General features: G+C 61.6%; 38 protein-coding genes and 2 pseudogenes (1 of these 40 running past the window's edge). 20 read left to right on the forward strand and 20 right to left on the reverse strand.

Going from position 1 to position 44,834, the window contains the following annotated elements; translation table 11 throughout:
- The 6 genes from glgP to ACAD63_RS12265 form a co-directional block, all read right to left on the reverse strand.
- Positions 1-1,197, reverse strand: the 5' end (the start) of a protein-coding gene (gene glgP, locus ACAD63_RS12240; RefSeq protein WP_434032728.1) for an alpha-glucan family phosphorylase. 1,314 nt of this gene lie to the left of the window's left edge; the window shows 1,197 of its 2,511 coding nt (coding positions 1-1,197); the start codon lies at positions 1,195-1,197; its stop codon lies beyond the left edge, outside the window.
- Between the two features lie 21 nt (positions 1,198-1,218).
- On the reverse strand, positions 1,219-1,851 hold the full coding sequence (locus ACAD63_RS12245) for a glycogen synthase (RefSeq protein ID WP_434032729.1): 633 nt from the start codon (positions 1,849-1,851) through the stop codon (positions 1,219-1,221).
- A 795-nt stretch (positions 1,852-2,646) separates the two neighbouring features.
- Positions 2,647-3,798, reverse strand: coding sequence for an enoyl-CoA hydratase/isomerase family protein (locus tag ACAD63_RS12250; protein ID WP_434032730.1), 1,152 nt, complete (start codon positions 3,796-3,798; stop codon positions 2,647-2,649).
- Positions 3,799-3,807: 9 nt separating this feature from the next.
- Positions 3,808-4,578 (reverse strand): enoyl-CoA hydratase, encoded by a 771-nt coding sequence (locus ACAD63_RS12255; protein ID WP_135706479.1) that lies wholly within the window; start codon positions 4,576-4,578, stop codon positions 3,808-3,810.
- The gene (gene mmsB, locus ACAD63_RS12260) at positions 4,575-5,480 is read right to left on the reverse strand and encodes a 3-hydroxyisobutyrate dehydrogenase (RefSeq protein ID WP_434032731.1); all 906 of its coding nucleotides are present in this window, start codon (positions 5,478-5,480) and stop codon (positions 4,575-4,577) included. Before mmsB ends, ACAD63_RS12255 begins: the two co-directional genes overlap by 4 nt.
- Positions 5,481-5,560: 80 nt before the next feature.
- On the reverse strand, positions 5,561-7,087 hold the full coding sequence (locus ACAD63_RS12265; RefSeq protein ID WP_434032732.1) for a CoA-acylating methylmalonate-semialdehyde dehydrogenase: 1,527 nt from the start codon (positions 7,085-7,087) through the stop codon (positions 5,561-5,563).
- Between the two features lie 185 nt (positions 7,088-7,272).
- Between ACAD63_RS12265 and ACAD63_RS12270 the strand changes: the two genes are divergently transcribed.
- Positions 7,273-8,229 (forward strand): LysR family transcriptional regulator, encoded by a 957-nt coding sequence (locus ACAD63_RS12270; protein WP_135706476.1) that lies wholly within the window; start codon positions 7,273-7,275, stop codon positions 8,227-8,229.
- Between the two features lie 28 nt (positions 8,230-8,257).
- Here ACAD63_RS12270 and ACAD63_RS12275 read toward each other — a convergent pair whose 3' ends face one another.
- On the reverse strand, positions 8,258-9,151 hold the full coding sequence (locus ACAD63_RS12275) for a LysR family transcriptional regulator (protein ID WP_135706475.1): 894 nt from the start codon (positions 9,149-9,151) through the stop codon (positions 8,258-8,260).
- A 149-nt stretch (positions 9,152-9,300) separates the two neighbouring features.
- Here ACAD63_RS12275 and ACAD63_RS12280 point away from each other — a divergent pair, with 149 nt between their 5' ends.
- From ACAD63_RS12280 to ACAD63_RS12300, 5 genes are all read left to right on the forward strand, one after another.
- A complete protein-coding gene (locus ACAD63_RS12280) occupies positions 9,301-10,269 on the forward strand; it encodes a Bug family tripartite tricarboxylate transporter substrate binding protein (RefSeq protein WP_434032733.1) in 969 nt (322 codons plus the stop codon).
- A gap of 113 nt (positions 10,270-10,382) precedes the next feature.
- Positions 10,383-11,624 (forward strand): CaiB/BaiF CoA transferase family protein, encoded by a 1,242-nt coding sequence (locus ACAD63_RS12285; RefSeq protein WP_135706473.1) that lies wholly within the window; start codon positions 10,383-10,385, stop codon positions 11,622-11,624.
- Positions 11,625-11,665: 41 nt separating this feature from the next.
- Positions 11,666-11,977 (forward strand): YidH family protein, encoded by a 312-nt coding sequence (locus ACAD63_RS12290; RefSeq protein WP_434032734.1) that lies wholly within the window; start codon positions 11,666-11,668, stop codon positions 11,975-11,977.
- Between the two features lie 71 nt (positions 11,978-12,048).
- Positions 12,049-12,405 (forward strand): hypothetical protein, encoded by a 357-nt coding sequence (locus ACAD63_RS12295; protein WP_434032735.1) that lies wholly within the window; start codon positions 12,049-12,051, stop codon positions 12,403-12,405.
- Positions 12,406-13,007: 602 nt separating this feature from the next.
- Positions 13,008-14,120, forward strand: coding sequence for a CocE/NonD family hydrolase (locus tag ACAD63_RS12300; RefSeq protein ID WP_434032736.1), 1,113 nt, complete (start codon positions 13,008-13,010; stop codon positions 14,118-14,120).
- Positions 14,121-14,810: 690 nt separating this feature from the next.
- On the opposite strand, the gene ACAD63_RS12305 is transcribed toward ACAD63_RS12300, so the two are convergent.
- Positions 14,811-15,803 carry a tripartite tricarboxylate transporter substrate-binding protein gene (locus tag ACAD63_RS12305; RefSeq protein ID WP_434032737.1) on the reverse strand — a complete coding sequence of 331 codons (993 nt, stop codon included), beginning with the start codon at positions 15,801-15,803 and terminating at the stop codon, positions 14,811-14,813.
- A gap of 35 nt (positions 15,804-15,838) precedes the next feature.
- On the reverse strand, positions 15,839-17,005 hold the full coding sequence (locus ACAD63_RS12310; protein ID WP_434032738.1) for a mandelate racemase/muconate lactonizing enzyme family protein: 1,167 nt from the start codon (positions 17,003-17,005) through the stop codon (positions 15,839-15,841).
- Positions 17,006-17,116: 111 nt separating this feature from the next.
- Here ACAD63_RS12310 and ACAD63_RS12315 point away from each other — a divergent pair, with 111 nt between their 5' ends.
- Positions 17,117-18,028, forward strand: coding sequence for a LysR family transcriptional regulator (locus tag ACAD63_RS12315; protein ID WP_434032739.1), 912 nt, complete (start codon positions 17,117-17,119; stop codon positions 18,026-18,028).
- A 732-nt stretch (positions 18,029-18,760) separates the two neighbouring features.
- Here ACAD63_RS12315 and ACAD63_RS12320 read toward each other — a convergent pair.
- Positions 18,761-21,345, reverse strand: a pseudogene (locus tag ACAD63_RS12320) (Tn3 family transposase).
- 882 nt (positions 21,346-22,227) lie between these two features.
- On the opposite strand from ACAD63_RS12320, the gene ACAD63_RS12325 reads away from it, so the two are divergent.
- The 8 genes from ACAD63_RS12325 to ACAD63_RS12360 all read left to right on the forward strand — a co-directional run bounded on the left by ACAD63_RS12325 (position 22,228) and on the right by ACAD63_RS12360 (position 30,354).
- A complete protein-coding gene (locus tag ACAD63_RS12325) occupies positions 22,228-22,419 on the forward strand; it encodes a hypothetical protein (protein WP_434032740.1) in 192 nt (63 codons plus the stop codon).
- A 545-nt stretch (positions 22,420-22,964) separates the two neighbouring features.
- The gene (locus tag ACAD63_RS12330; RefSeq protein WP_240746072.1) at positions 22,965-23,813 is read left to right on the forward strand and encodes a MurR/RpiR family transcriptional regulator; all 849 of its coding nucleotides are present in this window, start codon (positions 22,965-22,967) and stop codon (positions 23,811-23,813) included.
- A 29-nt stretch (positions 23,814-23,842) separates the two neighbouring features.
- On the forward strand, positions 23,843-25,075 hold the full coding sequence (locus ACAD63_RS12335) for a diaminopropionate ammonia-lyase (protein WP_135706464.1): 1,233 nt from the start codon (positions 23,843-23,845) through the stop codon (positions 25,073-25,075).
- Complete coding sequence (locus ACAD63_RS12340) at positions 25,072-26,319, forward strand: M20 family metallo-hydrolase (RefSeq protein ID WP_135706463.1); 1,248 nt, start codon at positions 25,072-25,074, stop codon at positions 26,317-26,319. The genes ACAD63_RS12335 and ACAD63_RS12340 overlap by 4 nt, the downstream gene beginning before the upstream one ends.
- A 30-nt stretch (positions 26,320-26,349) precedes the next feature.
- Positions 26,350-27,294 (forward strand): N-carbamoyl-D-amino-acid hydrolase, encoded by a 945-nt coding sequence (locus ACAD63_RS12345; protein ID WP_135706462.1) that lies wholly within the window; start codon positions 26,350-26,352, stop codon positions 27,292-27,294.
- Between the two features lie 186 nt (positions 27,295-27,480).
- The gene (locus ACAD63_RS12350) at positions 27,481-28,755 is read left to right on the forward strand and encodes an MFS transporter (protein WP_240746105.1); all 1,275 of its coding nucleotides are present in this window, start codon (positions 27,481-27,483) and stop codon (positions 28,753-28,755) included.
- Positions 28,756-28,773: 18 nt separating this feature from the next.
- Positions 28,774-29,934, forward strand: a complete 1,161-nt coding sequence (locus ACAD63_RS12355; protein ID WP_434032741.1) for a YgeY family selenium metabolism-linked hydrolase — start codon at positions 28,774-28,776, stop codon at positions 29,932-29,934.
- Between the two features lie 159 nt (positions 29,935-30,093).
- On the forward strand, positions 30,094-30,354 hold the full coding sequence (locus ACAD63_RS12360; RefSeq protein WP_434033984.1) for a tripartite tricarboxylate transporter substrate-binding protein: 261 nt from the start codon (positions 30,094-30,096) through the stop codon (positions 30,352-30,354).
- Between the two features lie 315 nt (positions 30,355-30,669).
- Here ACAD63_RS12360 and ACAD63_RS12365 read toward each other — a convergent pair whose 3' ends face one another.
- From ACAD63_RS12365 to ACAD63_RS12400, 8 genes are all read right to left on the reverse strand, one after another.
- Positions 30,670-30,891 carry a hypothetical protein gene (locus ACAD63_RS12365; RefSeq protein WP_135706458.1) on the reverse strand — a complete coding sequence of 74 codons (222 nt, stop codon included), beginning with the start codon at positions 30,889-30,891 and terminating at the stop codon, positions 30,670-30,672.
- A gap of 749 nt (positions 30,892-31,640) precedes the next feature.
- A complete protein-coding gene (locus ACAD63_RS12370; RefSeq protein ID WP_011615322.1) occupies positions 31,641-32,126 on the reverse strand; it encodes a Rid family hydrolase in 486 nt (161 codons plus the stop codon).
- A 53-nt stretch (positions 32,127-32,179) separates the two neighbouring features.
- On the reverse strand, positions 32,180-32,686 hold the full coding sequence (locus ACAD63_RS12375; RefSeq protein WP_135706456.1) for a YkgB family protein: 507 nt from the start codon (positions 32,684-32,686) through the stop codon (positions 32,180-32,182).
- A gap of 418 nt (positions 32,687-33,104) precedes the next feature.
- Entirely contained in the window at positions 33,105-34,061 is a 957-nt protein-coding gene (locus ACAD63_RS12380; RefSeq protein WP_011615320.1) for an AraC family transcriptional regulator, read from the reverse strand.
- 206 nt (positions 34,062-34,267) lie between these two features.
- On the reverse strand, positions 34,268-34,717 hold the full coding sequence (locus ACAD63_RS12385; protein ID WP_135706454.1) for a GNAT family N-acetyltransferase: 450 nt from the start codon (positions 34,715-34,717) through the stop codon (positions 34,268-34,270).
- Between the two features lie 180 nt (positions 34,718-34,897).
- Positions 34,898-35,593 carry a glutathione S-transferase N-terminal domain-containing protein gene (locus tag ACAD63_RS12390; RefSeq protein ID WP_434032742.1) on the reverse strand — a complete coding sequence of 232 codons (696 nt, stop codon included), beginning with the start codon at positions 35,591-35,593 and terminating at the stop codon, positions 34,898-34,900.
- A 149-nt stretch (positions 35,594-35,742) separates the two neighbouring features.
- On the reverse strand, positions 35,743-36,288 hold the full coding sequence (locus ACAD63_RS12395) for a carboxymuconolactone decarboxylase family protein (protein ID WP_011615317.1): 546 nt from the start codon (positions 36,286-36,288) through the stop codon (positions 35,743-35,745).
- A 187-nt stretch (positions 36,289-36,475) separates the two neighbouring features.
- Positions 36,476-37,111, reverse strand: coding sequence for a nitroreductase family protein (locus ACAD63_RS12400; protein ID WP_041687771.1), 636 nt, complete (start codon positions 37,109-37,111; stop codon positions 36,476-36,478).
- Between the two features lie 437 nt (positions 37,112-37,548).
- On the opposite strand from ACAD63_RS12400, the gene ACAD63_RS12405 reads away from it, so the two are divergent.
- From ACAD63_RS12405 to ACAD63_RS12425, 5 genes are all read left to right on the forward strand, one after another.
- Positions 37,549-37,776 carry a hypothetical protein gene (locus ACAD63_RS12405; protein ID WP_434032743.1) on the forward strand — a complete coding sequence of 76 codons (228 nt, stop codon included), beginning with the start codon at positions 37,549-37,551 and terminating at the stop codon, positions 37,774-37,776.
- Positions 37,777-38,356: 580 nt separating this feature from the next.
- A complete protein-coding gene (locus ACAD63_RS12410; protein ID WP_434032744.1) occupies positions 38,357-38,971 on the forward strand; it encodes a tyrosine-type recombinase/integrase in 615 nt (204 codons plus the stop codon).
- A complete protein-coding gene (locus ACAD63_RS12415; RefSeq protein WP_434032745.1) occupies positions 38,952-39,227 on the forward strand; it encodes a tyrosine-type recombinase/integrase in 276 nt (91 codons plus the stop codon). The genes ACAD63_RS12410 and ACAD63_RS12415 overlap by 20 nt, the downstream gene beginning before the upstream one ends.
- Before the next feature lie 8 nt (positions 39,228-39,235).
- The gene (locus ACAD63_RS12420; RefSeq protein WP_434032746.1) at positions 39,236-40,435 is read left to right on the forward strand and encodes an IS91 family transposase; all 1,200 of its coding nucleotides are present in this window, start codon (positions 39,236-39,238) and stop codon (positions 40,433-40,435) included.
- 973 nt (positions 40,436-41,408) lie between these two features.
- The gene (locus tag ACAD63_RS12425; RefSeq protein ID WP_434032747.1) at positions 41,409-43,073 is read left to right on the forward strand and encodes an ABC-F family ATP-binding cassette domain-containing protein; all 1,665 of its coding nucleotides are present in this window, start codon (positions 41,409-41,411) and stop codon (positions 43,071-43,073) included.
- 4 nt (positions 43,074-43,077) lie between these two features.
- On the opposite strand, the gene ACAD63_RS12430 is transcribed toward ACAD63_RS12425, so the two are convergent.
- Complete coding sequence (locus ACAD63_RS12430) at positions 43,078-43,893, reverse strand: DUF1214 domain-containing protein (protein WP_434032748.1); 816 nt, start codon at positions 43,891-43,893, stop codon at positions 43,078-43,080.
- A 16-nt stretch (positions 43,894-43,909) separates the two neighbouring features.
- Positions 43,910-44,461 (reverse strand): annotated as a pseudogene (locus ACAD63_RS12435) (IS110 family transposase); the annotation flags it as partial.
- Between the last annotated feature and the right edge of the window lie 373 nt (positions 44,462-44,834).

The following is a 44,834-nucleotide window of genomic DNA, read 5'->3' on the forward strand; positions in this document are numbered from 1 at the left end:
GACCTCATCTAGCGGCCAGCGCGAGAAAAAGCCGCTGAAGAGCCGGCGGCTAACTTCGGCGTGCAGCCGACTGACGCCGTTGACATGCGCGCACCCGCGTAGCGCGAGATAGGCCATGTGAAATGGTTCTTGGTCGTCGGTCGGGTCAAGGCGGCCCAGGGCGAGGAAATTGCGCGCCGAGATACCGAACTCGGAAAGATACTCGCGCGCGTACCCATTGATCAGAGACGGTGGAAAGGCGTCAAATCCGACTGGAACTGGCGTGTGTGTCGTAAACACATTTCCGGCCCGGGTCGCCCACATCGCTTCTAGAAACGACAGCTTTGTGCGCTGCATGAAGCGCCGAGCACGCTCCAGCACCAGCAGCGCCGCATGGCCTTCGTTGAGATGACACACATCCACTTCGATGCCAAGCGCCTCAAGCATGGTCCAGCCGCCAATACCCAGCACCAACTCTTGAAGTAGGCGCATCTCCGGGCCGCCGCCGTACAGCTTTGCCGTGATGCCCCGATCTGCGGCGCCATTGCGCGCGTCGTTGCTATCGAGCAGGTACAAGCGTGTGCGCCCGACAGTGGCCTGCCATACGCGAACGTATAGCGTCCGACCAGGTAGCGGGAGTTCGACCTTTAGCCAGGCTCCGTCTGGGCCGATCACTGGTTGGACGGGCAAGCTCGTTGGATCATTGTATGGATAGGCCTCCCTCTGGTTCCCCTGTGCATCTATAATCTGGCGGAAATAGCCCTCCTGATAGAGGAGGCCAATGCCGATCATCGGCGCATCTAAATCACTGGCAGTTTTGAGGTAGTCGCCTGCCAGCACCCCAAGTCCGCCAGCATAAAGTGGGAGCGCTTCACTCAGTCCGAATTCCATGCTGAAGTAAGCGATCTTCAAAGGACCATCGCCGTTCCGGCTTCCCCTTTCCACATACCAGCCCGGCTTATTCAGATAACACTGGCGATTCTCAATGGCGCGGTTGAGGTCCTGTAAGAAATTCCAGTCTCTTCCGAGTTCGTCCAGACGGCATTGCGGGACGTTCTGCAAGATCACCCATGGGTTGTGGCTGCGCTTCCAGAGTTCCGGGTCGATGGTTTGCCACAGGGTATCTAAGGCGTGGTTCCATGTCCAACGCAGATCGAGGGCTAGCTCCGTTAGAACTGTCAGCTGTTCCGGCAACGTGCGTGGCAAAAAGGCATGCACTTGTAGCTTCCCTCCGCGCGATTAGCGCGCTTGCGGTGGCGCGGCTTCGCAATCATCCGACTGACTCGCAATCCATGGTAGCTCCGCACATGTCGGCATACGCCTGCTTCGCGTCGGAATACGTATGCCCGCCAGTTCAAAGTAGATTCGCGCGTAAGTTGCAGCTGACCGTGCCCAGCCAAAATCGCCCGACATGGCCTGCTTGCGGAGTTCTGACCAGCGCTTGGGTCGCCTCTCATACAGCGCAATGCAACGGGATAGCGCCGACTCCATGGCTTCGCCAGTAGCATCGTCAAACACGAAGCCGGTCGCATCGGAAGCGCCCCGGGCATGTATACCTGCGTCGCGTACACTATCGGCCAATCCACCGACCCGCCGTACGACTGGAACTGTCCCATAACGCATGGCGTACATCTGGGTCAGGCCGCATGGTTCGAAGCGAGACCCGTGCAGGAGAATGTCGCCGGCTGCATGGAGTCGGTGCGCCCGCCCCTCCTCGTAGCCGATCTGCACTGATGCGCGCCCGGGAAAGCGGGCCGCCATGAAAGCAAAACCTGCTTCCAGCGCGCTCTCTCCACGACCGTGTAGCGCAAATTGCAAGCGCGGATGGAGTGTCAACATCGCGGGCAACTTTTCAAGTAATACGTCGGCCATCTTCTGCCAGGTTAAGCGACTAATGAAGACTGCTAGCGGCGCCGAAGTGTCGACATTCAGGTTGAGGCGCCGTTGCTCATTCGCTTTGCAGGATTCCTTTCCGCGGTAACCGTCCGACCGTCAGCGTTCTTGACGAAGGGGATACTTTCAGGCTGCGCTCTGGCGAAGCTGATCAGCCACGGACACTGCCTCCGCCTAACTACCAAAGAGCCCACCGAATCGACGAGTCCGTCAATGACGGTACTCGGCGGACCGTTACTGCGTTCCGGATGCCGACACTTGCGATCCAAGCGTTGTGGCCGACGCGATCCGGGAATGGTTCGATAGTTTCGACGACGGCATTCCGACATGGCGGCAGGAGTCGCAAGGTCAATAAAAAGGCCTGCACCACGGGCTACCACACTTGGCCAGCCGCCGCGACCGCGACAGTCTGACTGCCTTCAGCGTCGACAACCGGCCAGGTACGCCCACTCGCGACCATGCGTTGGACGGCCGTACAGTGCTACACAGCGGTCAGAAAGGACAGCTTCATTTGCTGAAAGCACCGAAACCACAACGAAACAGGCTCTCTGCAGTTGAATATTGACAACAACTGGTCGCAAGCCGCGCATGACCCGGACGCGCTGCAGGCGGAGTTGGCCTCGGCGCGGCGCCGGGCCGAACGCGCCGAGGCCGAAGCGGCGCTGGCGCGCCAGCTGCCGGCAGAACTGCGCAGGGCCGCCCGAGCGAGACGGTGGTGGGCCGCTACCGCGACCAACATTTCCGTCTGTAACACACTGTGGCGCACAGCCTTCGCTAACTCAGGCACGACCCTTTCAACGGTAGCGGCTGTTCGCCCGCGGTCCACCAGGCAGAAAACAGCGCCTGCACGGCATCCTTGTCCACGGCGTCATAGGTGGTGATACGCCACCGTGGAGCATTGTCCTTGTCAACGATCAGCGCGCGCACGCCTTCGATGAAATCCCCTTGCGAGAAGGCGTTCACCACCACCGCAAGCTCCATGCGGAAGCAATCGGCGAGATCCATGCGCCTGCCGCGCAGCAGCAGTTCGCGCGTGGCACATGCCGACAGCGGCGAGCGCGTACGCAGCACGTCGATGGTGCGCGTGGCCCAGGCGGTGTAGCGCGGATCGTCCTGGCACGCCAGGCCGGCCAGGATTTCCGGCAATGTGGCATGCGCGGGGAAGTGGCGCAGCAGCGCGGGCAGCACCTGCAGCAGCGGTGCGTCGGCGGCGCTTGTCACGGGTTCGCGCACCAGCGCATGGCGCAGGTCGGCGAGCACGTCGTCGCCCCAGGCGATGCCGGCCAGTGTCTGCTCCAGCCCGGCCAGCGCGCCGCTGTCGACCGCGGCATCGGCCAGGCCGCACAGCAGTGCGTCGGCGGCACCAATGGTGACGCCGGTCAGGCCGAGATACAGCGCCAACTGCACCGGCAGCTTCGACATGAAATGGCTGGCACCGACATCCGGCACCAGCCCGATGCCCGTCTCCGGCATGGCCACGCGCGAGCGCTCGGTGACGATGCGCAGGTGCGCGGCCTGTGCCAGCCCCATGCCGCCGCCCATGACGACGCCGTCCATCAGCGCCACCAGCGGCTTGGGATAGCGGTGCAGGCGGTAGTCCAGCGTGTATTCGTCGATAAAGAAGCGCCGGTGCAGCGGCGTGCCGTCGCGGTAGCTGTCGTACAGCGCGCGGATATCGCCGCCGGCACAGAAGGCCTTTGGACCCGCGCCGCGCAGCACGACGGCGCGGATAGCGCCGTCCTGCGCCCACGCTTCCAGCTGCGCGCCCAGCGCGATGATCATCCGGTACGAGAGCGCATTGAGGTGGCGCGGCCGGTTCAGCGTGGCAATGCCGACGCCGTTGACGACGTCAAACAGAACCTCGGGCTCGGCGGCATCCTGCGTGCCGGCCTTGCGCCGCGAGATGGCCGGTTCGGTCAGGCGCATGGCGGGCTCCTAGGCGTTGCGCCATTGCGGCGCGCGTTTCTCGAGGAAGGCGTTGACGCCTTCGCGCTGGTCGGCGCCGTCGAACAGGTCGACAAAGCGCTCGCGCTCCAGCGCCAGTGCTGCCTGGCGCGGCACGCCCTGACGTGCCAGGTGCACCAGCTGCTTGCTGTAGGCGGCGGCGCGCGGGCTGACCTTGCCGGCGCGCTGCGCCATCTCCAGCGCGGTGGACAGCGCCTGTCCGCGGGGCACTACTTGCTCGACCAGGCCGATGCGCAGCGCGGTGGCCGCGTCGACGCGTTCGTTGGTCAGGATCATGCGCTTGGCCCAGCCTTCGCCGACCAGCCACGGCAGCGTCTGCGTGCCGCAGCCGCACGGCAGCAGGCCCACGGCGGCTTCGGGCAGTGCCATCTGCGCGTGTTCCTCGGCGAGGCGGATATCGCAGGCCAGCGCGCATTCCAGGCCGCCACCCATCGCGTAGCCGTTGATGGCGGCGATGACCACGGGGCGCGCGTTCTGCAGCGCTTCGAAGGCACTGCCGAACTGCTGCGCCATCGCGCGCGCATGGGCACGATCACCGTCGGCGAAGCCGTTCAGATCGGCGCCGGCGCTGAAGAATTTCTCGCCAGCACCGGTGACAACGACGGCGCGAATCTCGGGGTTGGCGTCGATCATCGCCACCAGATCGCGCAGCTGCTGCAGGCCGTCGGCGGTGAAGGCGTTGGCGGGCGGTCGGCTCAGCGTCAGCGTGGCGACGTGGCCATCGAGGGCGAATTCGATCATGGCTGGCGCTTCTTGTCGGTGGCGGACAGGTACTGGCGGATCACGCCGGAGAAATCGAGCTGGCCTTCGCCGGCGTGGCTCATGGCCTGGTAGACCTGCTGTGCCAGCGTGCCCAGGAACAGCGGCTGCTTCACGCTGCGTGCGGCATCGGCGGCCAGGCCCAGGTCCTTGAGCATCAGGTCGGCGCCAAAGCCACCGGTGTAGCCACGGCCGGCCGGGGCGGCCTCAATCACCCCGGGGTAGGGGTTATAAGTGTCCGACGACCAGCAGCGCCCGGTCGAGGTATTGACGATGCCGGCCAGCACGTTGGCGTCGATGCCGAGCTTCACGCCCAGCGCCATCGCCTCGGACACGCCGATCATCGAAATACCCAGGATCAGGTTGTTGCAGATCTTGGCGACCTGGCCGGTGCCAGTGCCGCCGCAGTGGACCAGGTTGCGGCCCATGCTGGCCAGCACCGGGCGCACCTGAGCGAACAGGGTTTCGGTGGCACCGACCATGAAGGTCAGCGTGCCGGCCTGAGCGCCGCCGGTGCCGCCGGAGACGGGGGCATCGGCCAGAGAATTGCCGTGCTCCTCGGCGGCGGCGGCCAGCTCGCGCACGGTGGCCGGATCGATGGTGCTGGAATCGACCAGCGGCACGCCCGGGCGCACGCCGGCGAGCACGCCGTCTTCGCCAAGGTAGGCGCTGCGCACGTGTGCGGCGGCGGGCAGCATGGTGATGACAAAATCCGCTTCCGCCACAGCCTTGCGCGCGGTGTCTGCACTGGCTGCGCCGTCGGCGCATAGCGCGGCGACGGTGGCGGCATTGAGGTCGAACACGGTCAGGGTATGGCCGGCTTTGAGCAGGTTGCGCGCCATGGGCGCGCCCATGTTGCCCAGGCCGATGAAGGCGATATGCATGGGGGTCTCCTTCGTGATAGGTCTCAACTTGTGCTTGTCTTACCTCCCTCTCCGCTTGCCGGAGAGGGAGGAAGCCGTTCTCACTTCAAGCTGATCGTCGTATTCACTCCGTCACTCACTGTCGCGTCATCGAACCACCGCGCCGTCACAGTCTTGGTTTGCGTATAGAACTGCACCACCTGCTTGCCGTACGGCCCCAGGTCGCCCAGCTTGGAGCCGCGCGAACCGGTGAAGCTGAAGTAGGGCACCGGCACCGGGATCGGGATGTTGATGCCGACCTGGCCGACATCGATCTCGCTCTGGAACTTGCGCGCCGCGGCGCCGCTTTGCGTGAACAGGCCAACGCCGTTGCCCATCGGGTTGCGGTTGATCAGCGCAATGGCTTCGTCCAGCGAGTCGACTTCAAGCACCACCACCACCGGACCGAAGATCTCCTGCGTATAGATCGACATGTCGGTGTTCACGCCGGAGAAGATGGTCGGGCCGATGAAATTACCCTTTTCGTAGCCGGGCACCTTGACGCCGCGCCCGTCCAGCAGCAGTGTGGCGCCTGCCTGCACGCCCTCCTCGATGAGGCCCGTAATGCGCGCGTGTGCGGTCTTCGAGATGACCGGTCCGACATCAGTGCCCGCCTCGTGGCCGGCGCTCACCCTGAGCAGCTTGGCCTTTTCCACCAGATCGGGCAGCCATTCGCGCGACTGGCCTACCAGCACAACGACGGAGGTGGCCATGCAGCGCTGCCCTGCCGCGCCGAAGCCGGCACCCACCAGTGCGTTGATAGTCTGCTCGCGATTGGCGTCAGGCAGTACTACGGCGTGGTTCTTCGCGCCCATCATCGACTGGACACGCTTGCCATGCTTGCTGCCCAGGTTGTAGACGTGCGTGCCGACATGGGTCGAGCCGACAAAGGAAATTGCCTTCACATCCGGATGGGTGCACAGCATGTCCACTGCGGTTTTTCCGCCATGCACTACGTTCAAGACGCCGGCGGGGAGGCCCGCTTCCATGGCCAGTTCCACCAGTTCCATCGTGGACAGAGGATCCTGTTCAGACGGCTTGAGCACGAAGGTGTTTCCGCACACGATCGCCATGGGGAACATCCACAACGGGATCATGCCCGGGAAGTTGAAGGGCGTGATGCCGGCGCACACGCCGATCGGCTGGCGCAGCGTGTAAGTATCGACGCCACCGGCCACATTCTCCGAGAATTCGCCTTGCTGTAGCGTGCCGATGGAGCAGGCATGCTCCACCACTTCCAGTCCTCGAAAGATGTCGCCCTGCGCATCGGGCAGTGTCTTGCCTTGTTCGGCAGTGAGCGTGCGGGCGATCCGTTCGAGATTGCGGCGCACCAGATCCTGGAACTTCAGCATGATGCGCAGGCGCGTGCCGATGGACGTGTGTCGCCAGGTCTGGAATGCGCGCTGGGCCGAGCCAATGGCGGCGTCGATTTCGTCCACGGTGGCGTAGGGTACGCGACCGATGACTTCCTGAGTGGCCGGATTAACGACGTTGCCCCACTCATGGGTATGCGAGTCGACGAACTTTCCCTCGATCAGTAGTTTGGCGGTAGGGAGCTGGAGGGTGGCTTGAGGTACGGCAGCGTTCATGAAAAATCTCCGGATATGGTAGTTGAACTCCGTTGTTCCCTAGCAGCCTGCAGGCGTGCAAGGTTTCGGCCGAGTATAGTTATGCAAACAACCATGATGTAGCGATAAATTGGCTGGACGGTTGTGTAAAAATGCATGTCGGTGCGAGCCATCGCAGCCGCCACTGCGAGATCAAGATCCTTCCCATGCAAAAACAAACCGACCTGGTCCCGGGCAAGCTCAATTGGGACGACCTGCGCTTCTTCCTTGAAGTGGCCCGTACCCAGCGCGCCAGCGGTGCAGCCAAGCGCCTGGGTGTCGACTACACGACCGTAGCCCGCCGCATCCGCATACTGGAGGAGGCTATGGGTACGCTCCTGTTCGATAAGTCACGGTCCGGCGGCTTTACGCTCACTGCCGAAGGGCAGCAACTTGTCGCCTACGCAGACGCTATGGAGACCACCGTACAGTCTGCCTGCGATCAGGTGGCCAACACCGGGCATGCCCTTTCCGGTCATGTGCGGATCGGTTCGACGGAAGGCTTTGGCTGTTTTTTCCTGGCGCCGCAGTTGACTCGCTTCCGCGCCGCCCATCCCTATGTCACGGTAGATCTGCTGCCAGTCCCGCATTTCGTCAGCCTGACTAAGCGGGAGGCCGATCTGGCAATCACCATCGAGCGCCCCGACCGAGGGCCATATGTCTGCACGAAGCTTTGCGACTACCAGTTACGACTTTATGCCTCGCGTGAGTACCTTGCGAGCCACCCCGCCATCAAGAGCAAGGCAGACCTCCCCGAGCACGCCTTTGTCAGCTACGTGGATGACCTCGCGTTCAGCAGCGAATTGCTATACCTGGAGCGGACCGTGCCAGGCGCCACGGCCGGGTTACGTACCACCAGCGTAATTGCGCAATATTTCGCCGCGATGCAGGGCGGTGGGCTTGCGATCCTGCCATGTTTCATTGCCGCGCAGCAGCCGGCGCTGGTGCCGGTGCTGCCCGATGAGGTGGTACTGACCCGCTGCTTCTGGTTGTATTGCCGGGAGGATCTGCGCAAGTTGCGCCGTATTACGGTCTTGTGGGACTACCTCCGTGCGGCCGCAGAGGCGAACCGTGCCCTCCTGGCCGGGGAGGAAGGGGAAATCCGCTTTGTTGCGGCGATGTGAGGGCGCCGTGCGTAAAAGCAGACGCTAGTTAAAGCGCATCTACAATCGACTTCAGCAGGCCTGGCAGCGCCCTCCATACTTCGCGAGTTGCTGCGGTCAAAGGATGATGTGTAGTCGTCTTAAGCAGCGTGCTCTGCTTGATGGACGGATCCACAATTGGAATGCCACGCAAAATGCCCATCTGCCGCTCAACGGTGATACTGTGCAACGGCAGAACGCTGTAGAGCCCTCCGGTTAGAACCGCTCCTTTGATGGCAGTGGCGGAATCGGCTTCAAGCTGCAAATTTAACAAGACACCATCTCGGTTGCAGTTCTCTTCTAGCAACATACGGAAAGCGTTGGGTCGCGTCATCAACGCAAGCGGTAGCCCTGCCAAGGCCTTAAGCTTGCACTCGTCACCGATGCTCAAATCGTCGGAACGGGCTATCAGATACATCGAGCTGGTCAGTATGGCTTCTTCCTGCCCGGCCGGGCGGTATCGGTTGAATATGCCAACATCTATTCGACCATTCGTGAGCCACTCCTCAATCTCTCCGCTATAACCCTCATAAATGCGTAGGCGGATTCCTGGGTGGTTGTTTCGCTGCCAGGAGACTAGCTGTCCGCTAAGGGGGCTCGACCATGCAGGAACCAATCCAATTGAAACCAGCCCGCTAGGCGAGTGCATCACATTAGCCGCCTCATCAACCATAGCTTGGGCGTCCGAGAGTAGCCCACGCGCACGAGGCAACATCGAAGCTCCAGTCTCCGTTAGCGTCACCCCGCGGCCGGTGCGATGAAATAGGCGTCCGCCGATTTCAGATTCAAGGGCCGAAAGCTGCCGGCTGAGCGCCGACTGTGCAACCCCAAGCGCCGCAGAGGCCTTGGATAAGCTGCCCAGCTCGGCAATGGTGACAAAGCCTCGCAAAACATCAAAATCCACGCGTTAGTCTCCCAGTCACGCCTTGCCAATTCAGTATAGCTGGTTTGCGAGAGTTGAGGATTCTGCAATGCTACCGCCTTGCACATAATGAGCCATCGAAGAAGGAAACAGGGATCATCTGACAGTCCAAAAGCAGGGGGAGACAAGCCATGCAAAGACGCGATTTCATCACGGCCATCGCGGCCACGATGCTCACAGGCCACGTGTTTGGGCAACCGAGTCGGTACCCGGACAAGCCCATCAAATTACTGGTTGGATTCCCTGCGGGTCAAGCAACTGACATCGTGGCTCGCCTGCTGGCCGAGCGGCTAAGGACGCTTGGTCAGCCGGTGGTCGTAGAGAACAAGGCGGGACAAGGCGGAAGCATCGCACTTGCGGCGCTCGCAAAATCCCCGGCAGACGGGTACACCCTGATGCTTTCCGCGACGGCCTCGCTTGTCGTCAACCCGCATCTGTACAAGACAGTGGGCTATGACACTCTCCGGGATTTTGAACCGGTTGCAACCGTGGCTGACATGCCGATGCTTCTTGTAGCCCATCCATCCGAGCCGTTCAACACCGTGTCCGACATGACGACGTACGCAAAGGCGAACCCGGGGCGGCTGAAGTACTCCTCGTCCGGTAATGGCACGCTGTCCCACCTTGGTATGGAAGTCCTCAAACGTCAGGCAGGAATTGACATGCTACACGTGCCGTACCAGGGAAGTACTCGTGCAATGACGGATCTTCTAGCCGGCAACATCGATCTGGGTCTTGACACCGTGGCGGTTACCTTGCACCACATCCAAAGCAAGCGCCTGAAACCCCTCGCCGTATCAAGCGACTCTCGACTAGCATTTTTGCCGCAAGTTCCAACCCTTGCCGAGGCCGGCATGGCGGGTGCAGCGTTTACTCCCTGGCTCGGACTGGTGGCGCCAAAGGGAACTCATCAAGACATAGTCCTTCGACTCAGCGAACAAGTGGTCAACACTGTTAAAGATCCCGCATTCGGCGAGCGGCTGCGGACACTTGGCGCAGTGCCCCGGGCCGGGAACTCGGACGCCTTGAGCGCCATTCTGAAACGTGAATTCGCATTGTGGGGCAAGGTTGTGCGCGACTCGGGAGCGCGCGTTGAATGACAGGGGTCGGAAGGGCGCACTACGGTAAAGGCCCCCCCGCCACTAATGGCAGCAATACTGTTCAAAGGTGTACTTTGCGTGCCAGCAAAGGCCAATATCGAGAGGCAACAGAGATGAAAAATGCGACGAGCAAATCCAAACCGACGGCAAAGCGCGCGCCCTGCGGCCCCTTGTTAGGGGTGAAAGTCCTCGATATATCGACAGTCGTGGCAGCGCCATTTGCTGCCGGACTACTGGCCGACTATGGGGCCGACGTCATCAAGGTTGAAGTGCCCGGCGCAGGAGACCATATCCGCCACATGCCACCTCACAAGGAAGGCATCTCGTTGTGGTCGAAGGTCACTAACCGGAATAAAAAGGGAATCACACTTGACCTTCGCACTGAAGAAGGCAAGGAAATTTTCGAACACTTGCTGGCAAGTCAGGATGTCCTGGTGGAGAACTTTCGACCTGACACGCTCGAGCGCTGGGGTTTTGGCAAAGACCGCCTTTTCGAAATCAATCCACATCTGATAATCCTCCGCATCACTGGATTCGGCCAGACGGGCCCATATCGCGGCCGACCGGGTTTCGCGCGAATCTTTGAGTCGATGTCTGGTTTCGCCTATCTCTGTGGGCGGCCGGATGGACCGCCTATGTTCTCCGGATATCCCGTTTCAGATGCGCTAGCTGGTGTGTTTGGAGCGCTTTCGGTCTCGGCTGCTCTAGTACACCGAAATGCAGCACCTGGGCGACCGGGCCAGGAAATCGATCTATCGGCAACAGAAGCAATGTTTCGAGCACTGGATTTTCTGGCAGTTGAGTACGACCAACTCGGTGTCGTCCGCGAACGTACCGGCAACCTCAATGCCTACTCATCGCCGAGCGATGTGTATTCCACGCGGGATGGAAAGTGGATTGCGCTCGCAGTCAGCGCGCCACCGGTGTTTGCCAGGTTTGCAAAGGCGCTGAATCGACAAGACCTCCTTGTAGACCCACGGTTCAATACGAACGTAGCGCGTTTGGAGAATCGCGGAGAAATTGAAACGATCGTTCGCCAATGGTTTATTGAGCGAACTGAAGTAGAGATTTCTTCCATCCTAACGGAGCATGACGTGAGCTTTAGTCGAGTGAATTCCATAGAAGATGTCTTTAACGACGTGCATTTCAAGGCTAGGGAAGCCATCGTGTCTGTCGAAGACTCGGATTTTGGAAGTATTCATATGCAAAATGTAGTGCCGCGCTTCTCAGCTACGCCCGGATGTGTCTGGCGAAGCGGCCCGGGTCAAGGCGAGCACAATGATGAAATCCTCACTCAACAGGTAGGCTTGACGCCCGACAAAATTGCAGAATTGAAGATGAAAAATGTGATTTAGGTGCCAGGAACCAGCGAGATGTCTGAGGAAAGCCGAATAGTATGAATAGACCACAGTGGCAAAGGAGTGGCGCAGAACCGGACTATCGATTTACCCTTGCAAACGAACGCACGTTTCTCGCTTGGGTTCGCACCGCCCTCGCTGTCTTGGCCGGGGGCATTGTACTCGACCAGTTCTCCGCTCACATGGAGCCGAAACCCGTCTTAGGAGTAGTCGCGATCGCGCTGTCGTTGTTGGCGGCTGGAATGGGAGGATTTGCATACTTCCGCTGGCAGGGGAACGAAATTGCGATGCGTCATCGCAGTCCGCTTCCTTCTTCTGTAGGCATTCCTCTGCCCATCGAAAGCCGATAGTTGAATCTCACGTAATTCCGGGGACGCTTTAGGCAGGATAGTGCATCGCCCGCTTTCACTGTGGCAATCGCTTGAAGTTCGCAAAAGGCTTAGCTGTGCTGCACATCGAAGCCGGGAAGATGAAGCCGATCGCCGCGGCCACACACAAGCGCGTGTTCGCGCGCATCATCCGGCAGGATTTCGCCAGATCGAGAAAGGTCGTCACCGAGTCGGCGTGCGGATCGACTGAGGTCACTGAGAAGTTTCTGCAACTGCTGCGCGTGACCACCCGCGCAGCGGCTTGTGTTCCCATCTGCAGGATCACTGGGAACCGCGCCGTTTTCACCTGCGATCACCGGATGACAACCACATTGATTGGCGTGCCAGTCGAGACGACGGCTCATGAAACCCGTGTGCGCCTTACCCCGGATTATCCAGGGATCCTGTGAAGCAAGGAAAGATCGTCGTCCAGTCCGCAGCCAAGGTTGATTGAGACCCCAGGCATTCTGGCCTCTCATGGAGAGCATTTACCTTCAAACGGAGACAACAATGCGGAACGAATCGTTGGTTAACAGACTCCCCCTCGACGTCAGCGCACTCGCGCGTTGCATAGCAACCACAGCATTGCTAACGGCTTGCGGAGGTGGCGACAACGCACCGAGCGGGACAGAGCAGGACGCAGCAGCACGTGTTCGAGTCCAACCGCTTCTAACCTACACGCGGGCGGACTCCTACGAGTCCATCGCACAGCCGGACATTCTTGTGCCCATGCGTGACGGCTTTCAACTTACATGCGACCTGTACCGCCCTGGCGCAAATGGCGTGCCGGCGCTAGGCCGCTTTCCGGGCCTGCTTATCAACTTCACCGCCTACGGACGCAAGCTCGCGAGTGCGGGTAACGATCTCCGTGATTTTGCACGGAAGGGTTATGCCAGTTCTATGGTGCAACACTCGTGGCGCCCAAGGAACTAACGGGGGCAGCCCGACCGGTCCTGAGAGCAAGGCGGACGTGGATATGTTCTCGACACAGGAGGCACGAGATGGGTACGACGTGATCGAGTGGATTGCTGCGCAGAACTGGTCAACCGGGAAGGTCGGACAGATCGGATCGAGCTATGGAGGCATCATGTCTTTGGCTGTGGCCGGTCAAATGCCACCACATCTGGCCGCTTCGATTCCTGTCATGGGGGTTCGCGATCAATACCAATGGGCTTATCCGGGGGGTATCCAGGACGTCCGCGGTGGCTCTACTCTTCCCGTTATCGCTAATTGCTCTTCCGCAGCGGGCGAACCGACTTGCTCTGCGCGAATGACCGCAGCGTTTACCTCGCACCCGAATTTTGATGACTACTGGGCAGCTCGCGCGGTAGATGTTGCCTCCATCAAGGTCCCGATGCTGTTCGTACAGGGACTGCAAGACTTTATGATGGCCTACTATGACAACCGCAATGCGGTAATCGGGGATAGATCAAATGTTGCTACAGTGATCGGACCCTGGCCACATAGCGTCCCTGAACAGACGTCCCCGGAACTCAAGAACGTGTATTTGGCTTGGTTCGATCGCTGGGTTGCCGACATGCCGAACGTGCCGGAGACACCTAAGGTGGCATTGAAAGGATTGCAGGGTCGAGATTGGGATGGCTTCGCTGCCTGGCCCCTAAAATCGAGTGAGCCGAAGACTTTCTACCTTACCAATAGTGGTCTTGAGCAGAACGCTCCATCGGCTGGCACGCTCCAATATGCGATTGATACGAGCGGAAACACCACTGGGCTGACGCTTGCCACAACGTTTTCCAGCGCTACAACCCTTGCAGGGCCCGTTGAGATCAGCTTGCCGCTCAGTTTTACTGCTTCAGATGCAAATGTGATCGCCAACATTTACGCGCGTCGCAATGGAGAGCAAATAAACCTCGGTTGGGCGGCGTACAAGAAGGCAAGTCACCTTGAATCTGACGCGGGCCCATCTCCTCGCGTGCCAGGTCGAACATACCTTTATAAGATCAGCGTTCCTAGCAAGTTTTACGCTTTTCAGCCAGGCGATAGCATGGTTCTTTCAGTCGTAAGCTCGGACAAGATTGTCGCCTCGGACTCACCCGCCGGCACAGTCACTGTGACGCTCGGTAAAGACGCATATGTTCGTGCCCCAATGGTTGTAGCGCGTTAGGTAGAGCCTTCCGGGCCGGCTAAGGTGATGCGCGAACGTCAAGTCTAATTGTATGGACGCACTACCCGAAACGACATTGATGTGACCTTGCCCTGTTTGACGAATCCCAGAGCCGCGGACGTGACGCAGCCTTGCCTTGTTGAGCGGCGGCCCAGTTTTTCTCAAACGGCATAGCCTTGCTAAAGGTTCAGTGGGCGCTCAGCTTCGGGCAGAGCCTTCAGCCCTAATCCCGTGAGGGATGCGTACGCCAGCCGAGGCTCAGGGTCACTCTCGTTGAGCTCGATGTCAAAGACATCGACTCTCCGGGGGTTGCTTGCCCTTGTGAGGAGATCGAGAGTAGGCAAGGGATAGGTCGCGTTGGTTCAGCAATTGCTTCGTCGGCGAGACGGTCAGTTTGCCCGGCGAAGGATACTCGTGATATTCAAGCGTGGCTTCGCGCAAGCTCGGTGCAGCAGTCCTGGTGTTCATGTGGAGTTCCGGCAGTGCTTCGTTCCGGCGGCGTTGGCGGCCGGGACCCAGCTACTAGTGGTTGGTACGTGGTGCAGTGCGGGCTCGTTGACCTCACCTGGAGGGTCGCACGGGGCCCTATGGCAGCTCCAGTACATCGGAGCCGCGTGGCGATCAAGAATGTTGGAAAAGGACGGGACGGCACCAGACCAGGTGCCCCGGCCGGTGGGGAGCGCAATGCAGTCACTCCGGCTGAATGCCAGCGTCCGTGATGACTTTCGTCCACCGATTAACTTCTTCGTTGAAGAACTTCTTATGGCCTGCCGGTGAGAGACGGTCGTCGGTGACAACCGTGATGCCCAATGCCTCTTCACGTTTGATTAACGCCGGATCCTTCAGCGCTGCGCGCAGGGCCTTGTTGATTTTCTCGAGTACGGCTGGCGGGGTACTGCGAGGCGCATACAAACCGTGCCAGACGGTGAAGTTGAATCCCGGCAAGCCGGCTTCGTTGAGGGTCGGAATGCCCGCCAAGGCCGGCACCGTCGAGCGTTGGGCACTTGTCACCCCAAATGCCTTGACCTTCTTGGCTTCGATCTGCGGCGTACTGTTGGTGGCCTGCTCGCACATCAGATCGACTTGCCCGCCTATGATGTCGGACATGGCGGGCGCCGTTCCCTTGTACGGGACAAAGGTCATGTCGCTTTTCAGCGTGCTTTGCAGCAGCAGGCTGCAGAGGTGCGACGCCGAGCCCACGCCTGCGTTGGCCAGGTTCAGCTTTCCGCCATTCGCCGCAATAAACTTTTTGAGTTCGGGCAGGTTGTTAGGCGGCAGGGCGGTCTTGCCGATCAGTGTCGACGGTGCCTCGTTGATCAGCCCCAGGAATTCCAGGTCCGAGGTCTTGTAGCCAAGCTTCTTGTACAGGGCTGGTGCCGTCGCCAGGCCGATATGGTGGACCAGCAGCGTATAGCCGTCCGGGGTCGCCCGGGCGACACGAGCCGTACCGATGGTACCGCCGGCACCAGCGGTATTCTCGACGACAACCGTGGTGCCGAGTGTTTTCCGCAGCGATTCGGCGACGTCTCGCGCGATTTTGTCGCTCGGGCCGCCAGCCACGAACGGGACAACCAAGATGACAGGCTTCTCCGGATATTCGGCACGAGCGTAGCCGGACGTGACGAAGAGGCCGCTGAAAATGCATAGGGTTGCGGCGCGGGCGGCCGCTTGCTTGATCCACATGGTTGTCTCCGTTTATGTTTTTGAAATGCTGCGGCTTACGCCGACAGTTGCTGCATCACGCTATACAAGTCCGACTTGCCTTCGAAGCCGATGCCTGGCAGGTCGGGCATCGTGAGGTAGCCCTTCTCGACCTTGACGCCATCGGGGAAGCCGCCGAATGGCTGGAACAGGTCGGGGTAGCTCTCGTTGCCGCCCAAACCTAGGCCCGCTGCGATATTCAGCGACATCTGATGACCGCCGTGCGGAATGCACCGGCTGGCCGACCAGCCGTGCTGCTTGAGCATGTCGAGCGTGCGCAGGTATTCGACCAGGCCATAGCTGAGCGCGCAGTCAAATTGCAGGTAGTCGCGATCCGGGCGCATGCCGCCGTAGCGAATCAGGTTGCGGGCGTCCTGCATCGAGAACAGGTCTTCGCCGGTGGCCATCGGCTTGTCATAGTAGTTGCGCAGCGTCGCTTGCAGCTCGAAGTCCAACGGATCGCCCGGCTCCTCGTACCAGAACAGATCGTATTGGGAAAGCGCCTTGGCATACTGGATGGCGGTGTCGAGATCGAAGCGCCCATTGGCATCGACGGCGAGCTTCTGACCATCCTGCAGCACGCTCAGAATCGAGTCGATGCGTCGCAGATCCTCGTCCAGCGACGCGCCGCCGATCTTCTTCTTGACCACGGTGTAGCCGCGGTCGATGTAGCTGCGCATCTCGTCCTTCAGCTTGCCGTGATCCTGGCCGGGATAGTAATAACCGCCGGCGGCGTAGACGAACACCTTGCGGTCCGCCTGCCCGTTGCCATAGCGGTCGGCCAGCAACTGGAACAAGGGCTTGCCTTCGATCTTGGCGACAGCATCCCAGACCGCCATGTCGATGGTGCCGATGGCCACCGATCGCTCGCCATGGCCGCCCGGCTTCTCGTTCTTGAACATGGTGTCCCAGATTTTGTGCGGATCCAGGTTGTTGCCGGTGGCGTCGACCAGCGACTCCGGATCGGCTTCCAGGATGCGCGGAATGAACCGCTCACGCATCAAGGTGCCTTGGCCATAGCGACCGTTGGAGTTGAAGCCGTAGCCGACCACGGGCTTGCCGTCGCGGATCACGTCGGTGACCACGGCGACCAGGCTCAGCGTCATCTTGCTGAAATCGATGTAGGCGTTGCGGATGGGCGAGCTGATCGGGAAGGTCTTCTCGCGGATTTCTACGACTCTCACAGTGTGTCTCCTGACTCACATTACTTGAACGCTGGGCGCGTCGGAGTACGTAGCTTAGGTGCGGAATGGTGTACTACAATTGAATCAATTTCATTTCATTATTCGCTCAAAGTGAAGACTGAAATCGCGTCCGAACTGGAGTTCTTCGTCCTGATCGACCGGCACGGCTCGTTAGCGGCCGCAGCGCGCGAACTGGATCTGACGCCCCCCGCAGCGACAAAGCGGCTGGCACTGATGGAAAGCCGCCTTGGTGTCCGTCTGGTGAATCGCACCACGCGGCGCATCAGCCTGACGAACGAAGGCGAGACCTACCTGGCATATGCCCAGAGGATCCTGGCGGACCTCCGGGAGATGGAGAGCGTTGTGGCAAGCAGCGGAGCCGAACCGCGCGGACTGCTCCGCGTCAATGCAACACTCGGCTTCGGACGGACCACCATTGCTCCTCTGGTGTCCGAGTTTGCAAAGCGCTATTCACAGGTGGAGGTGCAACTCGAAGTCACGGATCGCCCCGTAGACCTGGTTGACAGTGGTGTCGACCTGGCGATCCGGTTCGGAACGCTGCCGGATAACCGGCTGAGCGCAAGGCGGATCATGTCGAACCGTCGTTTCCTATGCGCTTCGCCGGTCTACCTGGACAAATTCGGGTCACCGCAGTCATTGTCCGAGCTTCACAAGCATCGCTGCATCATTCACCGACAGAACGACGAAGCCCACACCATCTGGCGCTTCGAGCAGGCGGGGCATCACGAAAGCGTTAAGGTCACCGGGGCGCTATCCAGCAACGACGGGGATATCGTTCTCGGCTGGGCGCTCGACGGGCACGGCATCCTGATCCGTTCCGAGTGGGACTTGGCAAAGTATCTGGAGAGCGGCCGATTGCGAGTCGTCTTACCGCAATTCAAACAGCCATCTGCGGATCTCTTTGTCTACTACTCGCAGCGCCGCAATCAGACAGCACGCGCGCGTGCCTTCATTGACTTTTTAGTAGAGACGTTTCAGAAGTCGCTTGAAAAGAAGGGATAGGGGCGACAGAAGGCGGCCGCCCAGAATTCTGCGGCCGCTCCGGCCGTACTGCAGACACTCGGAGTACGCCCGCCCGACGACCGTTACGGGTCGTCTAGAGACAGCAGGCGTAATTTCGAGATCGTGAAACTATTGATGGAGACTCATGCGCCGCTGTCACCTGCGAAGTCCAGCCTCCATCCCCTTCCCTTGGATTTTCCCGTGGGCTAAGAAACGTCTTTCGCGCACAGCGGCCGTCGCTTACCTGAGGTCCGGCCGGGATTCGCAGAAATTCCGCCACATCTCTGGCAACCCTTTGATTTATCGAGAGAATGCACCCTTCCTTGCGCCCCGGATAACCTCGTGACTCCGCCCCCGGCCAGAGAGAGAGCTCAAATTTCTATGTGCGCCATGCAGCACGAATCAGCAAAGATGAGGTTGAAGTCGGGAGCGCTTGGCCTGTCGATCTGTCATCAAAGGCGGTTTCCACATCCTGGGGTAATCGTCCTTTTGCAGCAGAATGAGACGGTCAGGCTTAAAAAGACGTTCTAGAACAATGACTTAGCGATTCTTCGTTTCGCGCTGCACCGTCCTTTCTTTGCCGATTGGTACGCGGTTGGCAGCCAGTATGCCTGGCCAGCCTGCGAAACTGCTGTCGTAGCTGCCGCTGCGAAGGTGCTGCCGTATTTCGGTCTCGAGACACTGCTGTGTGCCAATCTGTGGCAGATTTTGCTCTGCGGCGTTCGATGGCAGTTATGCCATAGCCTGTCGGGTTGTTGCGCCACTGCCTTGGATCAGCGAGTCAATGTAGCGCTCGACACCGAAGCTGAGGATCCCCCGGAAGTTGATGTGCCCGGAATGCCCCGGCCCCATGCGGCGCAGCCAAGCGTCCTCGATATTCGTGCCCCCCTTGCGAAGTCGCTCGACGACATCGTTCATGCGGTTGGTATTCCACGCCAGAACGATGTTGGTCAGAAGCGCGTGCGCCCCCGAGATCGCCGTCATCTCATCGCCTCGCCGGCCGCGTTCGTGTGGCACCCGGCCAGCATGGATCGCGCGCTGCAACTGGTGCACCGACTCCCCTCGGCTGAGCAACGTATGGATTTCGCGGCGGAAGTCTTCAATGGTCACGTAGTCGCACAGGAAGATGCTACGCAACAGCCGGCCGAGATGCTCGGCAGCTTTGTGTGCCTTGTTGGTCCGGGCAGCGCCGCCCAACCGTTGCATGGCGAGCTCAGCGCTAATGCGGCCGATACGGATCGATGCCAGCACCCGTAGGAAATTGTCCCAACCCAGGCGTATGGCTCTCAAGGACAATCGCTTCGTGGTGACACGCTCGATACCTTCTGGCACTTTAAACTCTGCCGGCAGATACAGTTTGCGCTCCGACAGATCGCGCAGCCGCGGGCATAGATCGAAACTCAAGCCCTTGGCCCAGGCCATCGCGGCGTTCGTGTAGCCGTGCGTGTCCACTGCCAGTAACGACAGGCGGATACGGTCCTCGCTGCGGTTGTGCTGCTCTACGCCCTCGATGGCCACCCCAGCCTGACGCTCGTTCAAGACAATCGGTTGGTCATAGACGATGCCCCACTTGTCGAGCACGTGGGATGCCGGTCGCGTAGGTGCGTCGACGTGGATCAACACGGGCGATCCACAGATGTCGTGAAACGTCTAGTGACATCATGTCGGCCGATGCCTTCTTTCCGGTGCCCCAGTGCGTGGCTAATGGGATCTTTCCTTGAAATTCAGCCACCACCTCGTTGGCCCTGCGCAAACGGCCATGGGTCTCCAGCGCCCGCATGGCAAGTGACACCTGGGCGGTGTCGGACGATGCCGGCTTTGCGAACCTCAAGGCGTGGCGCGACCTGCAGACCAGGAAGCTCAATGCTCTGCCAGAAGACTTTACGGAGACCGGCGTTGGCACAGCGTGGCATGACCTCGTCCATGATCCTGACCCAAAGCGCCGCTATCAGGCCTTCTCTGCCTGCACGATGATGTCGCTACGAAATAGCCTGCGTCGGGGCAGCGTATGGATTGACCACTCGATGCGCTTTCGTGATGCCGACCAAATGCTCATCCCTGCCAAGGAGTGGGAGCGCGACCGTGTCAAGTATCTCGGGCTATTGGGCCTGCCAGCCGCGGCTGATACCTTCATCGAACAGCTACTGGATACGCTTCGTGCTGGTGTGGCTGCGGTGGCCGAGGCCTCCGCTAAAGGCAAGATCGAAATTGGAGACGATGGCATGCTTCACCTGCCGGCGATTGTGGCGCTGGAGCAGGACGATGAGCCGCGCCGCACGCGCGACTTGATCTACAAGACAATCGGCGAAGTGCAGTTCCCAGACCTATTGCTGGAGGTCGACGCCTCGACCAATTTCAGCGAGGTGCTGCTTGGGCACCGGGCGAAGTCCGTGGCCGAACTGCTGTCGACCTACGCGGCCTTGCTCGCCCATGGCACCGAGATCGATGCCATGGGCATTGCTGCGATGATTCCCGGTATCCTCCCTGCCGCCGAATTCCAGGCCTTCCAGTCCCGACAGCAGAGCGTGAATCCGCTGATGGTCACCGGTCAGCGCCGCGCGCACGTGTGACGCAAAGCTCGAATGCGCCGCGTCGGTGACGATGGCCAGGTGCTCCAGGGCTTCATCCACTCGCTGCTCGGTCGGCTTGCTCTTGTCTTGCAGGACGGCCTTGGCCTTGAGCGCCTGCTGCCTGTCTTCCACAGCGGAACGGGTGTGCGTCGACTGCGCCGTGCTGGCCGCGCGTCGGAACAGATCCTGGCTGCGTCGGCTGACCACTGCGAGCATTTGCGCCTCGTAGGCGGAAAATGCATGCTGTGCCATGTCGGTGATCTGGCGCTGGCCGGGAATGAGGCGGCAGCGATCGTAGAGCCATCGCTGAGCGGTGGTGACAAGCTCATCCACGTCTGCCGCAGCGGCAGCTTGTACGCGGAGCATCTCTTGCAAAGCGGTCTGGCTGGTGACATCAAACGGCTTGATGCCAAGGTGCTCCTTGACCCATTGCTGATGCTCGTACAACGTCGGACGTCGTTGGTACAGTGACTTCAGGCTGGCAATCGACAGCAACGGCGCGGAGAAAGCTTCGCACACGTACTGAAGGAGATTGCGCGGAACGACAGCAAACCGGTCCAACGGCCGACCGAAGGCCCGGAGGCAAACGAGCTGCAGGCCGACCGCCGCGAATCTGTCGGCCCGAAACCGCTCCCATATTGCCGCGATGTCAGCACTGGTGAGCTGAAAGAACTGCTGCAGGTCAAACTCTGTCAAGCGGGCAGGCAACTCTTCCCTGCCAACGTAGCGATACGCAAATGCCGACATCTACCACTTTTCGGGGTGTCGTTCGGGTCAAAACTGTACGACAAGTGCTCGGATGGCCGCAATAACGTCAACGAATGGGCAGGGGACTCGGGGCTGATTGTGATAACCGTATCAATCGGCAAGAAAAGGACGATTCCCCCCTTCCGCCCTGCGTCAACAGACTTAGTAGTGGCCAAAAATGCCGGACGCGCCTTGTCGCAAACAGCCCGGCTTCACTCGGGGACGGCGCTTGTCGGCCAGCAAGCGACTTTGGTCATCGCGCACCGAGTCATTCGAATGTCCGCTCCTCTAGTGACAAGGGACTTTGGCCCGCCAACGACGCACCTCACTTTCATCGGCCGAGCGGCTGTCCCGGCTTATCTGATTGAGAATGGTGAGCAGCGTCCTTTCTAGGCAGCACAGATCTTTGCCACCTTCGTTAGAAGGGCGGAAGCACTCTCGCTTCACCTTGGGCTGGCCGGCCCGCCTGGGGAGCACGTTCGCGTCCTTCAGCCCTTTAATGGAGGCCACCGGGCATTCAGCAGGCAGCACGGGGATCTTGTGAGTCGGCAACCCAATCCCTTGCGCACGGCACTCCGGACCACGGTTATGGACTAGGTGAAGGCGCTGAAGTCCGGCGTCGTGATTGACGATGTCGCCCACCAAAATCTCACTCCATCGGGACCGTCTGGTACGGCCCAACGTAGAGACAGCGTCTGTTGGTTTCCCACCCACATCACGGTAGTCGAATCGTCGCCTATCGCTCCCTGTGGGCCCAATCCGGTGGCGACGTACGCAAACCAAGACACTGGCACGCGCCATGCAATACGACTAGTGAGCAAGGGACACGGCAACCGCGACATCCAATGCTCACTAACTCGACCTGAGCAAAGGAGCTTCATCATGACTACCCAAACCAATGAACGCGCGACCATTGTCATTCATGACCTGCCGGCCATCGAAGACCTAGATTGCGTCGAAATGTCCGCCATCAAGGGCGGCCAGATCGACCAGCGCCTCGCAGACTACATCCAGAACGTCTATCAGTACACGCATGACTGGGCAGGTGGGGCCCGCCCAGTCCCGAAGTACTGACGGCAGCGCCTTGCCGGCCGACTTCTTGCCATCGTGCGTTGGTTGACCGGCATCCTATTGGCGATGTCGGCGCCGGCAGCGCCTATCAGCAAATGTGCATCAGCCCGGCGGGGTGATGCCGCCGTAGCCCATGCGCGGTCCTTCGGCGGCTATTCCGTAACTTTTTGTTTTCGAGTCGCCCCTGGCGACCGGCCTGGTTTCTGGCGGCTCCTATCCTGTCAACGGACATTAATCTCAGCGCTGTCAAATGACAGAGAAGGGTCGTAAACAGCCCTGCGACGGCGAAACAAAAAAAGCTTCCCTCCCGCTTTGCCCAATAGATCTGCTTCGAGTTAGCGAACCAGACTTTGACGTCCTCCACCAAAGTGGCCCGCTTGCCCCAAGCCGGACCTCGCCGCCAGTAGCGCGGCCTCGACTGCACCCCCGTGTGCTCCATGTGCGCGAAAATGCATGTCGTGAAACCATGGTTTCACACTGAATTTTGTTTGACACCAAAGTTTCATTCCCCTATATTTCTGAAACCAAAGTTTCATCCGGACCCAATCATGACCTCATCGTTGCATGACAAGATCCTCGTGCTGCATGACCAGCTCACCGAAAGCGAGCGCCGCCTGGCCGCCGTCACCCTCGAGTGCATCGGCAACCTTGCGGCCTACTCGGCGACCGAGTTGGCGCAAAAGGCTGGCGTTTCCAAGGCGACGGCCGGTCGGTTCTTTCGCCGCCTTGGCTACGAGAATTTCAACGAGGTCCGGTCCCTCCAGCGCGACGAAGCCGACCGCGGCTCACCGCTGTATGAATTAGCCGGCGTCCAAGCACCAGCGGACGAGCAGGCGCCGCTGGCGCGCCACCTCGCCAACGACATGCAGAACCTTGCCCACACATTTGACCGCCTGAATCCGGCCGACGTCGAGCGCGCCGTCGCGATATTCGCCAACGCGCGGCGGGTCTTCATCGCCGGCTTCCGCAACGGCCGCGTGCTCGCGCAATACGCGTGGGCTCTACTAACGCAGTTGCGGCCAGGCGTGACACTAGCGCCGGGCGCTGGCCTGAACCTCGCCGAAGACTTGGCCGACCTGGGCCCTGGCGACGTACTGCTGGTGATGGACTTCCGCCGACGTGTGACGTTGCTGTGGCCGATGGTCGCCCACGCCAACCGTGTCGGCGCCAAGGTCGTGATCCTGACCGACCCCAGCGCGACGGATCTGCCGGCGCGCTCCGACGTCGTGCTCCGCTGCGTCAACCACGGCGCGGCGGTATTCGACTCCTACGTCGCCGCTGTCAGCCTGATCAACCACCTTTGCACAACCCTCGCGCTGGTCCTCGGCGACACGGCGCGCGAGAGGCTCGAAGAAATCGAGTCACTCCATGACCACTACGGCGACCTCCATCGCTAGATCCCAACCAAGGAACCAAGGAGACTGTCTTGAATCATCCACTGCCCAACTTGAAGCTGCAGAGCATCCTGAATCCGGCCGCCACGCCCAGCGCGACCTACGGGGCCCGCCAGCAAGCCGTGCTCGGCGGTGAAGCCTTCGCCCGCGCCGCCGTGCAGATCCGCCGCTGGCCGGGCTACGCGCCGACGCCACTGGTCGCGCTGGACGGCCTCGCGGGTGCCGCCGGGGTCGCCCAAATCCTCTACAAGGACGAAGGCGGCCGCTTCGGGCTGGGCAGCTTCAAGGCACTGGGCGGTGCCTACGCTGTCAGCCGCCTGCTGGTGCGCGAGATCGCCAGCCGCCTAGGCGTGAGCGACGTGTCGGTAGACGATCTCCTGTCGGGCCGCTATGCCGACGTGGTGCGCGACATTACCGTGACCTGCGCCACCGACGGCAACCACGGCCGCTCGGTCGCCTGGGGCGCGCAGCGCTTCGGTTGCCAGTGCGTGATCTATATTCACGCCACCGTAAGCGAAGGCCGCAAGGCGGCCATCGAGCAATACGGCGCGCTGGTGGTCCGCACCGCCGGCAACTACGACGACTCGGTGCGCCAGGCGGCCGACGACGCGGCGCGGCTGGGCCGCTTCGTGGTGTCCGACACTTCCTACGAAGGCTATATGGAGGTCCCGAAGGACGTGATGCAGGGCTACGCGGTGATGGCCGACGAGGCGCTGCATCAGTTGCCGGACGGCCAGCTTCCGACCCACGTCTTCCTGCAGGGCGGCGTGGGTGGGCTCGCCGCCGCCGTGTGCGCGCACTTCTGGGAAGTGCTCGGCGACAAGCGTCCGCGCTTCATCGTGGTCGAGCCGGACAAGGCCGCCTGCCTGTATGAAAGTGCGCGCGCCGGCAAGCCGGTGGCGGTCCACGGCGACCTCGACACGGTGATGGCCGGCCTCGCCTGCGGCGAAGTCTCGCTGCTGGCGTGGGAAGTCCTGCATCCCGGCGCGCATGCCTTCCTGACCATCGATGATGCCTCCGCGCTCGACAGCGTGCGCCTCCTGGCCGACAGCCGCTATGGCGATACGCCCATCGTGGCCGGCGAATCGGCAGTCGCGGGGCTGGCCGGCTGCCTCGGTGCGATGGCCGATCCCGCCGTGCGCGAACAACTCGGCCTGACTGCTGCCAGCCGGGTGCTGGTGTTCGGCAGCGAAGGCGCGACCGACGTGGCACTGTACGAGCGCATCGTCGGCCGCCTGCCGGAAGACGTGAGGAAAGCAGCGTGAATGCTACCCTCGACCTTGAACAGACGGCGCGCATCGACCTGCCCCGCCTGCTGCGCCGGATCGCCGCACTCGGCGAAGTGGGTGCCATCGACGGCGGCGGCGTCTGCAGGCTCGCTCTGACCGACGAGGACGGTGCCGGGCGCGATCTCGTGGTGTCGTGGATGCGCGAGCTGGGCTTGTCGGTCAGCATCGACGGCATCGGCAACGTGGTCGGCGTACGTGCCGGCCGCGAAGACCTCCCGCCCGTGATGACCGGCTCGCACATCGACACCGTCCGCACCGGCGGCCGCTACGACGGCAATCTCGGTGTGCTCGCTGGCCTGGAGGTCATGGCGGCGCTCGGCGACGCCGGCATTGTCACGCGTCGTCCGCTGGCAGTGGCCTTTTTCACCAATGAGGAAGGCGCGCGCTTCGCCCCCGACATGATGGGCAGCCTGGTGTTCCAGGGCGACCTTCCGCTGCGGCAGGCGCTGGATACGCGCGGCATCGACGGCACCACGGTCGGCGAGAACCTCGCCCGGATCGGCTATGCCGGACCGGCGCCGGTGGGCCGCAACCGCGTCCATGCCTTCGTGGAACTGCACGTGGAGCAGGGACCGGTGCTGGAGCATGAGGACATCACCATCGGCGCGGTCACCGGCGTGCAAGGCATCCACTGGACCGAGTTCACCGTCGAAGGCACGTCCAACCATGCCGGCACCACGCCAATGCGGCTGCGCCACGACGCCGGCCTCGTCGCCGCGCGGATCGCCTGCTTCGTGCGGGACCTGTCGCGCGAGCTTGGCAGCGCGCAGCTCGCGACGGTCGGACAGGTGCAGTTTTTCCCGAATCTGGTCAATGTGATTCCGAATCGCGCGGTGTTCACCGTCGACCTGCGCAATACCGACGGCGCGTCGCTCGCCGACGCCGTGCAGCGCACGCAGGCCTACGCGCAGGACACGGCGAAGGCCGAGGGCGTGCGCCTCACCCACCGCACGCTGGCTGACTTCGCGCCGGTGGCGTTCGACGAGGGCATGGTCGCCCGCGTCGAGGCCATCGCGCGCCGCCGCGGCCACAGCGTGCGGCGCATGCCGAGCGGCGCCGGCCATGACGCACAGATGCTCGCCCGCATGTGCCCCGCCGGCATGATATTCGTGCCGAGCGTGGGCGGCCTGTCGCACAACGTCGCCGAACTGACCTACGACCACGACATCCAGGCCGGCGCCAACGTGCTCCTCGACCTGATGCTCGAGCTGGCCGCATGACACTTACCGCATAATTGGAGACACCCTATCATGTCCCGCTTCGTCCACGTCGCCGCAGCCCAGCTCGGCCCCATCCAGCGCAGCGATTCGCGCCGCGACGTCGTCGCCCGCTTGCTCGCCCACCTGCACCACGGCCACGAGATGGGCTGCCACCTCGTGGTGTTCCCCGAGCTGGCGCTGACCACGTTCTTCCCGCGCTGGTACATGGAAGATCCCGAGGAACTCAACGCGTTCTACGAGCGCGAGATGCCCGGCCCCGAGACCCGCGTCCTGTTCGAGACCGCCGCGCGGCTCGGCATCGGCTTCTACCTCGGCTACGCGGAACTGGCAGTCGAGGGCGGCGTCGAGCGCCGCTACAACACCGCCATCCTCGTCGGCCGCGACGGCAAGATCGCCGGCAAATACCGCAAGGTGCATCTGCCCGGCCACGACCAGCATGAGCCGTGGCGCGCCTTCCAGCACCTCGAGAAGCGCTACTTCGAGCCGGGCGACGACTTCGGCGTCTGGCAGGCGTTTGGCGGCGTGATGGGCATGGCGCTGTGCAACGACCGCCGCTGGTCCGAGACCTACCGCGTGATGGGCCTGCAGGGCGCCGAAATGATCCTGCTCGGCTACAACACGCCCGTGCACAACCCGCCCGCGCCGGAGCACGACGACCTGTCGATGTTCCACAACCACCTGGTGATGCAGGCCGGCGCCTACCAGAACGGCACCTGGGTGGTCGGCGTGGCGAAGGCCGGCAAGGAGGAAGGCTGCGAGATGATCGGCGGCACCTGCATCATCGCGCCGTCCGGCGAGATCGTCGCGGCCTGCTCGACCAAGGGCGACGAGCTGGCCATCGCGCGCTGCGACCTTGACCTGTGCCAGTCGTACAAGACCACGACGTTCAACTTCGACCGGCACCGCCGGCCCGAGGCCTACGGCCGCATCACCAGCCAGCGGGGCGCCACGCCGCCACAAGCCGTGGCCGCGTAGCCGGCACCTTTCCCGCCCCCTTCCCGAATCCATAAAAAATAACGTGATGCAGGCGCTTCCGGGCGCCGGCAGGGGGCGTTGTTGTCTCACCAAATCCAAAGGAGGAACATAGTGAGCGATTCCCTGCACTCTGCGCAGCCGCTGCGCACCCCGGCCACAATCCCGAACACCGGGACGTCGGACACGATGGAAGCGCACGACCACGCGCTGTACCGCAAGGTGGCCTGGCGACTGCTGCCTTTCCTGATGGCCTGCTACGTGGCAGCCTTCCTTGACCGCGTCAACGTCGGCTTCGCCAAGCTCCAGATGCTGGACCAGTTGAAGTTCAGCGATACCGTGTACGGTCTCGGCGCCGGCATCTTCTTCATCGGCTACTTCCTGTTCGAAGTCCCGAGCAACGTTCTCATGCACCGCATCGGGGCGAAGAAGACGCTGGCGCGCATCATGATCTTGTGGGCCTGCATCTCGGCCTGCATGGCGCTGACGAAAACGCCGACGCAGTTCTACATTCTGCGCTTCCTGCTCGGCGCCGCCGAGGCCGGCTTCTATCCCGGCATCATCCTGTACCTCACCTACTGGTTCCCTTCGCACCGTCGCGGGGCGGTCATTGCGGTATTCATGACCGCGGTGCCAATGGCCGGCATCCTCGGCGGGCCCCTGTCCGGCTGGATCATGGAGAGCATGCACAACCACTACGGCTTTGCCGGCTGGCAATGGATGTTCCTGCTCGAGGCGATTCCATCGATCGTGCTAGGGCTTGCCGTGGTGTGGTATCTCGACGACCGCATCGCCGACGCGCAGTGGCTGAGCGCGGCCGAGAAAAACCGCCTTGCGCAAAACGTTGCGGCAGAAAAAGCGGCCAAGGTCGAGCACGTGTCGCTACTGAAGCTGTTCCGGGATCGCCGCGTGATCCACATGGCGCTGATCTGCTACTGCACGGTCTCCAGCCTGTCGGGCCTGGCGTTCTGGATTCCGTCGGTGATCCGCTCGACGGGCGTTGTCTCGCTGCTGGACGTGGGACTGCTGACGGCGATCCCGAACGCGTTCGCGGTGGTGTCGATGATCCTGGTGTGCCGTCATTCGGACCGGACGCGCGAGCGGCGCTGGCACATGGTGGTGCCGTTCCTCGTCGGCGGCACCGGGCTGGCGCTCAGCACGCTGTTCAGCCACAACCCCATGCTCGCGGTGGCGATGCTGTCGGTGGCAGCGGCGGGCTGCATGGTCTGCTCGCCGTTGTTCTGGAGCCTGCCGACCGCATTTCTCGAAGGCCGCAGCGCGGCAGCCGGCATCGCGGCGATCAACTCCTTCGCCGGCCTCGCTGCCTTCGCCAGCCCCTACGCGATCGGCTGGATCAAGGACCTGACCGGCTCGACCGACTGGGGTATGTACTTCCTCGCCTCCTTCACCGTGATCGGCGCAATGCTGGTGCTTCGTGTGCCGGCCACGCTGGTCAACCGCTGACGACAAGAGAAATTCGACATGATTGATCAAGCAAGCAATCTCAGTGACGTCGCCGCGCTGGCGCGCGAAATGGTACGCATTCCCAGCCTCTCGGGTCAGGAGGGTGACCTCGCCGCCCTGCTGATGCGCCGCATGTCCGAAGCCGGCTTCACATCGGTAACGATGGATCGCAACGGCAGCGTGCTCGGGCTGATCGGCCCCGACGACGCAGACGTGATGCTGCTGTTCGACGGCCATATGGACGTCGTGCCGGTCACAGGCCAGTGGCACTTCGACCCGTTCAGCGGCACCATCCACGACGGTCGCCTGCACGGGCGCGGAAGCACCGATATGAAGGGCGGCATCGCCGCGGCAATCTGCGGCGTCGCGGCGGCAGCGCGAGAACGGCCGCTGCGCAAGCGCATCGCGGTTTCCGCGAGCGTGCTGGAGGAAGTCATCGAAGGGCATGCGCTGGCATCGGTGCTAGGCCGGTGCAATCCCGCGGCGGTGGTCATCTGCGAACCGTCGAAACTGCAGGTCAAGACGGGACAAAAGGGCCGGCTTGAGATCCAGTTGACCTTCCACGGCAAACCGGCGCATGCGGCGACGCCCCACCTCGGTGTCAATCCGCTGAATACCGCCGCGCGCGCGCTAACCGTGCTGGAAGGACTGCAACTGCCGACCGACCCGGTGCTTGGCGCTGCGCTGCTCGTGCCGACGGACATCGTCTCGTCGCCCTATCCGTCGATCTCGATGATCCCGACGTCCACCACCATTCGCTTCGACCGCCGGACTCTCGACGGCGAGACGCGGGAAGACGTCCTCGGTCAGATCGACGCCTGCCTGCGTGCCGCCGGTCTGCACAACTTCTCGCTGGCCGTGTCAGACGATGAGGTGCGAACCTTTACCGGCGAATCGGCGCGACCGAACCGCTGGCTACCGGCATGGCAGCAGCCGGACAGCGCCCCGCTCGTGCAAGCCGCCGTCCGCGCAATCGCGCAGGCCGGCCGCTCACCGCAGGTCGGGAGCTGGGCATTCTGCACGAACGGCTCCGAATCCGCCGGCCGCCGCCATATTCCGACCATCGGCCTAGGGCCGGGATGCGAGGAGGATGCGCATACCATCGATGAATCGATCGCCCTGGAACAACTGGAGGGGGCGCGGGAGATCTATCGCAACCTGGTGTGGGAAATGGCCTGACGAGACAACGCCGGCCAGGTACGTCGACTGGCCGGTCAGTCCCATGGCTTAGTGGTCGTGGAAGTACGCAGACGTCGCGCCCCATTTTCCCGGCGATGGGATCCCGGACCGCATGACGTCCTGAGCCAAATCCTTGCCGCCTGCAAGGCCGAACGCGCGGTGACGGCAAGGCTTCCGGCTCCACGCGCCTCATTGCCGCGCGGCACCCCGGGGGCGTTGGCAGGCATGGAAACCATCGCCTGGGCATTCTCCGCGCCGGCCAGTACGCCGCACGCGATCAATCAGCGGCAAAGTGCCGCCATTGAGCAGGCCCTGGCTTTGCCCAACATCAGAGAGCACATTGCCCGCCTGGGGAGCGAGCCAGCATATGTGCCTCCGCAGCAAGCCACGGAGTTCGTGCGGGCTCAGCTGGAGCTATAAACAGCGAAAATTCGTGACGCGGGCATCGGTCCGGGCAGGTCGCTGCCCTCGCCACCGTTGAGCGTCCCCCCCCACGCCGCTGACTCGGACATGCACTGTCGCCACTTCTTCGTCATGCCTGCAATCTGCGGTGTCCGAGCGGGTGCGGAGTTACGATCCTGATCCCTGATCGGCACGCCGCTGCTCGACAGATCCCTGCGCACGGGATTTGTAGTGCGCTTGCAGGCCAGCATCGGCCCGTCGCCCTATCAAGAGTCCGGCAGACTCGGCCCGCTGAGGCGCTGGCCAATTCGATTTGGCCCTCGCACCATTACTTCACTTCTCGTCGGGGCTCTTGTATGGCTGACGTTTCCCAAACACTTGCGCGACCAACGGCACTGTAGTGATGACCGCTACAGCGAGCAGCGTCCAGCCGATGGCGCGGCGTTGTTCCGGATTCATTCGGTCGCTGAGCAACAGTGCGAGGCCCGCACCGCCTGCCGCCCGTGTTCCGGCAATCAATCCAATTTCTGGAATGGTTAGTGATACTTGTTTCATCCGTGCCTCCTGGCGGGTTGGACAGATTCGAAGTAGTTTTGCGGCGCGTGCGGCAGGCGTTCTGTGCGCAAGCCGACACAGAAGGCATCCTGGCGGTTGCGCAACTCGGCGGTCGCGTTCAGTTGGAAGCCAAGTGGGCCCACCTTCTAGAACTTCAGGGACAGCTTTCTGAAGCCACGGACGACCGAAATGGCATCGGTCAGCGATTACCCAACGAAGTGCAGACTTGAGCTACCTTCGCAAGAAAGGAGGTCACCATGGCATCACTGCACTCCCCCCACAAGGCGGGAAGCTACGTGCTGGAAGAATGAAGAACTTGGACCTCTCGATGCTAGACGTTCTACGCAAGGTAGATAGAACCTTCGAGATTCGGGATGATCAACGCTTTACCGCAGTGAACGCAAAAGGCTTTGAGGTGAACATCCTGCGCCGTGAGGCCGCAGATGTTGGCCCCAACGCCGGTCCACGCGATGCAGGTTGGAGGGCGCTAGGTGGTGTCGGGGTAAGAGCAGACGGTCGACGGCCCCACACGACGACTGGCGTGGAAGGGGCGCGCCAGGTAGAACCTGTGCCTCCGGCGCGACCGCAGCTGGCTCGGAAGTGAAGGGACTATCTCCGAATTCTATGGGTCAGGTTCGTCGCCCGGTAGTTAGCGCCCGGCGGGCGCTAGCGATCGCTTAGCGTGCAAAATTTTCCGTTTTCTGAAGCGACCCCATGACCTGCGTATCGCTGGCCTGTCGTGCCGTTCATCAAGCTGGTTCGACGGGGTGCCGCTCGTGCACGTCGGCAAGCACCGCCTTGAAGACGATCTCAATAAGCTGCTCCGGAAAGGCCAGCCTCGATACACCGATCAGATTGCTGGCGCACTGAGGCCGCGCCATGGCGTAGGCTTCTTTGCGCACCTTACCCGCTACTGCAAACGCCTCATCGACATCGAGGACATAGAGCGTCTCTTCCACCACGTGGTCGAGCGTGGCTCCGAACTGTGCGAGGATCGTTGCAGCGTTTGCATAGGTCACCCGCATCTGCTCCGCCATCATCGAGAAGTCGGCTGGCTTGCCGGTTCCATCGAGCGCAGCAGGCGCGATCATGACGCCCTTGTCGTCGTGGCTGAGCTGGCCGGACACATAGATCATGTTTCCGATCTTGATTGCCTGTGCATAGCCGTAGTCGTCTTCCGCCGGCACACCGTGATAGGCAGCCTCTTTGCCATTCAACGCCGTCGTGTTGGTCATATCTGATCTCCTGTTGAATAAGCCGGCCCGGATGTCCGGGCCATTTGTTCACCTCATGACTTCTGAGCGTTGGGCCATGAGCCCTGGACAGATGCCAGAAGGAGAGAAAGCGATGCAGCCAGCAGAACGAGATCCTTAAGAAGGAACTGGCCAGGCATAGCTGAAATGGCCGGAAATCCACCCGCCGTCGCTTCTGCTACGCCGGGGGTAGTCAAGAAAAACGTGAGCGTGATCAGATAGGTCGCAGCCGACATCGCCGCTCCCAATGCGGAGAAAATGGGCTGGAAGGCTCCGAGAATCAGAGCCGCTGCGGTCGACAGCTCAAGTACACCTAGAACGTAACTTGTCCCTTGAACTCCGAATAGGGCGTGCAACCAGCTCATGATGGGGCTGTTGGCGATGAACGGAGCGATGCCGTTGGCTTCGTAAGCGGTGAATTTCATTCCACCGAACCAAAGAAAGATGACGACCAGCGCCCATCTGAGTAGGGCCTGAAGAGAGAGCGATCCAACGCTCTTTTCAGCGATTTGTAGACGAAACTGATTTGCACGAGTGGTCATTGGGGTTTCCCATTCAAGTTGTTCATCGGGTGGTTAGGAGCCTCCACTGTAGGCCCACCAGATATCGATCTCGAGACTACCTTTGCTCAATAAAATGCCCACAAGGATCAAAATAACGAGGCAATCCATCCCAAAAACGGCGGCACAGCGCAGCACGCCGCAAATCGTCTCGTCGAGATCGAGGTTCAGGTACTTGCAGATATAGGCAAGCGCTTCGTGGATTGTCTGCCCGAACGAAACGCAACGACAACGACATTCCAGTTCGCCACGGCTCTGGGATAGTCGCTACTGGGCGTGCATGTCGGACCGCGCGTCATTGCTAAAGCCAGACGCGAACGAGCTCCGCTCGAAGGAATGGCCTGCCTTGCGCCGGCGCGTCTAGCGCCTTATCGAAGCTGCACACGGAAAGCGAAGCGCATTACTCGGCTTCGCGCGCCAGGCGGCGCCATTGCCCCGGCGTCATCCCCATCTTGTCGGTGAACACACGCCGGAATGCCGATACGGATCGATACCCGACTAAGTCGGCCACGGCCTCAGTGGTCATCGCCGGCTTCTTCAGCTCGTTGGCGGCCAGGCTCATCCGGATATCGGTCAGCAGTTCGTTGGCCGAGCGCCCCAGATTGGCCTGAAAGTGCCGCATGAAGGTGGCGCGTGACATGCTGCACAAGTCGGCCAGATCAGACAGGTTCCAGGGTCGCGCCGGATCGGCGAACATGGCTGAAATGGCCGGGGCCAGTCGTGGATGGCCGGCAAGCGCCAACAAGCCTGCCGGGGCCTGTTCGGATTCGCTCGCCGCGCGCAGTACCAGTGTGAACAGCGCGAAGCTAAGCGCGTTGAGCATGGCGTATCCGCCCGGTTTGTCGCCGGTGGACTCCATGCGCATCAGACCCACGAGACTGGCCAGGTGGTTCGAAGCGGACACGATGCCCTCTTCACCACGGCGGTCCATGGCCTGTACCACGAGAGTCGTGGGTAGATAATCGCGAATCAGCCGATCATGGGGCGGCCCGATGAAAAATCGCCCGCACAACATGTCCAGATGCTCGCCCTGGCCATCATTCTCGCTGAGCGTCCATCCTGCAGAACCTTGACGATTGTAGGTAAGACCCGGCGCATGTCCGCTGCCATCGTGCAGCACGTGCGCCGACCCGTGAGGCAACAGCACGATATCTCCACCCACTAGCTCCCTGACCTTCCCCGTCTCCGGATCCTCAATAATGGCCCGGCCCTTGAGCACGACGTGGTAGGGAATCTCGTGCGCCGCGGACTGATCCCAGGCCACACGCCATGGCGCACCGTAGACGCAGCGGACCTCCAGCCGGCCAGTGATGTTGATCATTTGCAGGAGATGGCTCAGCCAATCGACTTGGGACATAGGACCTCGGGAACTTGAAACGCTCAAGCGTCTTATTGCGGTTGCACACCGGTTGTACGCACCACATGGCCCCAGTGCAAGAGCTGATCGGACACGTTGCGCACCGGCCGGGCTGCTCGATTGCAACCATCTATCGCGACCTAGCCCGGATCACGAACGATATCGATGCGCCGAACGATACCTGAGGACAGTACCCGCTCAGCGGGTTAGGCTAATAGCTTTCGGTACTGGATGAAACCGGAGCGATCAGCGATGCGGTCGTAAAGCTGCATGCCGTTATGGTTGGATTCGTGTGTCAGCCAGTGCACACAGGACGCCCCGCGACGTTTCGCTTCCGCATAGACATGCTCGATCAGCGAGCGACCGATGCCGCCGCCACGCGCATTGTCAGCAACAAACAGGTCTTGAAGATAGCAGTAGTCGCCCGTCGTCCAGGCAGATCGATGGTAGATCGAATGCACCAGCCCCAATGGTTGTTCGCCCACCATGGCAAGCGCTGCATGCATCGGTTCGCCTGGGTCCAAGAAGCGCCTCCAGGTATTGAGCGTCACGGACTCGGAGATATCCACTTCGTAAAATCGCTGATAGCCTTTCCACAGCGGAAGCCACATATCAAAATCGTAGTTATCAATGGCTTTGATCTCGACTGATTGCATAGAATATTCCAGAAATAAAAGATGTGCATTCATGCACTGGCCGTCATCTCTGGCGGGCAGTAGTCGCTGCGTGAATGTTGCGCCCGTCTTTGGCCCGTGCATACTGGTAAGTACCGTTCGCTGCAACGGCGTCTACGCAGCTCGTGGGGCCGCAGAAACCTTCCCTCTCCGGGCTTCTGGCTAGGCCGCCGTCACTTCCAGCCCGCGCTGCACCGCCGGACGCGCGAGGCCGCGATCGAGCCACATCTGCACATGAAGAAAGCGGTCGAAGCCAACAATCTCGCGCGCTTCGTAAAAGCCGATCAGGTTACGCACCCAACCAAGCAGCGAAATGTCGGCGATGCTATAGTCAGCGCCCATCACCCAGTCGCGGCCCGCGAGCCGTTCGTCGAGGACACCGAGCAGCCGCGCGGATTCGTTTGCGTAGCGGTCGCGCGGGCGCTTGTCCTCATAGGCTTTGCCGGCGAATTTGTTGAAGAAGCCAACCTGGCCGAACATCGGTCCGACACCGCCCATCTGCCACATCAGCCACTGGATCGTTTCGTAGCGCGTGCCGGGATCGGTGGAGAGGAACCGCCCCGTCTTGTCGGCGAGATAGATCAGGATCGCTCCCGATTCGAACAAGGCCAGCGGCCGTCCGCTCGGACCGTGAGGATCGTAGATCGCAGGAATCTTGCCATTGGGGTTGAGCGCGAGGAAGGCCGAATCGTGGTTCTCATTCGCCATGATGTCGATGCGGTGCGCCTCATAGGCGAGGCCTGTCTCCTCCAGCATGATGCCGACCTTCACTCCGTTGGGCGTCGGTAAGGAAAAGACCTGGAGCCGATCGGGGTACTGCACCGGCCAGCGCGTGAAAATTGGATGATTGAGTGTCACTTTCTTCCTCCTAGACTCGTCGGTACATACGAAGAGCCTGGACACGTTTCCAAGATTCTTTCTTGGGTGCATCCAGGCTCTGGCGTTACGCTCGCATCAGATGACACCTTCCAGGACCCTCGGAGAGGGTCGATGCGGCCGGATAAAGTTCAGATCGAGCCAGCCGGCGTGACGGCAGGAAAGTCCTTCTCGGGGTCGAACACGTTGTTGAAAAAATTCGTCAGGGAGTACATGGCCACCAGCGCGACGATCTCCATGACGTTCGCATCCGTGTAGCCGGCATCGCGGACGGCTTTCAGATCGGCATCGCTGACGTTGCCCCGGGCCTCGATGACTTTGCGCGCAAACTGGAGGGCGGCGTCGCGCTTCGGGTCGCTGGCGTGACCCTTCCGAGCGAGAATGATTTCCTCGGCCGACAGCTTGGCCATATGCTCGGCCGTAAAGCTGTGAACTGTCAGGCAGTAGTTGCAGCCATTCACTTCGGAGACAGCGAGGCCGATGCCGTCACGCGTCTTCACGTCGAGCGCCTTGCTCAAGGAGCCGAGCAGAGTGGCCCATGCGTTGAACGCAATCGGGCTCTGCGCGAAGCTCGCCATCATGTTTGGGGTGAACCCGATGTTCTTGGTGAACGCATCGAGAGTCGGTTTCGAATCGGCCGGTACCTGTTCCGGCTTTAGAGCTACAGTTCTTGCCATCATAATCTCCGTGAGTTACACGTTTTGCTAATTGGGGAAAGTCCATGTGGGAACCATTCCTCGGCTTACTTCGTACCCAAGTCTTGGGTCGAAGCTGGTCATGCCTTCAAGTAGGAGGTACCTTGCGGCCGCCTCTCACTTGAAGGTCGCTTAGTCGTTCGGCGCGATCACTACCGCCGGGACGCACCTATACCAAATCCAACACATCGTCCACCGGACGGCGCGGCTTCTGCGCCCAGTTTCCCGGGCGCTCTGCCCCGATGGACAACAGCATGACTGGCACTTCGTTTGCAGCCAGTCCGAACTCGCGGTGCACCGCTTCGGCATCGAAACCGATCATCGGCGTCGAACCCAGGCCCAGCGAGCGGGCCGCATAGATCATCGCCGCCGCGCCGAAGGTGCCAGTGCGTACGGCCTCGTCGCGCTGGCGCTGCGGGTAGTGCATGTACAGATCGCGTGCGGGGATTTCCCATTCAGCCACCATCGTTTCCGGCATAACGCCTGCTTCAACCAACGGAGCCAGGCGCTCCGGTATTACGCTGGAATCGGCCAATTGGCCGCAGACGATGAAGGTAACGGCGGCATCGGTGATCGCAGGTTGATTCCAGGCGATCGGACTCAGCCGAGCCTTGGCTTCACGTGTGCGCACGGCGATGAAGCGCCAGTTCTGCAAGTGGAAGGATGTCGGCGCGGCGGTGCCGATTCGCACCAGCTCGCGGATTTGGTCGTCATTCAAGATGGCGGCAGGGTCGTAATACTTGGCGGCGCTGCGGCTCAAGATACATTCGATGACAGCATTGGTTTTGGTAGTTTCGTTGGGCATAGCGGTGGCGCCGGTGGCGGACTCGATGGCGGGAATAGCGATACGGCTCATGGTGCGACCCTTTCATCAGGTGGTTAGGAGCCTCCACTTTAGGCGTACCCGATACCGATTTCGAGACTATCTTTGCTCAATAAAATGCCCAAAAGGATCAAAACAACGAAGCGCCCCATCCTCCACTTTCGGCGCGGCAATGAAGAGCGACGTTTGCGGTACGGTTCCCGGATGGGGTCATGCAGCAGCGGTACTCGCACATGACGTACCAGGCCGGCACCCCGCGGTGATTGGCACCGCCGAAGCCCGGTACGCCACCGATTTCCTCGACGACCTGGAGTCTTTCACCGTGCCCGAGCTGGGCATCCAATGGTGACGAGGACTAGAGTGCGCCGGTGGAAGTCACTGGGCGTGAGTCGGCACGCTAAGGTTACGAGCCGGGGCAATTGGACATCGTCAGCACAGTCAACGGCTGGTACATCGGGAACATTCTGTTTGGCGGCGTAATTGGCTTGCTGGCCGTTGACCCGGCTACAGGTGCTATGTATTCGTTCCTGGATTCCGTCAACGCGACGTTGCATGTTTCGGAGAAGACGGTCGCTGGTTCACCGCAATCCTTGACCATCGTCTCGACGGAAAGCATGACGCCCGAAGCCATGAAGAATGCCCGCTAGGTCGTTGCGCCGAAGTAAATCGCTTCGCGCTGTTGTCCGGTAATGCCGGCACCAGGTGGCGGCGTTTTTTTGGAAATAGGGAGGATCACCGGTGGGGCCTGCTGCACGGGGACATAAGTGCAGAAGCGCTCCGCCCGAATGCGCAGAGGCAGACTCGGATCGAAGGGCTGTTCGGGGTCGGCAAGAGCCACTGACAACCGGGTTGAATCCTTGCAACGAGAAGTGCGCAAAACGGCGCCTGCATTGCAGTCCAGCTATTTCCGGTTCCTCACAGCAACACTTGGTGGTGCCCGGGAATTCGTCAGGACTTGTCAGGGGACTCCGTCGCCGCTCGCGGGTCTGAGAACGGCAATTTTACGACCTGGTCCTGACGCGAAATGTGTGAGGTCCCCCTACTTTGGAAACAACCGGTTCTTAGGCGTAATAACTGCGCGTTATCGTGCCTCTAAACCGCTGACGCGGTAGGGGTAGTCGGCCGGCGCCGGCAGCTCCGATATTACGCTGGAGACCGGTTTCCCCCTCGAGTGGGACGATGGCAGCGCAGTTCCTGCTGCCTTAGTCACTTCGAGAGAAGACCATCATGACGGCATTACGTCGGCGCATGACCGAGGACATGCGCGTGCGCAACCTCGCAGCCAATACCCAGCGCATCTACCTTCATTACGTTCGTGCGTTTGCCCAGCATTTCGGGCGTTCGTCTGAGCTTCTGGGCCCGGAGGAAGTCCACGCCTGGCAGTTGCTTCTAGTGGAATCCCAGCGATCCCGCAGCACGCTCGTGGTGGCCACCTCCGCGTTGCGCTTCCTCTACCATGTCACGCTTAAACGAGACTGGGCCATTGAGGAGATCGCCGCATCGAAGAGGCCTCGCATGCTGCCGGTCATTCTCAGTCCGGATGAGGTGATGCGGTTTCTCGAGTCCATCCCCAGCGTCAAGCACCGCGCCATCCTGATGACGGCTTATGCGGCGGGCCTGCGGATCTCGGAAGCGCTCAGTCTGAGGGTCTGCGACATCGACAGCCAACGGATGGTGCTGCGTGTCGCGCAAGGCAAAGGGCAGGTCGACCGCTACGTCATGCTTTCACCGCGCCTGCTGGAGATCCTGCGCAGCGTATTGGCCGTCCGCAACATTGGCTGTACCCGGCAGCGTTCCGGGCCAGCACATCACCCCCGGTACCGTGAGGCGCGCGTGCGGTGATGCCCGCCGCCGTGCCGGCATCACCAAGCCCATTACGCCACACGCATTGCGGCATGCGTTCGCGACGCACCTGCTCGAGTCCGGTACCGACGTGCGCACCATCCAACTGTTGCTTGGCCATCGCAACTTAGCCACGACCTCGCGCTACCTGAAGGTTGCCACCAGCACCGTGTGCGCGACCACCAGCTCCTTCGACCGCCTCCCTCAACCCCCGGCCTCGCCCATTTCGCCCGAGCCACCGCCCGCACGCGACTGACCGCGCTCATGCCGGCCCCGCTGGAGCTGGCGGACATCCTGCGCCGCCACGGTCCGTCGTATCGTCAACTGCACGCCGACTCGCTTGGTCGCGAGCCGCAGCGTGTCATGCGCGCCATCGAGCAATGCCGTACCGCGGCCTTGGGCGGTCATGTCGAGCAGTGTGATAGCTGCGGCCATCAGCGTATTGCCTATAACTCATGTCGTAATCGGCACTGTCCGAAGTGCCAGTCGCTCGCCCGCGCGCAGTGGCTTGACGACCGCCTGGCGGACCTCCTGCCTGTGCCGTACTTCCATGTCGTCTTTACCGTGCCCGAACCAATCGCGGCAATCGCCTTCCAGAACAAGCGCGTGGTCTATGACATCCTGTTTCAGGCCACCGCCGACACCCTGCGGACCGTCGACGCGGATTCCCGCCACCTGGGTGCCACGCTCGGCTTCATCGCGATCCTGCACACCTGGGGACAGACGCTGGTACATCATCCACACCTACACTGCGTCGTCCCCGGCGGGGGTCTCTCGCTGGACGGTAAGCGCTGGGTCGCCTGCCGACCCGGGTTCTTCCTGCCCGTCCGGGTGCTCTCGCGCCTATTCCGGCGATTGTTTCTCGCGCGCCTGCAACATGCCTCCGACGCCGGAAGGCTGCGATTCTTCTCAACGCTAGCGCACTTGGCCAAGCGGGACTCCTTCCTCGGCCATCTTGTCGGCCCGCGCCACGCAGAGTGGGTCGTCTATGCTAAGGAGCCGTTCGGCGGCCCCCGGCAGGTCCTGGACTATCTGGGCCGCTACATGCATCGCGTAGCGATCTCCAACAACCGGCTACTTGAGCTTACCGAGGAGCACGTCACGTTCCGCTGGAAGGACTATCGCCACCCCGGCGAGCCGCACGCGATGTCCTTACCCGCCCACGAATTCATCCGACGCTTCCTGATGCACGTGCTGCCGCGAGGATTCCAGCGGATCCGCCACTACGGCCTGCTCAGCAATCGCTCACGCGAGCGTGGGCTGGCCGATTGTCGCCGGTTGCTCGAGGCCCCGTCCTTGCGCGAGGTTCGCCTTCTCCCGCAGTCTGACTACCGCGACCGCTACGAGAAGCTGACCGGCCGGTCGTTGTACGACTGTCCCGTCTGCGCGCGGGGGCGCATGTTTTGTATCGAGCGCCTGTTGCCAACCGCTTTGCCACGCGCACCGCCGAGGAGGGTTGCATGACCCCTCACGCGCGTGCCGTCAATCACTGCGTTCGCTCCCTTTGGCGCGACACAGCAGACAGGTTCGTGCCACAGGCCTCCAAGCGTCGCCGGCTCCGCCTAGGGTCAGCCGCCGATCCCACGCAATGGCATCCATTGCCCACTCAGGTGCGAAGCGAAACTCCCAATCCGCACTGTCGCTGGCATCCGACCCGCAGGCGCAACGCGATTCAATGCCCATAGCTCCCACGGCCCGTGGAGCGGTTTAGCTCAAATATTTTCTTGCACAGCGAAGACGGGACGCGCAACTGTGCCCATGCTGACCATTGCGCCGTCTCCGCTGCGCAAAAAACTCTCTGGCTTATCGCTGTGTCCCGGCACGCGGGCCCCCTGCTCCGCTCGCTTCAACGAGTCGCTTACTCCCTCAGGCTGGCGGATTCGCAACGGCGGTAGCCGGCTGCAGATTCAGCCGGTCAACGCAACCGCTTGATGGCTTGATGGAATCGTTCAGCCGGTGTATCGAAGCTTAGTGTCTTGCGCGGGCGCCGTCTCTCTGCATCGCTCCCGCCACAAAGCGCTCGGCGAATGGCCGCCGGCGTCTGAGTGTTCGTCAGTTGATCACAATCCCTGCTTCGTAACCTTGAGACCACGACGAGTTGCCTAGTACAACATCTCTTAAATAGCTTTAATAATCATCCGGCTGCAAGTACGGATGCAGGAGCGTGACGACCTGCGATTCCATCAAGCTGTTGCATCGACCGGTTGAATCCGCACTCGGTCAGAGACGGCCGCGCCGGCCAGGAGCCGTCATTCACCGCCATGGTCGCTGGCCCCGCCGCCGGAACGCCCGAAACGCCCGGTGCGCCAGGGGCTGCCTTGCTTTGCTGCCGGTGGGCGCCGCAAACCGCAAGGGCTCTTCACGCGTGCGGCCAGAAAAGTGACAGCCCTGCACGTCCGGTCGGCTATCATGCCAATCCTCTCCGAAGTGGCTCCCTATGATTTCCGTCCGTAATGTTACGCTGCGTCGCGGCGTCAATGTCGTACTCGACCGCGCGTCCGTCACCTTCAACCCCGGCGAAAAGATTGGTCTTGTCGGCCGCAATGGCGCCGGGAAGTCGTCCTTTTTCGGCCTTCTCAACGGCACTTTGCACGAAGACAGCGGCGAGTTCTCGATTCCCGCAGCATGGAAGATGGGCCAGGTCGCGCAGGAGATGCCGGAGACCGAGCAGGGCGCGACCGACTTTGTAGTCGAGGGTGATACCGTGCTGTTGGCCGCGCAGGCCGAAGTCGCCGCCGCCGAGGCCAGCGACGACGGCATGCGCATGGCGCACGCCTACATGGCCCTGCACGACGCCGGCGCACACGATGCCCCCGCGCGTGCCCAGGCGCTGATCCTGGGCCTTGGCTTCAGTGCTGCGCAGCTTGACCAGCCGGTCAACAGTTTCTCCGGCGGCTGGCGCATGCGGCTACAACTGGCGCGCGCGCTCATGTGCCCGTCCGACCTGCTGCTGCTCGACGAACCGACCAACCACCTCGACCTCGACGCGCTGGTCTGGCTGGAAGCCTGGCTCAAGCGCTACCAGGGAACCATGGTAGTGATAAGCCACGACCGCGAATTCCTTGACGCGGTGACGCAGGTGACGGTGCACGTCGACAACGCCAAGCTGGTGCGCTATGGCGGCAACTACAGCAAGTTCGAAGACATGCGCGCCGAGCAGCTCGTCTTGCAGCAGGCCGCGATGGCCAAGCAGGCGGACAAGATCGCCCACCTGCAGAAATTCATCGACCGTTTCAAGGCCAAGGCCTCGAAGGCGAAGCAGGCGCAGAGCCGGGTCAAGGCGCTCGAACGCATGGAGAAGATCGCACCGGTGCTTGCCGACGCAGAGTTCAACTTCGAGTTCAAGGAGCCGCTCAACGTCCCGAATCCGCTGTTGTCGATGCTGGACGCGACCTTCGGCTACCCGGCGCCGGCTGACGCACTGCCGGGCACGTCGCCCACGGTCATCGTGCGGGACATCAACCGTTCCGTGATGGCGGGGCAGCGCATCGGCATTCTCGGTGCCAACGGCCAGGGCAAGTCCACGCTGGTGAAGACGGTTGCGCACGCGCTGGCGCCGATTGCCGGCGAGATCAGCGAAGGCAAGGGCCTGAATATCGGCTACTTCGCACAGCAGGAACTCGACGTGCTGCGCCCGCTAGACACGCCGCTGGAACACATGATCCGCCTTGCCAGGGACACGCCGGCGCACATGCGCGCCCCCGGCCAGAGTGGCACCGAACAATCCCTTCGCACCTTCCTCGGCACCTTCAACTTCAGTGGCGACATGGTCCATCAGGCGGTTGGCACGATGAGCGGTGGCGAAAAGGCGCGGCTCGTGTTGTGCATGATCGTGTGGCAGCGCCCCAACCTGCTGCTGCTCGACGAGCCGACCAACCACCTCGACCTGTCCACACGCGAAGCGCTGGGCATGGCGCTCAACGAGTTTGAAGGCACCGTGATGCTGGTCAGCCACGACCGGGCGCTGCTGCGCGCCGTATGTGACGAGTTCTGGCTCGTCACCAAGGGCGGCGTCGAGCCCTTCGACGGCGATCTGGACGATTACCAGCAGTTCCTGCGCGACGAAGCCCGCCGCATGCGCGAGGAGGCTGCCGCAGCGTAGAAGGTCATCGCCTGAAATGGGGGGCCCAGGCGTGAGCTTTACAGGTTTTAGCGCTCCGCCATTGGGCGCTTCGTGACTGATGAGGCGGATCGCGCAAAGGAGGGGCGCCGCGGCCGGCAGCTCGCTCGACTCGCTTCCGCGGAATAGGTAGCGCATCGCGCTCGCACGCACCCGACCAACCGCCCCAGTAGGCGCGGATGTACAGCGAGAACGCGCCGCCCGGTGCCGGCAGCCAGTTCGACTCCTTGTCACTGCCTGGCGACTTCGCCCCAGCATAGAGCGTCAACGAGCCATCGGCATTGCGCTTGAGGTTCTTCTTGGTCCCGAGCGAGTAGCGCTTGAGATCGTTCGCATGGAAGAGGTGCTTGTCGTTGTATAGCGTTAGTGACCAGAAGCCATTTACGGGTGGCTCCTGGCCTGGGGTGAAGACGATCTCGTAAGTACTGGCGCCGCTGAGCTGGCCGCCTGAAGCGTCAAAGTCGGTGTAGAAGTACTGCGTCTCGTTAGGCCGGTTGTCGAACATGTTCGACTTGGCCGTCCCCGTCCGGTCGAAGTAGTCGAGTCCGGTCTGCGCATTGTTGGTGGAGCGGTTCCAGCCGTTGCCGGCGGGAAGGCCGTTTCGGCGCCACTCGAAGAACGGCCCAATCACATCACGTTCCGCGTCGGCGGCAATCGCACCAATCGCCTTCTTTACCTCCGGGTCGCGTTTCGCCGCGTCCATCATCGAGCGAAATTGCCCATACAGTGCTTCCTCGCCGGGCAGCGGCGGCACGGTATCGAGCACCTGTTCGAACTGGTCGAAGAACCGGTCCGGAATCACCCATTTGGTCTCACCGCAACGAGCGCAGGCGGGCGCAGCCTGCCACGCATTCCGCCGTCTTTTCTTTCAGAAGCCGTTCACGGATCTCCTGAGGCGCGCTGACCAGCAAAGCTCGCAACTGATTGATAGCCTGCGTCTTCGCCTTTACGGCACTGCGCCGGGCAACAGAGACGGCACGCATCGCTTCTGCTGCTCCAGACTGCGCTTTGGGAAGGGCAGTTGCCTTCCCCGAGAGGACTGCACGCGCGGCGTTTTCCGCGTCAGTGGGATCAGACTTCCCGCGAGACCGGCGAGCCGCCCGGTCAGGGCGATTGACTTCCAGTACCTCGATGTCATGATCGCGTAGCACGCGGGCTAGGCCAGCCCCGTAAGTTCCTGTCCCTTCGACTCCAGCGCGCCGCAAGCATCCGAACGAGTTCGCCCAGGTCAGAAGATTGAGATAGCCATTGGTGTCTGCAGAGACCGACTGCGTGCCGAGGAGCTTGCCCGTGCTGCTGATCACCGCCCCGACATGCGTATCCAGATGCGTGTCGACACCCAGAATTACTTCGTCTTGTTCTTGTTCCATGCGTGTTATCCGTTGTAGTGGGCACACCGCCAACCCCACTCGCAGGACAGGACACTCACGGTGCAGGACAAAGCTCCTATCAGGTCACAAGCGTTGGGCCCGGCAATGCTCGGGGAACGCCGGAACCCGATCGACAGGTCAACGCCAAGGCAGCTCGGCCAATCCCAGCACGGGTCAGATCGGTCCGACGTTCAAAGCGTATTTTGGACTGAGTGTCCCAGCAATTGCCCTTGCGGCTCATCGAACAACGCATGCCGTATTCCGCCAGCCTGCGTTGGAAGTCCTGACTGGCATACGGCGGATTCAACCGGTCGTCGCAACACCCCTGAAATGGATGGGGTGATATGAGAAGGAAACATGGGCGGTGTCGCCG

This window comes from Cupriavidus sp. a3 (assembly GCF_051015765.1).
Taxonomy (GTDB): Bacteria; Pseudomonadota; Gammaproteobacteria; order Burkholderiales; family Burkholderiaceae; genus Cupriavidus; species Cupriavidus oxalaticus_A.

What these genes read in the sequence shown, in the direction of transcription:
- ACAD63_RS12385 (WP_135706454.1), bottom strand. Translation starts at nt 34,717, where the DNA reads ATGCAATCAGTCGAGATCAAAGCCATTGATAACTACGATTTTGATATG.
- ACAD63_RS12245 (WP_434032729.1), bottom strand. Translation starts at nt 1,851, where the DNA reads ATGGCCGACGTATTACTTGAAAAGTTGCCCGCGATGTTGACACTCCAT.
- ACAD63_RS12350 (WP_240746105.1), top strand. Translation starts at nt 27,481, where the DNA reads ATGGAAGCGCACGACCACGCGCTGTACCGCAAGGTGGCCTGGCGACTG.
- ACAD63_RS12370 (WP_011615322.1), bottom strand. Translation starts at nt 32,126, where the DNA reads ATGACCAACACGACGGCGTTGAATGGCAAAGAGGCTGCCTATCACGGT.
- ACAD63_RS12365 (WP_135706458.1), bottom strand. Translation starts at nt 30,891, where the DNA reads ATGAAACAAGTATCACTAACCATTCCAGAAATTGGATTGATTGCCGGA.
- ACAD63_RS12285 (WP_135706473.1), top strand. Translation starts at nt 10,383, where the DNA reads ATGAAAAATGCGACGAGCAAATCCAAACCGACGGCAAAGCGCGCGCCC.
- ACAD63_RS12280 (WP_434032733.1), top strand. Translation starts at nt 9,301, where the DNA reads ATGCAAAGACGCGATTTCATCACGGCCATCGCGGCCACGATGCTCACA.
- ACAD63_RS12355 (WP_434032741.1), top strand. Translation starts at nt 28,774, where the DNA reads ATGATTGATCAAGCAAGCAATCTCAGTGACGTCGCCGCGCTGGCGCGC.
- ACAD63_RS12375 (WP_135706456.1), bottom strand. Translation starts at nt 32,686, where the DNA reads ATGACCACTCGTGCAAATCAGTTTCGTCTACAAATCGCTGAAAAGAGC.
- ACAD63_RS12250 (WP_434032730.1), bottom strand. Translation starts at nt 3,798, where the DNA reads ATGCGCCTGACCGAACCGGCCATCTCGCGGCGCAAGGCCGGCACGCAG.
- ACAD63_RS12330 (WP_240746072.1), top strand. Translation starts at nt 22,965, where the DNA reads ATGACCTCATCGTTGCATGACAAGATCCTCGTGCTGCATGACCAGCTC.
- ACAD63_RS12290 (WP_434032734.1), top strand. Translation starts at nt 11,666, where the DNA reads ATGAATAGACCACAGTGGCAAAGGAGTGGCGCAGAACCGGACTATCGA.
- ACAD63_RS12395 (WP_011615317.1), bottom strand. Translation starts at nt 36,288, where the DNA reads ATGGCAAGAACTGTAGCTCTAAAGCCGGAACAGGTACCGGCCGATTCG.
- ACAD63_RS12305 (WP_434032737.1), bottom strand. Translation starts at nt 15,803, where the DNA reads ATGTGGATCAAGCAAGCGGCCGCCCGCGCCGCAACCCTATGCATTTTC.
- ACAD63_RS12255 (WP_135706479.1), bottom strand. Translation starts at nt 4,578, where the DNA reads ATGATCGAATTCGCCCTCGATGGCCACGTCGCCACGCTGACGCTGAGC.
- mmsB (WP_434032731.1), bottom strand. Translation starts at nt 5,480, where the DNA reads ATGCATATCGCCTTCATCGGCCTGGGCAACATGGGCGCGCCCATGGCG.
- ACAD63_RS12325 (WP_434032740.1), top strand. Translation starts at nt 22,228, where the DNA reads ATGACTACCCAAACCAATGAACGCGCGACCATTGTCATTCATGACCTG.
- ACAD63_RS12420 (WP_434032746.1), top strand. Translation starts at nt 39,236, where the DNA reads ATGCCGGCCCCGCTGGAGCTGGCGGACATCCTGCGCCGCCACGGTCCG.
- ACAD63_RS12270 (WP_135706476.1), top strand. Translation starts at nt 7,273, where the DNA reads ATGCAAAAACAAACCGACCTGGTCCCGGGCAAGCTCAATTGGGACGAC.
- ACAD63_RS12425 (WP_434032747.1), top strand. Translation starts at nt 41,409, where the DNA reads ATGATTTCCGTCCGTAATGTTACGCTGCGTCGCGGCGTCAATGTCGTA.
- ACAD63_RS12400 (WP_041687771.1), bottom strand. Translation starts at nt 37,111, where the DNA reads ATGCCCAACGAAACTACCAAAACCAATGCTGTCATCGAATGTATCTTG.
- ACAD63_RS12410 (WP_434032744.1), top strand. Translation starts at nt 38,357, where the DNA reads ATGACGGCATTACGTCGGCGCATGACCGAGGACATGCGCGTGCGCAAC.
- ACAD63_RS12345 (WP_135706462.1), top strand. Translation starts at nt 26,350, where the DNA reads ATGTCCCGCTTCGTCCACGTCGCCGCAGCCCAGCTCGGCCCCATCCAG.
- ACAD63_RS12265 (WP_434032732.1), bottom strand. Translation starts at nt 7,087, where the DNA reads ATGAACGCTGCCGTACCTCAAGCCACCCTCCAGCTCCCTACCGCCAAA.
- ACAD63_RS12380 (WP_011615320.1), bottom strand. Translation starts at nt 34,061, where the DNA reads ATGTCCCAAGTCGATTGGCTGAGCCATCTCCTGCAAATGATCAACATC.